The sequence below is a fragment of the Sphingomonas panni genome (assembly GCF_022664435.1).
Taxonomy (GTDB): Bacteria; Pseudomonadota; Alphaproteobacteria; order Sphingomonadales; family Sphingomonadaceae; genus Sphingomonas; species Sphingomonas panni.
Map to the genome: position 1 here is coordinate 57672 of NZ_JAKREU010000002.1, position 57671 is coordinate 115342.

At 64.8% G+C, this 57671-nt stretch carries 46 protein-coding genes, 3 pseudogenes and 1 riboswitch (2 of these 50 cut by a window edge); of the genes and pseudogenes, 19 read left to right on the plus strand and 30 right to left on the minus strand.

Translation table 11 applies throughout. From position 1 onward, the window contains the following. The 7 genes in view from maiA to MF609_RS05080 are tightly spaced (at most 53 nt apart) and all read right to left on the minus strand, a layout consistent with a single transcriptional unit that may run on beyond the window. Positions 1-621: the 5' portion of a maleylacetoacetate isomerase gene (maiA, locus tag MF609_RS05050; protein WP_242415231.1), read on the minus strand. 15 nt of this gene lie to the left of the window's left edge; the window shows 621 of its 636 coding nt (coding positions 1-621); its start codon is at positions 619-621; the stop codon falls past the left edge of the window. Next, positions 618-1280, minus strand: coding sequence for a fumarylacetoacetate hydrolase family protein (locus MF609_RS05055; RefSeq protein WP_242415599.1), 663 nt, complete (start codon positions 1278-1280; stop codon positions 618-620). Before MF609_RS05055 ends, maiA begins: the two co-directional genes overlap by 4 nt. 26 nt (positions 1281-1306) lie before the next feature. Continuing rightward, positions 1307-2353, minus strand: coding sequence for a gentisate 1,2-dioxygenase (gene gtdA / locus MF609_RS05060; RefSeq protein WP_242415232.1), 1047 nt, complete (start codon positions 2351-2353; stop codon positions 1307-1309). A gap of 28 nt (positions 2354-2381) precedes the next feature. Further along, positions 2382-4085, minus strand: a complete 1704-nt coding sequence (locus MF609_RS05065) for a glycoside hydrolase family 3 protein (RefSeq protein WP_242415233.1) — start codon at positions 4083-4085, stop codon at positions 2382-2384. Between the two features lie 2 nt (positions 4086-4087). Then, positions 4088-5410, minus strand: a complete 1323-nt coding sequence (locus MF609_RS05070; RefSeq protein WP_242415234.1) for a spinster family MFS transporter — start codon at positions 5408-5410, stop codon at positions 4088-4090. Between the two features lies 1 nt (position 5411). Further along, positions 5412-7154, minus strand: coding sequence for an arylsulfatase (locus MF609_RS05075; RefSeq protein ID WP_242415235.1), 1743 nt, complete (start codon positions 7152-7154; stop codon positions 5412-5414). 53 nt (positions 7155-7207) lie between these two features. Further along, positions 7208-9643: a TonB-dependent receptor gene (locus tag MF609_RS05080; RefSeq protein ID WP_242415236.1), complete on the minus strand. Its 2436-nt coding sequence runs from the start codon at positions 9641-9643 to the stop codon at positions 7208-7210. A 136-nt stretch (positions 9644-9779) separates the two neighbouring features. On the opposite strand from MF609_RS05080, the gene MF609_RS05085 reads away from it, so the two are divergent. Together MF609_RS05085 and MF609_RS05090 are read left to right on the plus strand one after the other, a co-directional pair. Continuing rightward, positions 9780-10802, plus strand: a complete 1023-nt coding sequence (locus MF609_RS05085) for a LacI family DNA-binding transcriptional regulator (RefSeq protein WP_242415237.1) — start codon at positions 9780-9782, stop codon at positions 10800-10802. A 324-nt stretch (positions 10803-11126) separates the two neighbouring features. After that, positions 11127-12416: pseudogene (locus tag MF609_RS05090) on the plus strand (alginate export family protein). 7 nt (positions 12417-12423) lie between these two features. Here MF609_RS05090 and MF609_RS05095 read toward each other — a convergent pair. From MF609_RS05095 to MF609_RS05105, 3 genes are read right to left on the minus strand one after another with little or no spacing between them, the layout of a single operon-like run. Further along, positions 12424-14322: a sulfatase-like hydrolase/transferase gene (locus MF609_RS05095; RefSeq protein WP_242415238.1), complete on the minus strand. Its 1899-nt coding sequence runs from the start codon at positions 14320-14322 to the stop codon at positions 12424-12426. Next, entirely contained in the window at positions 14319-16019 is a 1701-nt protein-coding gene (locus tag MF609_RS05100) for a sulfatase family protein (RefSeq protein WP_242415239.1), read from the minus strand. The genes MF609_RS05095 and MF609_RS05100 overlap by 4 nt, the downstream gene beginning before the upstream one ends. Before the next feature lie 29 nt (positions 16020-16048). Next, a complete protein-coding gene (locus MF609_RS05105; RefSeq protein ID WP_242415240.1) occupies positions 16049-16975 on the minus strand; it encodes a formylglycine-generating enzyme family protein in 927 nt (308 codons plus the stop codon). A gap of 348 nt (positions 16976-17323) precedes the next feature. Between MF609_RS05105 and MF609_RS05110 the strand changes: the two genes are divergently transcribed. The 3 genes from MF609_RS05110 to MF609_RS05120 are packed head-to-tail and all read left to right on the plus strand — an operon-like array spanning position 17324 to position 19125. Next, complete coding sequence (locus MF609_RS05110) at positions 17324-17686, plus strand: hypothetical protein (RefSeq protein ID WP_242415241.1); 363 nt, start codon at positions 17324-17326, stop codon at positions 17684-17686. 60 nt (positions 17687-17746) lie between these two features. After that, positions 17747-18364 carry a glycoside hydrolase family 3 N-terminal domain-containing protein gene (locus MF609_RS05115; RefSeq protein ID WP_242415600.1) on the plus strand — a complete coding sequence of 206 codons (618 nt, stop codon included), beginning with the start codon at positions 17747-17749 and terminating at the stop codon, positions 18362-18364. Then, positions 18316-19125 (plus strand): glycoside hydrolase family 3 C-terminal domain-containing protein, encoded by an 810-nt coding sequence (locus tag MF609_RS05120; RefSeq protein ID WP_242415242.1) that lies wholly within the window; start codon positions 18316-18318, stop codon positions 19123-19125. The genes MF609_RS05115 and MF609_RS05120 overlap by 49 nt, the downstream gene beginning before the upstream one ends. 493 nt (positions 19126-19618) lie before the next feature. On the opposite strand, the gene MF609_RS05125 is transcribed toward MF609_RS05120, so the two are convergent. Beyond that, on the minus strand, positions 19619-20074 hold the full coding sequence (locus MF609_RS05125) for a hypothetical protein (protein ID WP_242415243.1): 456 nt from the start codon (positions 20072-20074) through the stop codon (positions 19619-19621). A 45-nt stretch (positions 20075-20119) separates the two neighbouring features. Here MF609_RS05125 and MF609_RS05130 point away from each other — a divergent pair. Both MF609_RS05130 and MF609_RS05135 read left to right on the plus strand, forming a co-directional pair. Further along, positions 20120-20533 (plus strand): annotated as a pseudogene (locus MF609_RS05130) (exonuclease domain-containing protein); the annotation flags it as partial. 39 nt (positions 20534-20572) lie between these two features. Further along, entirely contained in the window at positions 20573-20953 is a 381-nt protein-coding gene (locus MF609_RS05135) for a hypothetical protein (protein WP_242415624.1), read from the plus strand. Positions 20954-20973: 20 nt separating this feature from the next. Here MF609_RS05135 and MF609_RS05140 read toward each other — a convergent pair whose 3' ends face one another. Together MF609_RS05140 and MF609_RS05145 are read right to left on the minus strand one after the other, a co-directional pair. Further along, entirely contained in the window at positions 20974-21459 is a 486-nt protein-coding gene (locus MF609_RS05140; RefSeq protein WP_242415244.1) for a metallophosphoesterase family protein, read from the minus strand. Continuing rightward, positions 21456-22544 (minus strand): SPL family radical SAM protein, encoded by a 1089-nt coding sequence (locus tag MF609_RS05145; protein ID WP_242415245.1) that lies wholly within the window; start codon positions 22542-22544, stop codon positions 21456-21458. Before MF609_RS05145 ends, MF609_RS05140 begins: the two co-directional genes overlap by 4 nt. Positions 22545-22771: 227 nt before the next feature. Here MF609_RS05145 and MF609_RS20040 point away from each other — a divergent pair, with 227 nt between their 5' ends. Continuing rightward, positions 22772-23155, plus strand: coding sequence for an NUDIX domain-containing protein (locus tag MF609_RS20040; protein WP_419723064.1), 384 nt, complete (start codon positions 22772-22774; stop codon positions 23153-23155). Here the strand turns inward: MF609_RS20040 and MF609_RS05150 are convergent. Both MF609_RS05150 and MF609_RS05155 read right to left on the minus strand, forming a co-directional pair. Next, complete coding sequence (locus tag MF609_RS05150) at positions 23036-24700, minus strand: carboxylesterase/lipase family protein (protein ID WP_336944330.1); 1665 nt, start codon at positions 24698-24700, stop codon at positions 23036-23038. The two genes, MF609_RS20040 and MF609_RS05150, sit on opposite strands and share 120 nt — an antisense overlap. Before the next feature lie 313 nt (positions 24701-25013). After that, the gene (locus MF609_RS05155) at positions 25014-27167 is read right to left on the minus strand and encodes a M3 family metallopeptidase (RefSeq protein ID WP_242415246.1); all 2154 of its coding nucleotides are present in this window, start codon (positions 27165-27167) and stop codon (positions 25014-25016) included. Between the two features lie 121 nt (positions 27168-27288). Here MF609_RS05155 and MF609_RS05160 point away from each other — a divergent pair, with 121 nt between their 5' ends. The 3 genes from MF609_RS05160 (at position 27289) to MF609_RS05170 (ending at position 31756) form a co-directional block, all read left to right on the plus strand. Then, on the plus strand, positions 27289-28287 hold the full coding sequence (locus tag MF609_RS05160; RefSeq protein ID WP_242415247.1) for a type 1 glutamine amidotransferase: 999 nt from the start codon (positions 27289-27291) through the stop codon (positions 28285-28287). Positions 28288-28473: 186 nt separating this feature from the next. Continuing rightward, the gene (locus tag MF609_RS05165; RefSeq protein WP_242415248.1) at positions 28474-29736 is read left to right on the plus strand and encodes a DUF2254 domain-containing protein; all 1263 of its coding nucleotides are present in this window, start codon (positions 28474-28476) and stop codon (positions 29734-29736) included. 73 nt (positions 29737-29809) lie between these two features. Then, positions 29810-31756 (plus strand): BCCT family transporter, encoded by a 1947-nt coding sequence (locus MF609_RS05170; RefSeq protein WP_242415249.1) that lies wholly within the window; start codon positions 29810-29812, stop codon positions 31754-31756. Between the two features lie 45 nt (positions 31757-31801). On the opposite strand, the gene MF609_RS05175 is transcribed toward MF609_RS05170, so the two are convergent. The 8 genes from MF609_RS05175 to MF609_RS05210 all read right to left on the minus strand — a co-directional run bounded on the left by MF609_RS05175 (position 31802) and on the right by MF609_RS05210 (position 38940). After that, a complete protein-coding gene (locus MF609_RS05175; RefSeq protein ID WP_242415250.1) occupies positions 31802-32434 on the minus strand; it encodes a response regulator transcription factor in 633 nt (210 codons plus the stop codon). Continuing rightward, positions 32431-33984: a PAS domain-containing sensor histidine kinase gene (locus MF609_RS05180; protein ID WP_242415251.1), complete on the minus strand. Its 1554-nt coding sequence runs from the start codon at positions 33982-33984 to the stop codon at positions 32431-32433. Before MF609_RS05180 ends, MF609_RS05175 begins: the two co-directional genes overlap by 4 nt. Positions 33985-34196: 212 nt before the next feature. Next, positions 34197-34481, minus strand: a complete 285-nt coding sequence (locus MF609_RS05185) for a hypothetical protein (RefSeq protein ID WP_242415252.1) — start codon at positions 34479-34481, stop codon at positions 34197-34199. Positions 34482-34540: 59 nt separating this feature from the next. After that, a complete protein-coding gene (locus MF609_RS05190) occupies positions 34541-35080 on the minus strand; it encodes a hypothetical protein (protein ID WP_242415253.1) in 540 nt (179 codons plus the stop codon). Beyond that, positions 35077-35643, minus strand: a complete 567-nt coding sequence (locus MF609_RS05195; RefSeq protein ID WP_242415254.1) for a hypothetical protein — start codon at positions 35641-35643, stop codon at positions 35077-35079. Before MF609_RS05195 ends, MF609_RS05190 begins: the two co-directional genes overlap by 4 nt. Positions 35644-35710: 67 nt before the next feature. Continuing rightward, positions 35711-37141 carry a hypothetical protein gene (locus MF609_RS05200; protein WP_242415255.1) on the minus strand — a complete coding sequence of 477 codons (1431 nt, stop codon included), beginning with the start codon at positions 37139-37141 and terminating at the stop codon, positions 35711-35713. Between the two features lie 294 nt (positions 37142-37435). Next, positions 37436-38515, minus strand: a complete 1080-nt coding sequence (locus MF609_RS05205) for a CsgG/HfaB family protein (RefSeq protein WP_242415256.1) — start codon at positions 38513-38515, stop codon at positions 37436-37438. After that, positions 38515-38940 (minus strand): curli assembly protein CsgF, encoded by a 426-nt coding sequence (locus MF609_RS05210; protein ID WP_242415257.1) that lies wholly within the window; start codon positions 38938-38940, stop codon positions 38515-38517. Before MF609_RS05210 ends, MF609_RS05205 begins: the two co-directional genes overlap by 1 nt. A gap of 417 nt (positions 38941-39357) precedes the next feature. On the opposite strand from MF609_RS05210, the gene MF609_RS05215 reads away from it, so the two are divergent. From MF609_RS05215 to MF609_RS05245, 7 genes and pseudogenes are all read left to right on the plus strand, one after another. Continuing rightward, positions 39358-42210 (plus strand): TonB-dependent receptor, encoded by a 2853-nt coding sequence (locus MF609_RS05215; protein WP_242415258.1) that lies wholly within the window; start codon positions 39358-39360, stop codon positions 42208-42210. Positions 42211-42282: 72 nt separating this feature from the next. Further along, entirely contained in the window at positions 42283-43362 is a 1080-nt protein-coding gene (locus MF609_RS05220) for an arabinan endo-1,5-alpha-L-arabinosidase (RefSeq protein ID WP_242415259.1), read from the plus strand. A gap of 14 nt (positions 43363-43376) precedes the next feature. Continuing rightward, positions 43377-44420: pseudogene (locus MF609_RS05225) on the plus strand (glycoside hydrolase family 43 protein); the annotation flags it as partial. Positions 44421-44498: 78 nt separating this feature from the next. Continuing rightward, positions 44499-44721, plus strand: a riboswitch (cobalamin riboswitch). A gap of 123 nt (positions 44722-44844) precedes the next feature. Continuing rightward, complete coding sequence (locus MF609_RS05230) at positions 44845-45819, plus strand: putative oxygenase MesX (protein WP_242415260.1); 975 nt, start codon at positions 44845-44847, stop codon at positions 45817-45819. A gap of 25 nt (positions 45820-45844) precedes the next feature. Continuing rightward, complete coding sequence (locus MF609_RS05235) at positions 45845-46873, plus strand: methionine synthase (RefSeq protein WP_242415261.1); 1029 nt, start codon at positions 45845-45847, stop codon at positions 46871-46873. A gap of 114 nt (positions 46874-46987) precedes the next feature. Beyond that, positions 46988-47767 (plus strand): alpha/beta fold hydrolase, encoded by a 780-nt coding sequence (locus tag MF609_RS05240; protein WP_242415262.1) that lies wholly within the window; start codon positions 46988-46990, stop codon positions 47765-47767. A gap of 41 nt (positions 47768-47808) precedes the next feature. Beyond that, positions 47809-48612, plus strand: coding sequence for an SDR family NAD(P)-dependent oxidoreductase (locus MF609_RS05245; RefSeq protein ID WP_242415263.1), 804 nt, complete (start codon positions 47809-47811; stop codon positions 48610-48612). Positions 48613-48655: 43 nt separating this feature from the next. Here MF609_RS05245 and MF609_RS05250 read toward each other — a convergent pair whose 3' ends face one another. The 6 genes from MF609_RS05250 to MF609_RS05275 form a co-directional block, all read right to left on the minus strand. Next, the gene (locus MF609_RS05250) at positions 48656-49549 is read right to left on the minus strand and encodes an SDR family oxidoreductase (protein WP_242415601.1); all 894 of its coding nucleotides are present in this window, start codon (positions 49547-49549) and stop codon (positions 48656-48658) included. Between the two features lie 47 nt (positions 49550-49596). Next, positions 49597-51423 (minus strand): glycoside hydrolase family 15 protein, encoded by a 1827-nt coding sequence (locus tag MF609_RS05255; protein ID WP_242415264.1) that lies wholly within the window; start codon positions 51421-51423, stop codon positions 49597-49599. A 150-nt stretch (positions 51424-51573) separates the two neighbouring features. Next, positions 51574-52149, minus strand: coding sequence for a class I SAM-dependent methyltransferase (locus tag MF609_RS05260; protein WP_242415265.1), 576 nt, complete (start codon positions 52147-52149; stop codon positions 51574-51576). Next, a complete protein-coding gene (locus MF609_RS05265) occupies positions 52146-52799 on the minus strand; it encodes a PIG-L deacetylase family protein (RefSeq protein WP_242415266.1) in 654 nt (217 codons plus the stop codon). Before MF609_RS05265 ends, MF609_RS05260 begins: the two co-directional genes overlap by 4 nt. Continuing rightward, on the minus strand, positions 52796-53791 hold the full coding sequence (locus MF609_RS05270; RefSeq protein WP_242415267.1) for an acyl-CoA dehydrogenase family protein: 996 nt from the start codon (positions 53789-53791) through the stop codon (positions 52796-52798). The genes MF609_RS05265 and MF609_RS05270 overlap by 4 nt, the downstream gene beginning before the upstream one ends. Next, a complete protein-coding gene (locus MF609_RS05275; protein ID WP_242415268.1) occupies positions 53788-54816 on the minus strand; it encodes a glycosyltransferase family 2 protein in 1029 nt (342 codons plus the stop codon). The genes MF609_RS05270 and MF609_RS05275 overlap by 4 nt, the downstream gene beginning before the upstream one ends. A 320-nt stretch (positions 54817-55136) precedes the next feature. On the opposite strand from MF609_RS05275, the gene MF609_RS05280 reads away from it, so the two are divergent. Beyond that, positions 55137-56909 carry an HWE histidine kinase domain-containing protein gene (locus MF609_RS05280; RefSeq protein WP_242415269.1) on the plus strand — a complete coding sequence of 591 codons (1773 nt, stop codon included), beginning with the start codon at positions 55137-55139 and terminating at the stop codon, positions 56907-56909. A 22-nt stretch (positions 56910-56931) separates the two neighbouring features. On the opposite strand, the gene MF609_RS05285 is transcribed toward MF609_RS05280, so the two are convergent. Beyond that, positions 56932-57671, minus strand: the end of a protein-coding gene (locus tag MF609_RS05285) for a glycoside hydrolase family 3 N-terminal domain-containing protein (protein ID WP_242415270.1). 1450 nt of this gene lie beyond the right edge of the window; only the last 740 of its 2190 coding nucleotides appear in the window; the start codon falls outside the window, past its right edge — the gene reads right to left on this strand; its stop codon occupies positions 56932-56934.

The following is a 57671-nucleotide window of genomic DNA, read 5'->3' on the forward strand; positions in this document are numbered from 1 at the left end:
TTGGCGTTCGGGAACGGCATCGGCAAAGGCGGGCAGCGCGAGGCAGTTGGCTTCGATCGCCAGCAGACTTGGCCAGCGGAGGTCCACACCGAACCGCCGGGCATTGACGAGTTGCGGCACGAGGCACAGGTCGGCGAGTGTGACCTGATTGCCGAAGCAGAAGCGTCCGGCACTATCCGCGATCAGTCGGTCGCAGGATGCCAGCCCTTCGGCAATGACGTCGGCTGCCCATGCGGTCACCTGCGTCTCATCCAGGCCCAGCGAGCGCAGCCGGGCCAGCACCTTCAGGTTCTGGACCGGATGGATATCACACGCGATGGCGAGCGCCACGGCCCGAACCCTGGCCCGCTGCCACGGGTCGCTGAGCAATAGCGGCGGTTCGGCATAGGTTTCGTCGAGATATTCGCAGATCGCGACGCTCTGTGTGAGCACCCCGGCATCGGTCTCAAGTGCCGGGACCAGCCCCTGCGGATTGCGCGCGAGATAGGCATCGCCGCGCTGCTCGCCCTTGCGTAGATGATGGAATGCATGGGTGTGGGCCACGCCCTTCAGGTTCAGCGCGATCCGCACCCGATAGGATGCGGTCGAGCGGAAATACCCGTGCAGGACCGGATCGGTCATGCGAGCGGTGCCCCGATGGTCACCACGCAGTCGCTCAATCCGGCCACCGATACGATGATCTGGTCGCCCTCGACCACCGCACCGACGCCGGCGGGGGTGCCGGTGTAGATCAGGTCGCCCGGTTCGAGCCGGTAGAAGCGCGAGACATAGGCGATGACGTCCGGAACCGACCAGATCAGGTCAGCCAGGTCCGCCTCCTGCTTCACGGTGCCGTTGACGGTCAGTTCGATGCGGCCGGTCGAAAGATGACCGACCTCGCTCGCAGGATGGATCAGGCCGAGCGGCGAGGATTGTTCGACATTCTTGCCGGTATCCCACGGACGCCCTTTCTCCCGCGCTTCGAGCTGCAGGTCGCGACGGGTCATATCGAGCCCGGTAGCGTAGCCATAGATATGCCGTTCCGCGTCAGCCGCAGCGATGTTGCGCCCGCCACTACCGATCGCGACGACCAGTTCGGCCTCGTAATGGAAGTTCCCGGTTTCGGGCGGATAGGCGATGACCGAGCCGGTCGGCACCACCGTTTCGGCCCATTTGGTGAAGAAGAACGGCGGTTCGCGATCCGGATCGCGCCCCATCTCGCGGGCATGGGCGGCATAGTTGCGCCCGATGCAGAACACGCGGCGCACGGGGAATTCGTTGCCATCGCTGGTCGCCGCCATGACGGGGGCCGGGGGCTGGAATAGGCTCACGAACGTTCCTCCTTGAACAGGTTCAGTTTCTCCTGCGCGGCGCGATCCGAATAGCCGAACAGGACGAGGTCGCTGTCGGCGCGCAGGCGCAGGTCGTGCCACGAAGGCACCACAAAAATATCGCGCGGGCGGAGCGGGAGTGCGCTACCGTCGATCGACGCGCTCCCCTGCCCCTCCACTACGACGAAGACGGTGCCGTCGGTCGAGCGGCGTCCGCGCGTCTCGAACCCAGCGGGCAGCAGGCGGACATGGGCAGCGATGGTCGGCATCACCGGACCGCCATCGGCCGGGTTCAGGAATTCGAGCGCGTGGCCCAGATGCGGATCGATCGCCGCCGTCCGCGCCATCATGTCGAGGGCCGGCCGCCATTCGGCATAGGGGTAATGGAACAGCGGCTGATGTGCCGGGCGATTGTCGGCCGCGCTGCCCCGGAAGGGGCGCATGTTGCGTCCATAGCGGGCAAGGGTCGCGCCGGCGGCGGCCTGCTCGGCCTGCGCCTTCTCGCCGTGCCCTTCGGCAAAGCTTGCATCGAAATGCCGGACGGTCGGAATGTCGAGGCCGTCGAGCCAGATCATCGGCCCGTCGCTGGGATTGCCATGGTCGTGCCACTGCCACCCCGGGGTCAGCACCAAATCGAATGGCTGCATCAGCGCCCGTTCGCCATCGACGGCGGTGAACCCGCCCGACCCTTCCAGCACGAAGCGCAGCGCGCATTGCGCATGGCGATGCGCCGGGGCGATCTCGCCGGGCAGCACCAGCTGGATACCGGCATACAGGCTGGGCACGATCGCCGATTGCCCCGAGAGCCCCGGATTTTCCAGGATCAGCACGCGCCGCTCCGCTTGTTCCGCGCTGATCAGGTCGCCCGCTCTCAGCAGATAATCGCGGATCGCCTCATAGAACCAGCTATGGACCTCGGCCGGCGATTTCGGCTGCGGCCGCACCAGTTGCGCCAGCGACTCCCAGAGGGGCGTGAGGTTCGCGGGCGCCATTTCGGCATAAAGCGCTTCGAGCTGCGCGCGTTGATCGTTGGCGAGCGTCATGGATGCTCCTTCTCAAACGGTTGCACGCTTACCAGCGCAGTTGTTCCAGCCCGCAAAAGGCGTCGACCGGGCTGTTGCCGGTGAACGGCGCCTCACCGACCAGCCGGCGGACGAGTTCGCGCTGGTTCTCCGGAAGTCCGGCATAGGCATTGATATAGGTCGAGAAATTCGGTGCATCATACAGGAAGAAGGGCTGACCGAACGATACCAGCAGCGTCGGGACTTCCTTGTTGAAATGCTTCATCGCCTTGCGCGGGCCGCCGTGCAGCTTTGCGAAATCGACATGGATCTCGCCCAGACTGGGCGTCGCCTCCTGCCCGATCAGATAGATCAGCAGGTCGCAATCCTGCGAAGTCGGGGCAACGTCCTGATCGAAATCGCGAACCTCGAACCCGCGGGCGGTCAGTTCGTCGACAAAGGGGGCGAAGCTGCGGTCGGGCGCCCCGAAGAAGAAGCTCCAGCCCGGATCGGCCGCGACCACGACACGACGGTTGCGCGCCGGCGCGATCGGCAGCAGCGCCTGCGTATCCTTGACGAGGGTCAGGCTGTCGCCCGCCGCCTTGGTCGCAAAGGCCAGGCTTGCCGGGGTGCGCAGCGTTTCGCGAACCCGGTCCAGCGGCGGCACACGTTCGTCGAGCGTGCGGCGGTGCAGCCCGAGCCGCGCCTTCAGCGTCAGCATCCGGGTAACCGCCTCTTCCAGCCGCGCTTCGGACAGGCGCCCGCTGCGCACCCCGTCGAGCATGAATGCCATGTCCTGCGGCGCCTCGCGGCTGAACAGGAAGGCGTCGCAGCCATTCTCGATCACCGCCGGCACCGTCTCGGCACGCTCCATCCAACTGGTCAGGCCGCCCATGCCGGTCGCGTCCGAAACGATCAGCCCGCGGAAACCGAGGCGTTCGCGCAGCAGGTCGTGGTTTAGCAGGCGAGAGACGGTGGCGGGCGCAAAGGCTTCGCGACCGGCATCGGGCTGCATCATCCGCACGAACGACGGCAATGCGATATGCGCCGACATCACGGTCATGATTCCGTCGTCGATCAGCGTGCGGTACATCCGTCCATAGGTCGCGTCCCATTCATCGATGGTCAGCGGGTTGACCGTCGTCACCAGATGCTGGTCGCGCGCGTCATAGCCCTCGCCCGGCCAATGCTTGGCGGTCGCGGCGATGCCATGTTCCTGCATGACGCGGACATAGGTGCGTGCCTGTGCCAGCACCCGGTCGGCATCGTCGCCATAGGACCGCGTGCCCACGATCGCACTGCGATAGGCGACGTTCAGGTCGATATTGGGCATGAAGCTCCAGTCATACCCGAGCGCCCGGCATTCCCTCGCGACGATCGCCGCCAGTTCGGCGGAGGTATCCAGATCGTCGCACGCCGCGGTGCCGAGCTGGTTGGGGACTGGCGTGACGAAGGGATAGCTGATCGAGCCGCCCTCGATATCGCCGCTGATGATCGGCGGAACCTTGGCGCGCTCCAGCACCGCCCGCGTCTCACGCCACGCGGCTGTCAGGTCGCCGGTCGGAAAGCGGTGGATGCCGCCCGGAGCAAGATGGGTCAGTTCGTCGGTTTCGGCGGCGCTGTCCTCCCGGCTATAGAGGATGAAGAGTTGCGCGACCTTTTCCTCGACCGACATGGCGTCGCGGGTCCGTTCAACCCAGGCGCGCGCCTCGGCATCGATGACGAGAGGGTCGGGCGCCGGGCGGTATTCGGTCGGGCAGGACGGTGCGTACATGATCAAAGCTCGGCTTGGCGCTGCGCCCGGCGCACGCCCGCCATGCCGATCAGCAGGCAGACGAGCGACAGCGGGGATGCGATCGCGCAGGTGAAGGATATGGCGTAGTGAAGCGCCGCCGGGTCGCGGAACCAATAGTCGGTGACGAGCGCCACCGCCGTCGGCCCGAGCGTCGCGCCGATCAGGTTGATGAGCAGCATATAGCCAGCCGACACCAACGCGCGCATCCGGTTGGGCGTCAATTCCTGCAAGGTGGCAAGGCCCCCGCCGAAATTGAACCCGGCGAAAAAGTTCATCGCACCGATCAGCGCCAGCGCCAGTTCGGGCGTCGGCATCAGCGGGAAAGCGATGGTGATCGGGATCATCACCGTGAAGCCGACCACTGCCGCCCACAGATTGCCGCGCGCGATACCACGGCCCTGCAGCCAGCTGGCAACGAACCCGCCGATCAGCGCGCCGCTGGTGCCGCAGAAGAACACGATCAGCCCGTATTTCGCGCCGATCTCCGCCGTCGACCAGCCGAAGCGGCGCTCGAAAAAGGCGGGAATCCAGGCACCGGTGCCGTTACCGACAAGGATCATCAGCGCAAAGCCCAGCCCGATGCCGAAATAGGCCGCCTTGCGTCCGCCCAAATGGCGGAAGAACGCCGACAGCGGCGCAATTTCCTGGTCGCCGCCCGAAACCCGACGGGCCGGCTCCCGTACCACCAGCAGCAGCAACGAGAGCAGGACGCCGGGAATGCCGAGCAGCAGGAACATGAACTGCCAGCCCTTCGTCGCTCCGAACACGGGAAGATCGATAGTTGAGGTCGGCGGGATCGATCCGGCGATGATGCCGCCCAGCACCAGCGCCAGCGCGCCGCCAAGATAGATGCCCATTTGATAGACACCCATCGCCGCCGCGAGCTTGTTGCGCGGGAAATAGTCGGACAGCATCGAATAGGCGGACGGGCTGAGGCCGCCTTCCCCGGCGCCGACCGCGACCCGCGCCGCGAACAGCGTCCCGAACGATCGGGCAAGCCCACAGGCCGCCGTGGCGATGCTCCACAGGAAGATCGAGAACGCGATGATGTTACGCCGGTTCGACCGGTCGGCAAGGCGTGCAACGGGCAGCCCGACCATCACATAGAACATGGTGAAGCTGAGGCCGTAGAGCAGGCTCATCGCCGTATCCGACGCGCCCAGATCCTGCTTGATCGGTTGCACCAGCAGGGCCAGCGCCTGCCGGTCTACGAACGCCAGCGTGTTGGCCAGCATGAGTACGATGGCTGCGAACCATGCGGTGCGCGCGGGTGGCCATGCCGTTTCGGTGACGGGAGGTTGCATCTCAATCGGCCTTGGGTTCGAGGAAGGCGTCACCGAAGCGTTCACGGCCCCGGAAGCGTTCGGGTGCCTCGGACAAGGCTGGCTTGCTGTAGCGGCCAGCTTCGCGTGCCCACAGCGCCTGCAATTCCTTCAGCTTTGCCGGATATTGCTTCGACAGGTCGCGGCTTTCGGAAAAATCGTTGCTGGTGTCGAACAGCTCCCAGCGATCGCCGCTGAAGTCGGTGCCGTTGCGGTGCATCGCGACCGCGCGCCATTTGCCCTGCGTGATCGCCCGGTTGCCGCGTAGTTCGAAGAACTGGACCGACCGCGCGCTGGGCGCATCGGCGCGGGCGAAGCTCGCACGGATGCTGCGACCCGCGACCGGTATCTGCCGCACGCCGTTCACCGTCTGGGCAAAGCGCCCGCGTGCGACGTCGACGATGGTCGGCGCAAGGTCGACGACATCGACATATTGCGTCCGTACCGCGCCGCGATCGCGTATGCCCTGCGGCCAGCTGATAATCAGCGGCGTTCGGACCCCGCCGGCATAAGGCCACACCTTGTACCGGCGGAACGGGGTCACGCCCAGCATCGCCCAGGGCCGCTGATATTCCGCCTGCGTCCGGTCGGTGCCCAGTTCGTCGAGGCGCGCGAGCATCTGTTCGGGCGTCAGCTTGTTGGGGCGATACAGGCCGTCGAATGCGCCGGTCTGGTTCGCTTCCCCGGCCGCGCCATTGTCGGACAGCAGGACGATCATGGTGTTGTCGTAGGCGCCGGTCTTCTTCAAATGCGCGACCAGTCGGCCGATCTGTTCGTCGGCATGGGTCACCAACCCGGCATAGGTCGCCATGAACCGGGCAAAAACCTGTCGCTCCGTCGCCGACAGTGATGCCCATGCCCGGTCGCCGCCATTGCGGGGCGGCAAGGCGGTGTCGGCCGGGATGATACCGCTGCGCCGCATCCGGGCGATCCGGTCCTTGCGCAGGCGATCCCAGCCAGCTTCATACACCCCGGCATAGGCGTCGATATAGCTGCGCGGCACCTGGATCGGCGCATGGGCGGCGCCCAGCGCGAGATAGGTGAAGACCGGCCGGGTCGGTGCGCCGCGCTTCTGCGCGTCCCATTCGGAAATGGTGCGATCGACCAGGTCGGCCGACAGGTGATAGCCGGGCCGGTCGACCTTGGGCAGCGGCCGGTTCCCCTCGATCAGCGCGGGGTGATATTGGTCGGTCCAGCCGCTGATGAAGCCGTAGAAACGGTCGAACCCGCGCTGCAACGGCCACGATGCGTTGTTGCCCGGCGTGCCGTCTTCATATTCCGGCGACAAATGCCATTTGCCCATCGCCATGGTCGCATATCCGGCCTGCCGCATCGCCTGCGCCAGCATCTGTGCATTGCCCGGAATTTCGCCGCGATCCTTGGTGGTGTCGTTCGTCTGCTTGGCGGTCGGCAGGTCGGCCATGCGGACCGTCTGCGCGTTGCGTCCGGTCAGCAGCGCCGCGCGGGTCGGCGAACAGACCGCCTTGGTATCGAAGCGGTTGTAGCGCAGCCCATCCGCCGCCAGCGCGTCGATGTTCGGCGTGCGGATTTCCGATCCGAACGTGCCGAGGTCGGAAAAGCCGACATCGTCGAGCACGATGACGATGACATTGGGTCGCGCCGTCGCCGGGGCAGCCCACGCCACGTTGCCGGTAACCGGGACAAGCGTCGCCGGCACCAGCATCGACGCCGCCAGCGCGGCCGCCATGATCTTCCGTGGTCGCATAGCGCGCTCCTCTGTCGTGCCGGGGCGGCGCGTCTCGCCGCCCCGATCCATGGTCAGAACTTCATGCCGAAGCTGGCACCGAAGTAGCGACGCGAATCCTTGTTGAAGGTCGCGACCAGATCGTTCGGGCTGTTGACCGTAGCCAACAGCGACCCGTGCCGGATGTCGGTGAAGTAGTATTCGTTGAACAGGTTCTTGACGAACAGCGACAGGTTGTAGCGACCATTGTCCTTGCCAAAGCCGATAGTCGCATCGACCAGGGTATAGGCAGGCTGGACCAGCAGCGGGTCCTGCTCCACCGCGAATTGCTGCTCGCTCTGGAACCCGACGACCATCTGCGCAAAAGCGCTGAGGTCGGTGCCGGCAATGTCATTTTCATAGCGTGGCGACAGGTTCAGGCGGTAGCGCGGCGATACCGGCAGGGTCGCACCGCGCAGGTTCTGCGTCGGCGTGGCGCCGGCGGCCGGGCGGTAGCAGCGGTTGATCGGTGCCGCGCCGGTGACGACCGGCGCCCCGGCCTGCAACTGCAACGGACAGTTCAGGCCGTCGATGTTGATAGTCGATTCCGCGAGTGTGAAGCCGGCATTGATGCTGAACCCGGGCGACGGCCGCAGCGTCGCTTCCAGTTCGAAACCGCGTGACCGCGACGTGCCGGCATTGGTCGCCACGAACTGCACCACGCCCGTCGTCGGATCGGACCGGTTCGCCTGCACCTGCAGGTTGGTATAGTCGGCCTGGAACAAGGCAGCACTGAAGCTCAGCGACCCGCCGCGGGTCCGCCCCTTCAACCCGATTTCATAGGCATCGACATTTTCCGGCTCCAGCACGCCCTGGTTGGCGAGATCGGCGGAGATTTCCATCTCATACCCCTGCCCCTTATAGCCGCGAGTATAGGTGGCGTAGGTCTGCAGGTTGCGGCTGAATTCATATTGCAGGCCGGCCTTTCCGGTCAGCGCGGTGTCGCTGGCCGTGAAGCTGCCGCTCGACGGGGGATTGCTGGGGAAGATCACGTCGCCCGCGACGATCGGGGCGGTGCGGGTACCGCTGTTGGTGCCGGTTTCATATTGCAGGCGCAGCCCGCCGATCACCTTCAGCCCGCCGACGATGCGATATTCCGCCTGACCGAAGGCCGAGATGCTCTCGGTGTTCAGGTTGATGACGCTCGATGCAGACTGGAAGATCGGCGCGGCGCAGGGCTGGCCGATGACGCCCACCCGGCACACCGCACGCCGCCGTTCGAATGGGCGGGTGATTTCGAGGTGATTGTAGAAGATGCCGGCGACGTAGGTCAGGTCCGATGCGCCGTTCGACCCGATGCGCAGTTCCTGGGAGAAATTGTCGAGCTTCACCTGCCCCCGGTTGAGGTTCCACGACGCATAGGGCGCGCCGGTACCGACGAACGGGATCGGGTTGGTGTTCAGGCGGTCGATCGGCTGGTTCACATCGAGGTCGTAGCGCTGATAGGCGGTGATCGAAGTGATCGTCGCCGGACCCAGGTCCCAGTCGGCCTGCAACGAACCAACGATCTGGCGGCTGTTGGCGTAAGTGTCGGTATCCTCGGTGATCGTGCGGTTGCGCGGCGATGCGGTGACCGGCAGCAGCAGCTGGCGCACCACCGGATTGTCGACGCGGATATAGGTCGATGCGCAGCAGTCCGAGTTGTTCTTCGAATAGCTGCCGGTCAGCAGCAGGTTCAGGCTGTCCGACGCATCCCATTCCAGCTTGCCGCGCACGCCCCAGCTTTCGAAGCCGTTGACGTTGCGGTTGGTGGTGATGTTGCGGACATGACCGCCGACATTGTTGTAGAAGCCGGTGACGCGAGCGCGCAGCGTGTCGCTGATCGGGCCAGACACGGTGCCCTTCACGCGATATTCGTCGAGTTCGGCGACGGTCGCGTCAATCCGGCCCTGGAAGTCGCGCGTCGGGCGCGCGGTGACGACGTTGACCACGCCGGCCGATGCGTTGCGACCGAACAGCGTGCCCTGCGGCCCGCGCAGCACCTCGACCCGCTCGATATCGGCGAAATCGGAAAAGCCCTGCGCCGCGCGTGCGGCGACGACGCCGTCGACGACCACCGAAACCGACGGTTCGACCCCCTGCCCGAACAGCGAGGTGCCGACCCCGCGAATGCGCAGGCTGGTATTGGTCGGGTTGGCACCCTGCTGAAAGGTCAGTGACGGCACGGCCTGCGTCAGGCCTGCGGTGTCGGTGATGTTGCGGGTCGCCAGATCGTTGCCGCCGATCGCGGTCACCGCCAGCGGCACGTCCAGCAGGCGTTCGGCGCGCTTCTGCGCGGTTACGACGATCTCGCCTTCATCGATCGCTTGGTCTGGCGTTCCTTCGGAGTCGACGACATTGGCGGTCAGTGGATCGCTGGGCGCCGGTTCGCTCGGCGATGTCGTGGCTGCCTGCCCGGCTTCCTGCGCCAGCGCCGGCGTCCCGACCGAAAGTGCGCCGACGCCCGCCGCGACCAGCAACCGAATTCTCATATCTCCCAGCATGTCCACCTCCCGTTGTCGCAACATATCGTCACGCTTGTTATATTTAGCGCTAAAAATACGAGCGTCATTTGCATTGTCAACCGATTTGAGTGAGCGCTAAACCAAAGTATCAAACGGAGATTCCATGGCACGCGCCCCTCGCCGATCCAGCAAGGCCATCACGATGGCGACCGTCGCCGAGCATGCCGGCGTGTCGACGATGACGGTGTCGAACGTGATCCGGGGACGCAATGTCCAGCCCGCGCTGCGGGATGCGGTCAACCGCGCTATCGTGGAATTGAACTATCGCCCCAATGCTGCGGCGCAGGCGCTGGCCAGCGCCAACGCCTTAAAGGTCGGCATCGCTTACCGCAATTCGCAGAACGCATTCCTCAGCGCGTTGCTGGTCGGCGCGCTGAATGCCGCGACCGACGTCGGGGCGCAGCTGGTGCTCCACCAATATACCACTGCCGACCGGGCGGGGTCGGAGGAATCGATCCGTGCCCTGCTGGCCGGGGGCTGCAACGCGCTGTTGCTGCCGCCGCCGCTGTGCGAGATCATCAGCGGATCGGCGATGCGGGCCGAACTGACGGTCCCGGTCATCGCGCTGTCGCCGGGCAGCGAACTGCCCGACATGGCATCGGTCCGCATCGACGATGCCGGCGCGGCGCGCGAGATGACCCGGCATCTGATCGAACTGGGGCATCGCCGGATCGGCTTCATCCGCGCGCCCGACGTGCATATCGTCAGCCGGACCCGTCTCGAGGGATATCGCGATGCGCTGACCGAAGCTGGCATCCCGTTCGACCCGGCGCTCGTCGCTGATGGCGACCTGACGTTCGATTCCGGACTGGAGGCGGCGCAGGCGCTGTTCGACCTGCCCGACCCGCCGACCGCGATCTTCGCCAGCAACGACGATATGGCCGCGGCCGTCGTATCGCTCGCCCACCGCCGCGGCATGCACATCCCCAACGACCTTTCGGTGGCCGGCTTCGACGACAGTCCGATCGCGATCAAGATCTGGCCGACGTTGACGACGATCCGGCAGCCGATCGTCGACATTGCGGAGCGCGCCGTGCAGCTGCTCGCGCAGGGCACGGTCGAAGGCACCAGCTATCTCCACTATGAGTTGATCCGCCGCCCCTCGACCGACGCCCCGCCTCGTTAGACCGCAATATCAATCGCTTCATATTGCTAACCCACCGAGCCAACGCTAAGCGGCGCGACGTTTAGCGCTACATTGGAACACGGCTTGCGGTCCAATTCTACTTCTCCGACTCCATTTGCGTGGAAAGCAGCCGCAATGGCCGGCGCGCTGCTGCTGCCGGAGGCCGTCCTCGCGCAAAGCGACGATCAGCGTCCGCCCGCCGCACGCGGCGCCGCAATCCCGCCGCCCGATGCCATTGAGGATGTCGTCGGCGGCCCGGTGGAAATCGGGCCGAACCTGCCGCCGAACCTGCACAAGGGACCGCGCGAAGGCCGTTTCTTCTTCATGCGACAGCATGACGCTCCGCCGCGCAAGCGCCGTCCCGACCGGTTCGATCCGCTCAAGAACATCGCGCTCGACCGCTCGGGTGCGGTGAACCTGTCGCTGAGTGGCCAGCTGCGGGTCCGCGCTCTCGATCAGACCCGCCAGTCGCTGCTGGTTGCACCGCAACCCGACCAGCTCGGCATCCAGTTTCGCGAACAGGCGACCGCCGACCTGCGGCTGGGAAAGCATGTCCGGGTGATCGGCGAGCTGGTCTGGGGTCAGGTGACCGGCCGCGACTTCGTAACGCCGGTCCCCAACCGTCAGGACAACGGCCCGGAAGTGTCGCAGGCTTTTCTGGAGGTACGCGACAAGCTGTTCGGCGGAGAGACTGGCGCGATCATCGGCCGGCAGAAGATTTCGCTCGGGTCGAACACTATCTTCTCGCTGCAACTGGCGCAGAATATCGAGCGCAACTTCGATGCGGTCCGGCTGTACCACGCCCGGCCGAAGTTCCGCATCGACCTGATCGCGGCGCGCCCGACGCGGCCGGCGTTCGGCTCGTTCAACGACGCGACCGATACCGATGTCGCGATCTGGGGCAGCTATGTCGCGCTTGCCCTGCCCCGCGCGCCGAAGATTTCGCTGAACCTCGGCCTGTCCTATTTCAACTATAGCGACGCCGACAGCGCGCTGCTGCAACGCCGCACCGTCGAACGGCGCGATCTGTTCGGTGCGCGGTTGTGGGGGCGGCTGGGACCGCTGCGCCTCGACTGGACCTAGGACCGGCAGGAAGGATCGATCGATGGTCGACCGATCCGCGCCTTTTCGGTCATCACCAACACGCGCATTCCCTTCCCCGACCTGCCACTGGCACCGACCCTCGTCCTGCAAGCCGACATCCTGTCGGGCGGATCGCGGGACGGCGGGGTCGTGCGGACCTACAACCCAATCTACGGTGCGCAGCGCCACGCGACGTTCGGCAATTATCTGGGCTTCACCAACCTCGTCAGCCCCGGCGCAGCGATCAGCATCCTGCCCGCGCGAACGCTCAACCTGCGCTTCGGTGCGCGGGCCTTCTGGCGCTATTCTATCGAGGATGGGTTCGCCGTCGCCTATGGCACGGCAGCCACTGCCAGCCGGATCGACGCGCGGTTCATCGGAGTGCTGCCGACGCTGTCGGCCCGCTGGCAGATCGACGATCACCTCTCGCTCCGCGTCGCGACCAACCGGCTGCTGTCCGGCGGTGGGTACAAGGCCGCCGGACAGCGCGATCTGCAGACCAATCTGGTCATGCTACATTTTCTTTTTTGATCCGACGTCAGTCGCCTCCGCGCATTGCCGCGCGGAAGGCGACGAGGTCGAAGATCGGCTTGTGCGGATCATAGGTGCCGTCCAGTTCCTGTAGCGCGAACTGCCCCGCATTCTTCAGGAACAGCTCGCGATCCTGCGCGACGACTTGCAAGGCCGGGCGCGCGCGTGCAGCCCTCCTGCCCAGGAAGGTCAACGCGTTGACCGCCTGCAACCGCAGCGGCATCGGCTGGTCGACGCGCGTAAGCGGCATCAGCACGTCGAGACCCGCGTCGTTCCCCAGCCGGACCGCCGCTTCCGCCGCGACGATACGCACCTGCGGCGAACCGTCGCGGACCATTGCGCCTGCCAGCTCGCCCGCGGCGACCCGAGCATTCTCGCCCAGCATCAGCAACCCGCTGGCGCCCCAATAGCGGACGACCTCGTTCGGATCGGTCAGCGCACGCCGCAATGCGGCGAGTTTGCGCGGATCGCGACGGCACGCCATCTGTGCCAGCACCATGACCCGTTTCAACGGATAGGCGCCCTTTGCGCGGCTTCGCGCATAGCCTTCGAGCGGCGAGCCTTCGGGAATGAAGCCGTTGTCGTTGATCCGCAGCATATGCGCATCCAGCGCCCGCCGCATCGCACCGACCCGCACCCGCTGCCCAACATCGTCGATCAGGTTGCGGACCTGATCGAGATCGGCGGTCAGGTCGTAGAACTCCTCATAAGGTTTGGTCCCGAAGAACCGCGCCTGCACGGGATCGAGCTTCCCCGCTCGGTTCAGCGCGTCCCAATCCTGATAGGATGCCTGCAACCATTCGAACGCCTGGTTCTGCCCCCAGGGACGATAGGGCATGTAGTTGCGGATATAGCGGTAGCGTCCGTCGGTGACGGTCCGGACGAAATCGTAGCGTTCGTCCATCCGGTTGCGCATGCCGAAGGCGAGCGACTTGGGCGCCTTCATCCGATGGCCAAGGAACGCGCTGCCCTGCATCGTTGCCGGCGCGGGAAGGTCTGCGATCGACAACAACGTCGGCGCAAGGTCGAGGAAGGTCACCGGCGCATCGATCCGGCTGCCGGCCCTGGCGGGTGCCAGATGCGCCCATTTCGGCGGTATGCGCACCACCATCGCGCAGCGCATGCCTTCGTCATAGCAATATCGCTTGGTCCGTGGCGTCGAACCGCCATTGTCCGAATAGTAGAAGATGATCGTATCGTCGGCGACGCCGGCAGCCTCCAGTTCGGCGACCCAGCGGCCGACCTCACCGTCCATCCGCTCCATCAGGTTGTAATAGCTGGCATAGTCCTGCCGCACCGCCGGGGTATCCGGGACATAGGCGGGCAAGCGGATCTGATCGGGCCTCACCCGGCCCGGGGTCGTTCCGAACAACCGCGATTCATGGGTCGTCATCGTGTTGAACACCGCCATGAACGGCTTGCCCGCCGGGCGGTTCTTCCAATGCGCCTTCGGCCCCTGTTCGTCCCAGATCCGCTTGGGATCGACGTCGCAATTATAGTCGGTCTTGGCGTTGTTGGTGCAATAATAGCCGGCGCTGCGCATATATTCGGGATAGGTGCGCAGTTCGCTCGGAAGATGTGCGACCGCGCGCATATGGTTGGCCGGCGCACAGGATTCAGGCAGAACACCCGTCAGGATGCCGAACCGGGACGGCGCACACACCGGCGCGGTGGAATAGACATTCCGGTAGAGCAGTCCCTCGCGTGCCAGCCGGTCGATATGCGGGGTATGCGCCAACTTGTCGCCATAGGTACCGATCAGCGGATTATTGTCTTCGCTGACCAGCCAGTGGATGTTGGGCATCCCGTCTGCCGTGCGGGCGCCGGCCGTGCCCGCCGCCGCCAGCCCCACGCCCCCGGCCGCCGCACCGCGCAGCACCGCCCGGCGGCTGAACGCGCCACTCACTTGGCGCCCTCCCGCGCCGGGAAATAGGTCCGTCCGGCGGCGGTGGCGGCGTCCTTTGCCGGGCTGTCGGGGAACAGGTCGTTCATCCGCGTCGGCAGGTTCGGAGCCAAATACCAGCCCGCCGGGAAGTCTGCGGCGCGCGTGCCGCCCTGCTTGCGCAGGATCAGGCCGGGGCTGGTCCGCTCGGTATAGGGGACGACATGCTCGCCCTTTCGGTTCGACAACGCGGCGAACAGGCGGCGGCGCAGGTCCTGCCGCGTTTCACGCTGCGCAGGATCGTCGATCAGGTTGACCATCTCGTTCGGGTCCTTCGACAGGTCGTACAGTTCCTCGATGTCCCAGATGCCGTGGTACTGGATGTACTTCATCCGGTTGCGTTCGATGGCGAAGGTCGTCGGCGTCTGCGGAAACGTCCATTCCCAATAATATTCATACACGAAGTCGCCGGGCTGCCAGTCCTTAGCCGCAACCTGGCCGGTCATCATCGGCAGGAAGCTCTTGCCCTCCATCTGCGCCGGTTCGACGATGTTGGCGAGGTCGAGGAAGGTCGGCGCGAGGTCGAGATTGCGTACCACCGCCTCGTTGCGCACGCCCTTCGGCGTCAGGCCGGGCGCGTACACCACCATCGGCATGCGAACCGACGGTTCATAGGCGTTGCGCTTGTCGATCAGGCCATGGTCGCCGAACATGAAGCCATTGTCGGAACAGAACACGATCATCGTGTCCTTCTCCAGCTTGTTGCGTCGCAGATAGGTCATGATGCGGCCAAGGCTGTCGTCGACCGGCGTCAGCGTGCGATAAATGTCGCGGACCTGTTCGCGCAGGTCGCGATCGGTATGATAGGGGAAATCGGCACCGTGCCAGCTGTTGCGCTGGTTCTGGACCCATACCGGCTTGCCGCGATTATTCTCGGGCGTGTTGGCCATGCTGGCGGGCAGTTTGATGTCGAGGTCGGCATATTGGTTCTTGTACCGCTCGGGCGGTTTCGCGTCGGAATGGACCGCCTTGTGGCTCAGGTACAGGAAGAACGGCTTGGACTTGTCGCGACCTCGCTCCAGCCAGTCCATCGCATAATCGGTCAGCTCGTCGGTGATATAGCCGGTGCGCTTAACCGCCGTGCCATCGACGTTCAGCGTCTGGCGCTGCCCGGCGGCAATCTGCGCAGGCGAGAATTGCTCGGTCGGAAAATAGGTTCCCTGCCCCTTGAAGCTGACCCAGCGGTCGAAGCCGGCACGCGGCGCATCGGTATCGCTGCCCATGTGCCATTTGCCGAAGAAACCCGTCTGATATCCCGCCTTCTGGAGATATTGCGGGAAGAAGATCAGCCCTTCCTCCGACGAATTATTGTTGTCGATCACGCCGTGGTTGCGTGCCGTCTGCCCGGTCAGGATGGTCGCGCGGCTAGGCGAACAGAGCGACGAGGTGACGACCGCATTCGGGAAATAGATTCCGTTCTTCGCAAGGAAGTCGATGTTGGGTGTCTTCAGGCCGTTGGTCAGGAACCCCATCGAATCGAAGCGCAGGTCATCGACCAGCACAAACACGACATTGCGCGGACGCGACGTACGCCCCGGCTGCATCTTGATGTCGAGTGCCGGCGCGGCGGCAGGCGCTGCATCCTGCGCAATTGCGGGCGCAGAAAGCGCGAGCGCAGCGCCAAGGGCTGCCCCGGACCAACGGAAAAGACGGGCGAACATAGGCGGCTCCTTGGGTGAGCGGAAAGGTTTCAGGCCGACAGTGCGCAGCGGAAACCGATATGGGTCGTGGCACTGTCGATCGATTGCGGATGGCGAGCGGCCGGGCGGTAACGCTGGCAGTAGTTGGGGGCGCACAGATGCGACCCGCCTTTCAGGACCTTGCGGCCGATCTTCACTTCAGGCGTGCAGGGATCATAGCTGTCCCGCTCCCGAGCGCCGCGTGGGTTCGGGATGGCGCAGCAGTTGCGGGCCTTACCGCTAGTCGCCGGACGCGCGCCTTGCGGCAAGGCGTACCAGTCGCTGGTCCATTCCCAGACATTGCCGATCATGTCGAACAGGCCATATCCGTTGGCGGGATAATGGCGCACCGGCGACGTCCGTTCATACCCGTCGAGCATCTGGTTGGCGAAGGGGAACAGCCCCTGCCAGTAATTGGCCAGCATCGCCCCGCCCGGCGCCAGTTCGTCGCCCCAGGCATAATCGGCATCTGCCAGTCCGCCGCGCGCCGCGAATTCCCATTCAGCTTCGGTCGGCAACCGCTTGCCTGCCCATGCGGCATAGGCCTCGGCATCGCGGTACGACACATGGACGACCGGATGGTCCTTCAGGCCGTCGAGGGTGCTGTCCGGCCCTAGCGGATGACGCCAGTCGGCTCCGAAGCGAAAATGCCACCACTGGCTGAAATCGTCCATATCGACCGGCCCTGCGGTCTTCTCGAACACCAGCGATCCGGCCTTCGCCATCGCCGGGTCGAGGCCGGGATAGTCGGCGGGATCGGGCGCGCGCTCGGCTTCGGTGACATAGCCGGTCGCGGCGACGAATGTCGCGAACGCTGCATTCGTTACCGGCGTTGGATCGATATAGAAGGAATCGACCGCCACCTTCCGTACCGGCGCCTCCTCCGGATAGAAGCGCTCGGATCCCATCACAAAGCGACCGCCAGCAATATGGATCATGCCAAGCCCTGGATCAGGTACACCAGCGTGGCTCGATTGCGGCATGTTATCCCTCTCGCCAAGAAATTTGTTGCGACACCGTCAAGCCATCTAGCGCGACATGTCATTATGATTTACCGCTAAACCTACCAAGTTTGACATGTGTGTCAACCGATCCGGCTAACGCTTGTCTGCAATCTCAGACGGTTGCGGATACCCGCGCGCCACGATCGTGCGACCGGTGCAGGAGAGGCAGTAGTGGTACAGTATGATCGTCTCCTCCTACTGCCTGCGCTTCTGCTCGGCGGTGCGGCTCCCGCATCCGACCATCCGCCCTATAGGGACCTGAACCATAATGGACGGATGGACTTGTACGAAGACGCGCAAGCACCGACCGAACGGCGTATCGCCGACCTGATCGCGCAAATGACAATCGACGAGAAGGTGGGGACGATGCTCCACGCTTCCCTCCCCAGCGGTGATCCGGTCGGGGCCACCGGATCGCGCTACGACATGGCGGCCGTACGCCGCATGATCGTGAGTCGCCACGTAAACAGTGCGATCGCCCGCTTGTCCGTGGGACCGCGCGACCTAGCGACGCAGAACAACGAAATCCAACGCATCGCCGCGGGAACCCATCTTGGCATTCCGGTCACGATCAGCACCGATCCGCGCAACCATTTCCAGGCCGTGCTGGGCGCCAGCACCCACGGTGGCGGCTTTTCTCTGTAGCCCGAAACGCTGGGTTTCGCGGCGCTTCGTGATCCGGAACGCGTCCGGCGGTTCGGCGCAATCGCGCGCGCCGAATACCGCGCGGTTGGCATCCACAAGGCACTCTCCCCGCAAGCCGATCTCGGCTCCGAACCCCGCTGGCCCCGCGTCACCGCGACCTTCGGCTCGGACCCGAAGCTCGTTTCGACGTTGGTCGCCGCGTACATCTCGGGATTTCAGGGTGCCACGAACGGCCTACACCGCGATGGGGTGGCAACGATCGTCAAGCACTGGGTTGGCTATGGCGCGCAACCCGGCGGGTTCGACGGACACAATTATTACGGCCGGGTGGCAAAGCTCGATAACCGCAGCTTCGCGAAGCATGTCATGGCCTTCGATGGAGCGTTTGCGGCACGCGCCACAGGTGTGATGCCGACCTATCCGATCATCGACGGGGTGACGCTGAACGGCCGTCCGCTCGAACCGGTTGGTGCGGGGTTCAGTCGTCAGCTGATCACGGACCTCTTGCGCGGCGGCGAACGCTTCGACGGGCTGGTCCTGTCGGACTGGGCAATCACCGACGACTGTCCGGAATCCTGTCGCGCGCCCACAGCCGCCGCCCCACAGCAGCCCGGTGCCGTCGCGATGCCGTGGGGCGTCGAACGCTCAGCAAGGCGGCGCGCTTCGCGAAGGGCGTAACCGCGGGTGTCGAACAGTTCGGAGGCGTTGACGATCCCGCTCCCTTACTGGCAGCGGTCAAATCAGGCGCGGTCTCGGTCGCAGCGATCGATGCGGCCGTTGCGCGTATCCTGAAACCGAAGTGCGAGATGGGTCTGTTCGAAAACCCGTATGTCGATGCCGAGGCAGCGGTCGCAATCGTCGGCGCCCCCGAAAGCCAGCGTGAAGCGGACGTCGCGCAACGCGAGGCGCAGGTTCTGCTCGAGAACCGCGGTTGCCTTCTCCCCTTGGCACCGACGAAGCGTAAGCTTTGGCTGTACCGCATCGATCCGCACGTCGCGATCCGCGCGGGGTTCGTCGTGGTGACCGATCCCTCCCGTGCGAATGTTGCAATCGTACGGATGGACCCTCCGGCGGAACGTCTCCACCCGCACCATTTTTTCGGTTCGCGTCAGAACGAAGGACGGCTGCATTTCGAGGACGGCGACCCCGACTATGAAGCCCTCAAACGCGCTTCGGCGCAGGTCCCCACTGTCGTCGCAGTAAACCTAGATTGTCCAGCGATCCTCACCAGGGTGAAGGACAAGGCTCGCGCCCTTATCGTCACATTTGGCGCGAGCGATGCAGCGATCGTCGATGCCGCCATGGGCAACGCGAAGCCAAAGGGACGCCTTCCGTTCGATCTGCCAAGGACCGGAGCAAGTTTGGAGCGCCAAGATCCCGCTATTCTGGACGATAGCATCTACCCGCTTTACCGTAGCGGGTTCGGAATCCAGCTGTAAGATTTTTGGAATCCACCGAAGGTTTTGGTGGCATTGATGATGCAGGTCATCGCCTCACGGCCGTGGTCGGCCTTACATTGGCGTACCAATGCACTAACTTTGTGCAAGATCGCGTAGCGACTCATCGATCAGGTGGCGTCAAATGTAGATATCAGCATAAACCTTCTGCATCTGTTCGCTGGCGGGAGCCTACCCGCTCGGCGATCGCCGAAGCCTTTGGTTCGGTACGCGAAGGCCATGACAAGATGAGCGCGCTAAAGCACAGCGTCGCATGACCAAACGGGCGGCCGAGAACATCGGCCGCCCATCACGCCGGAGTGCTGGGACGGGACTGGATCGACGTCCCCCCGCCCCTACGACACCCCCGACCTGTTCCGAGGTCCACTGCCCGACAATCGCTGCGGCTCGACGTCCATCGACCATTTTGGCCGGAGGCATAGACGGTCGCAGCGCGCCGAATCTTTGGCGGCGGTTCGTTGGCGTCAGTCATCGGTTATTCGTTTGGGGGTTCGTGAAGATCGGGGTAGCTGTACGGCGAAGGCGCATCCTCGAATGTGCCTTTCGCAAATATCGCGGTATCGCCGGGCATCACTTCCTGCCTCGCCCATCGGTCCCAGCCGATATGGATGAAATCGGGTATGCCGAAGACCCGGACCGCCCGGGGATATTCGTCCCCGCGAAAACCGATGAAATGCAGCGCCACCGGACGACGCCCTACCGGCACAAAGCGCGAGGCGGCGACCCGGACGTGCAAGACATTGGCCGGCTTTCCCATCCCCGTCGCTACCGTCGCCGAACGCAGCAGATTGCCGAACGGACGCAGGCTAATTCCGTATCGGCGATGATCGGGGCGTTCGGACGCGCTTGACGGCGACGACACCGTTAGGAACCGGCAGCGCAATCGCCCCCAGGAAGGAAGAGCATCGTGTTCGATGCCATTCCGTCGCATGTCGATCGGGCCTAGATAGCGGCGATGAATCCGAATATTGACACCATGGCGTCGAACCAACGAAAGCCGGATTTCGTCGTCATCGACGTCGAAACCTCCTGCTCGCGCGCCAGCAGCATTTGTCAGGTCGGCATAGTCGGCTTCCGCGACGGTCGCGAAGTGTTTGCGTGGGAAACCCTCCTGGATCCGCGCGACGAATTCCATGCCGCGAACATCCGTATCCACGGCATCGCCGCGCATCATGTGGCGGGGCACCCTGTATTTGCCGATGTCCATGCGACGATCGACTGGTACCTCGCCGGTCAGGTGACCGTAGCGCACTCGTTGTTCGACAAGAGCGCGCTTGCCGCCGCGAGCCGCATCCACGACCGACCCGTCATCGAAACCCGGTGGCTGGATAGCGTCCGCGTCGCACGACGGGCATGGCCCGACCTCGAAAACCATCGGTTGGGGACCCTTGCCCGCTTTCTCGGGCTTCAGCATCGGCACCATGATGCATTGAGCGATGCCCGTGCTGCAGGGTGGGTGATCGTCCGCGCGATCGAACATACAAAGCTGTCGCTCGCCGATTGGCTGGCCCCGCCCCGTCAGCCCGGCCCGGCTCCCAAACCCGTGACGGGCGGGTCGCTATTGGGGGAGCGGATTGCGATCCTCGGTGAACCCCGTGACGGGCCGCTGGCGCACACGATCGCGGCCCTTGGCGGGACGATCCATTCGTCGGTCGGCCTCACTACGACGATGCTGGTGGTCGCGGCGGACGAGCCGTTCGGACGCTCGGTCCTGCGAAGCACCCCCTATCGTCGTGCGCTGACCGCTGCCGGCGACCGTGGTTTTCGGATCGTGTCGGCGCGCGCACTCGGTCTAGTCGGGGAACCGTAGCGGGCCGACGCGCGCTGCCGTTACGCAGCGATGATCTGTTCCAGCGTGACCGGCGCGAAACCCCGCGCGTCCACGCCGACATCATATTGGCGCAACATGGGTTTCAATCGCCCATGGCTATGCCCGTGCAGGTTCAGCGCGCGGCGGTGCTGCCCGTTCCAGCTGCGAAACGGGTAATGGCACATTATCAGGCGGTGGCCGGCCAGATCGATCTCGGCATAGCTCGCTACGCTTGCCCAACCCGGCGCGTCGGCTGTGGCGTCGGGATCGTTGTTCCCCCGCAGCAGGTGCTTCACCCCGTGCAGTCGTGCGAGCAGCGCCGGGACATCGGCCGCCCGCCTGGCCACGTCGCCGAGATGCCAGACGATATCCCCCGGCCCGACGACAGCGTTCCAGCGCTCGATCAGAACGGCATCCATCGCCGCCACGCTGTCGAAGGGACGCTTCTGGATATTGATCGTCCGATGATCGCCAAAATGGGTGTCGGCGGTAAAGAAGACCGTCATGTCCAGTAGAGGATGCGCGCCGACGGTATTGCCGCCGCGATCCCAGCTTCGAAGAAGTCGCGCAGGTTCCGCATGGTCGGCGCGTCGTACACCTGCTTCTCTGTCCCGAACTTGGTCCGCTTGGTCACGCGGTTCGCCGGCCGCATGTCGAGCGCCGAGCCGGGATACCAGCTGTCGAGGACTGCTTTGGAGCCGGCGGTGAAGCGATGGGTGATGAGTTCCACCGTGCAATCCAGATCGGGAACGTCCGCCAGCGCCGCTGCGGCTTCCACAAGCAATCCGCCATAGGCTTCCTTCCAACCCTGCGCTGCAATGATCGGGGCGATGGTCAGGCCGATAGGATACCCTGCCAGCGCCATCGCCCGCAGCGCCGCGAGCCTCGCGGCAACCTGCGCCGTACCGCCCTCGAATCGGGCAAACATCGTCGGATTGATGGAGGCGCGCATCCGGGTCTGCCGTTTGTGATCGATCCCGAGCAATGGCGCAACGTCAGCGAATTTTGTCGTAAAGCGCAGCTGCACGTTGGCGTCCCACTGTCCGAACCAAGCGACCATCGCCGACAGCGAGCTGGTGATCGGTTCAAGGGCAAGCGGGTCGGTGTAGCACGATGCCTCGAACGTCGTGCCCTCACGCACCCGGTCGCGGCTACGAGAGGTAATCGTGCCCTGCCCCAGATACGCCGGTAGACTATCCAGTATCTCGTCGAGATTAGCGTAGACGCGGGTGATTGGTGCCCCCTTCAGCGAGCCCGCAAGGTAGCAATAGCTGCAGTGCGCAGGACATCCCTCGGCCAAATCCACCCGCCAGTCAGCACTCGGCGCAATTGGTTGCAGTTTGCGCTTCGAGGGTGGCGCGACAACGACCGCCAAGGTGGATTTCGCAGCGGCATAGGCTGCGCGCCGATCGTCGGGCAGCTCCAGCATCACGCGGTCGCCAGTCAACTCGACGACCTCCACACCCTGCACCGCTGCCCGTTCGGCGATCGTACGGCCATGAGCAAACGCAAGCGATGAGCGCGTGATCAGTAACCTGCGCGGCCGCCATCTCAATTTGTCTTCAGGTGAGGCGTTAGAGACACTGGCCATCGCGTCTCAACGCTCGCGTCGGGCAGACGGTCCGTTCACAACAATCGAACAAAGCGGACGGATTGCGATACGCACGACAAATTCGGCGCAATCAGTCGACTTGGTCATTTTAGCTTCGATAGACTGGCAAATCGGCCAGTTCCATACGCTGTGGACGCCGAACCAGCGGCTACCATCCATCAGAAGATGTAATTGGCCTATATGCACAACGCGCCTAACAATGAGTTATGGACGAAGCTGAATTCTTTGCGGGTTATGACGCGGCATCCTTCTCTGCCGTTGTGGTAACAGTGGACGTCGTACCGCTGACATTTCATGACGGCCGCTTGCGGCTACTGGTTGCGCGGCGAACGGTTCATCCGGAACGGGGGCGGTTCGCGCTACCAGGCACATTCGTACGCGCAGACGAAACGTTGGAGGTCACTTCGCACCGAACGCTTCGCGAGAAGGCTGGCTTCGATAATTGCCATCATCCGCAGCCGTTCGAGCTGCTACTTCCTGACCGGTATGGCTGCCAGATCGCGGTCGATCGTTGCCAGCAAGGCGTCGGTGAACTGGTCGGGCAGATAGGTCTGCAAGCCGTACAACGTCGTGCCGCGCGCCATGTCTAGTTGCGGGTTCTTGAGGAATGCCGGGACATGGCGTTCCAGCACCGAACGGGCGGCGGGATTGTCGAACAGTTCGCCGATCGGCGTAGTCAGTGTTGTGTAGCGCCCCGATGTCTTTGCCGCTGCCAGCGCCTGCGACAGGCGGTCGATCTCTGCACCCCATGGATCGCGCGCGACCACGATCTTGCCGCTGGCAGCAAAGTCGGCAAGCATGTCATTGGCGCGGGTGTAGCGCGACCACTGCGGCATCGTGCCGCCGTTCGGATCGCCGCGTTTGACGAAGTTGGCGAGATAGCTGCTCATCGCCGCGCCTACGGCCTCGTCCTTCGCCGTCGTCTGCGCGCCATATTTGATACGGACATTGTCGAAGAAATAGGGGATGTCGGTCGCGTGCTGGGCACCGCCCTGCCCGACGGAATCGGCAACATAGGAAAAGCGATATTCCCAGACCGGCACGCCCTTGTCGGCGATCATCGCCGATGCCTCGCGTCCGCCCGCGATCATGAAGCCGCTCTTGCCGCCGATATCGGCGCTGGTCGCACCGATCATCATCGGCATCCGGGCGAAGCGGTCCTCTTCATATGCCTTGCGCACGTCGACCACGACCTTACCGTCGACGAACGGTCCGGAGTTGGTCGGCGGCGCACCGGCGCGTCCAGCCATCTGCGCCATGTTCAACCCGTCGACCACATCCTCCGCCGGCAGCGCACGCAGCCGTTGCAATGCGTCGGGGGCGGCGGGATCGATCCCCTTGGTCCGGGCAAAGTTTCCGCCGATCTTCTCGACATCTGCCAGCGTATTGCCGGTGAACGCCTTCGCATCGCCGCCCGACATCACCACGGCCTTGTCGAACAGCCCCTTCGCCTCGGGCGAGGTGACGAGGGCATGAACCGAGATACCGCCGGCGCTTTCGCCGGAGATGGTCACGTTCGCCGGATCGCCGCCGAACGCCGCGATGTTGCGCTTCACCCACTGCAGCGCCGCGACCTGGTCCATGATCCCGTAATTACCCAGGCGCCCACCATCGGCATTCTGTGCGGTCAGTTGCGGAAGGGCGAAGGTGCCGAAGCGGCCGACGCGGTAATTGAAGCTGACGAATACCACGCCCTTCCTCGCCATGTTCGCACCGGCATAGGTCGGCGGCGACGCCCCGCCGTTCACGAAGCCGCCGCCATAGATCCACACCAGCACCGGCAGCTTGCCCCTGGCCCCCGCGGGCCGCCAGACATTGGCGTACAGGCAGTCCTCGGCCGGCGTGGTGCCGAGCGGCGCGGCATCGCTCGGGAACGGCTTCTGCATGCAGTCCGGGCTGTAGCGGGTGGCGTCGCGGACCCCGGTCCACTCCGCCGCCGGTTGCGGCGCGCGCCAGCGCAACGGTCCGACCGGCGGCGCGGCGAAGGGAATGCCTTTCCAGCTCTCCACGCCCTCGACAGCTTCCCCTCGGACGCTACCGTTATCGGTGCGGATCGTCGGACCGGCAGACTGGGCGGCAGCGGGAATCGCTGGCAGCACCGTGGCGAGGAGAAGAGCTATGGTAACACGGTTCATCGGCGTCATCCCTTGCGGAAGCGAAGCTGGCAGATGGAGCGATGCCAAGCGTAATCGGAGGTTGCGGCAGGCGGGCGCAGATTGAAAGCGTTTACCGCATGATTTGATGTTGTCGCCCCTGCGTCGTATCTCCCGATAAAATCACAGCTTTATGACGAGTGTCCATGCCAGGATCCAATCGTCCCGGACTCAGGGATCGGAAAGCGTGGCACGCTTGTGACTGACACCCCTCAGCATTTCATTCAGGAGAGCGGACGGGTAGTGTGCGAAGAGCAAACGCTCGATCGTCCCACTGCCCGTCCGGCAAGTCCGTTCAGCCGCCCGCTTTCCCCTGTGCCGGACCATCAGCTTCGATCCGCGAACCATCGGCATTGAGGCCGAGGTCCTTCAATAGCGGACCGACCTGCGGATCGCTGCCGTTGAAGTTGCGGAACATCGGCGCGTAATCCTCGGTATGTCCCTTCGACAGGATCATGTTGCGGAAGCGCTGGCCGTTGGCGCGCGTCATGCCGCCATGTTGTTCGAACCAGTTGAATGCATTGGCGCTCAGCATCTTGGTCCAGCTATAGGCGTAATAGCCCGCCGAATACCCATTGCCCCAGATGTGCAGGAAATAGGTCGAGCGATAGCGCGGCGGTACGTCGGAGACATCGAGGCCGGTCGCGGCGAGCGCCTGTGCTTCGAACGCGTCGGGGTTCTGCTTCCCCTGCGCGGCGGTCAGCGAATGCCAGCTCATGTCCATTTCGGCCGCGGCCAGCGCCTCACCGAATGAATAGCCCGAATTGAACGTGCCGGCGCGCTTGATCTTGTCGACCAGCGACTGCGGGATCGTCTGTCCGGTGCGGTAATTCACCGCGTAATGCGGCAGCACCTTGGGATCGAGCGCCCAATGTTCGTTGAATTGCGACGGAAATTCGACGAAATCGCGGGCGGTGTTGGTACCCGACACGCTCGGATAGGTCTGGTTGGCGAACAGACCGTGCAATGCGTGGCCGAATTCGTGGAACATCGTCGTGACGTCGTCGAAGCTGATAAGCGCGGGCTGCCCCGCCGCCGGCTTGGTAAAGTTGGCGACGTTGTAGATGACCGGCTTGGTGCCCAGCAGCTTCGACTGGTTGACGAAGTTCGACATCCACGCGCCGCCATTCTTGTTGTCGCGCTTCCAGAAGTCGAAATACATCAGGCCGACGGGCGTGCCGTCCGCCTCATCGACCTCATAGACCATGACGTCGGGGTGATAGACCGGAATATCGGTACGGCGCCTGAACGTCACACCATATAGCTGGTTGGCGGCGTAGAAGACACCGTCGGTCAGCACCTTGTTGATTTCGAAATAGGGCTTCAGCTCGTCCTGGTTCAGGTCGTATTTCGCCTTGCGGACCTGCTCGGAATAGAAATCCCAGTCCCACGGCTTCAGCTCGAACGTCCCGCCGGTCGCCTTGATCTGCGCCTGCAGTTCCGCGGCTTCGCGGCGTTGTTCGGCGGCGACCGGGGTGCCGAGCTGCTGCATGAAGCCGAGCGCCGTCTTGGGCTTCTTCGCCATCTGGTCCTGCAACACATAATCCGCCCAGGTCGCAAAGCCGAGTAGCTTCGCCTTTTGCGCGCGCAGCAGCGCGATGTCGGCGATGGTCGCGCGCGTGTCGTTGGCATCCCCCTTCGCCGCGCGTGTCCAGCTCGCATTGAACAGCGCCTCGCGTGTCGCGCGGTCCTTCAGGGTCGCCAGTTCCGGTTGCTGCGTGGTGTTCTGCAGCGTCAGCACATATTTGCCGGCAAGCCCGCGATCTTTGGCGGCAACTGCGGCGGCGGCGATCTCGGCGTCCGACAGCCCGGCGAGCTTCGCCTTGTCGTCGATCACCAATGCCCCGGCCTTCGCAGCGCCGAGCAGCTTTTGCTGGAATGCGGTCTCCAGCGTGGAGAGCTGGCTGTTGTAGCGGCTCAACATCGCCTTGTCGGCGGGGGACAGCCGCGCGCCGGCGCGCACCATGCCCTCATAGGTCAGCGTCAGCACCTGCAACTGTTCGGCGTCGAGCCGGAGGGTCTGGCGCTGGTCGTACAGCGTCTTGACGCGTGCGAAGAGTGCGGGGTCGAGGTTGATCGCATCCTGGTGGGCTGCGAAAATGGGTGCGAGATCGGCTTGCGTCTGTTGCAGGGTGTCGTCGGTGTTCGCGCCGACTACCCCCGAGAAGGCCAGGCTAGCCCGTTCGAGCAGTCGCCCCGAACGCTCCATCGCAGCGATCGTATTCTCGAACGTCGGCGCGCTGCGTGCCCGGGTGATGGCGTTGATCTCGGCCCGTTGCGCGGCCATCCCGGCGAGCAGCGCGGGCTTGTAGTCGCTGCTCTTGATCCGGTCGAACGGCGGTGCCTGAAGCGGCAAGGTACTGGCTTGCGCAAATGGGTTGGACGCGGGAAGCGGCGTCGCCGTCTTGGCAGCGGGTATCGGCCCTTGGGCGAGTACGCTGGACGACATCAGAAGAAGGATGGCAGCGGAGGCGAGATGACGCATCGATAATCCCATCAAACGAGGTTGGCGCTTGGTTTGCACCCGCCCCGCCGACCGATCAATGGGCCGATGCGCTTCCGGCGACAGGATGCGGCATCATACCGCAATCTCCACCCTACCCGGACGAAAGGTAACAAGGGCTGCGCAACAAATCTGCGGCGTTCAACGAGTTACCGCGAACCATGGCGCCATCCGGCGCGTTAGGGCCGCTTACCAGCGAAGGAAGCCTGTGCCCCATTACCTGATCGCCCAGAGCGAACTGCCCGAAGAGCGCGAGGCCCGGCGCGAGCGGGCCGGCAAGAGTTCGGGCGAAACCTATGCTGCGACGCTCGAACAGATGCAGCCGAATGTCCGCACGACGATCATTTCGCCTGCGGATGCGGGGGATGCAATACCGGCGACGGAATGGCTCGATCAATTCGACGCGGTGTTCCTGACCGGTTCGCCGATGCATGTTTATGACGACACTCCCGAGGTTCGGCGGCAGCTCCATTTCATGCAGCAGGTTTTCGACGTCGGAATTCCGTCGTTCGGCTCCTGCGCAGGCTTGCAGATCGCGACGGCTGCAGCGGGCGGCACCGTACGCAAGATGCCGGAGCGGATGGAGGCCGGCATTGCGCGCCGGATCACGGCGACGCCGGAAGGTTCCGGCCACCCCCTGCTTAGCGGACGTCCAGCCAGTTGGGATGCCCCGGCAATCCATGGCGACGAGGTGTACGAACTGCCGCCCGGCGCCACCCGGCTCGCCGGCAACGCAGCAACGGTTGTGCAGGCCGCCGAAATCCGCTGTCGGCGCGGAGTCTTCTGGGGCGTCCAATATCATCCCGAACTCGCGCTGCGGGAAATCGCAATCGCCCTGCGTGCCCAGAAGGAAGAGTTGGTCGACGGCGGTTTGGCGCGAACGACGCAGGATGTGGACCTTCGCGCCGGAGAGATCGATGCGTTGCACGACGATCCCGATTGTCGCGCACTACGCTGGCGCTTGGGTGTCGATGGCGAGTTTGCCGAAGAGGCATTGCGGCGGCGCGAGATCGGCAATTTTCTGGCGGCACTACCCGACCTCCGGCAGGCGGTGATGCGGGGCTGATTGGAGAATGGTCATCCCGACCGCCGGGCCGGCGGCGGGTCGAGCGCTGCGGACGAATGGGTACCGGAGCAACCGGACGGAGCCGTTCATGCAGTTTGTCCGTTGTGGCGGCATGTCGCCCCCAGCATTAAGACCAGTTCGGCCTCCTGCCGCGCCTGATCCATTCGACCACCGGACCTCGCACTGATGCGGCAGTGGCAATGGGCCATACGTCTCCTCACACGCCAGATGTGGTTCCGCGCCGCCCTGTTCTGCGTCTTCGGCATCGTCCTGGCACTTGCCAGCGCGCTGGTAGGACACAGTATTTCCTATAGCTTCGCAGCGAAGGTGGGTTCCAAATCGGTCGACGGGATCCTCAGCCTGCTGGCCTCCTCGATGCTTGCCGTGACCACCTTCTCGCTGACTGCCATGGTGCAGGCCTATTCGGGTGCGACCAGCAGCATTACCCCACGCGCCGTGCAACTGCTGATCGACGACAGCACGTCGCAGAATGCGTTGGCGACCTTTCTAGGCAGTTTTCTGTTCGCGATCGTCGGTATCGTGGCGCTGTCGACGGGCATCTACGGCAGTACCGGCCGCGTTCTTCTGTACGCCGGGACGATCGTCGTGATCCTGTTCATCGTCGTGACGTTCCTGCGCTGGATACAGCATATCGCGCGCTTCGGCCGCGTGTCGGATACGATCGACCGGGTCGAGCGTGCCGCTACCGAAGCGGTTCGAACGATGACGCAGCGCGTCCGGTTCGATGGCGGCTGCCCACAGACGATACCGTCGGAAGCATCGATCCTGTACCACGATGCGATCGGGCGTATCGCGCATGTTGACTTGGCGAGGATCGGGGAGATCGCCGCAACGGTCGACACGGACATCCACCTGGTCAGCCTTCCCGGTCATCTGGCTGATCCCGCCAAGCCGCTCCTGTGGACGCGGGCCGGCCTCGACTACCATCAGATAGCGCTGTTGCGCAAGGCATTCACGATCGAGCACCAGCGCAGCTTCGATCACGATCCGCGTTTCGGTCTTGTCGTGCTGGGAGAAATTGCCGCTCGTGCCCTGTCTCCGGCGGTCAACGACCCCGGCACCGCCATCGCGGTGATCGAGGCGGGAACGCGCGTACTCGCGTCCGTCCTGCGTCATCAGCCCGAACCGGATCGGGGTCCGCCGCCACACGTCATCGTACCGCCCGTGGCGTTCTCCGACATGATCGAAGACTTGTACAGGCCGATTGCGCGCGATGGCGCGGCCACCATCGAGGTCGGCCTGCGCCTGCAAAAGGCCTTGGCAGCGCTGGTCGTCATCGACGAGAAGGCCAAGACCGATTGCCGGCGGCAGGCACGGGATGCGCTGGATCGGGCGGAGCAGGCGCTGTCGAGCGAGCGCGACGGCACGACGCTGGCGCAGCTCCACCACCGCTTATGGACGAGCAGTCCGCCGCCCGGTGAGGAATAGATGCCTTCCGACCGGCCGCATTCCCTACCCGATGCGGCTTCGCCATCGAACCTGACCAGTGTTATCCTTCCCTATGACCAACAGTAAGATCAATCCGAACGTATTCTGGGGGGCATCTGCGATCATCGCCGCCCTGCTGGCGACGACGCTGGCGATGCCCGGTACGGCGGACGTGGCGTTCAAGGCAGCGCAAAGCTGGGCGATCGACACGTTCGGCTGGTTCTACATATCGGCGGTGGCGGTGTTTCTCGTCGTCGTACTGACGCTGGGCTTTGGCCCCGCGGGCAGGCTGAAGCTGGGGCCGGACGATGCCGAGCCGGACTTCCCCTATCTGTCGTGGCTGGCGATGCTGTTCGCCGCCGGTATGGGCATCGGCCTGATGTATTTCGCCGTGGCCGAACCGATCCAGCATTATATCTCACCGCCCGAAGCGCCCAGCGGCACGATCCTGGCCGCGCGCGAGGCGATGGCGATCACCTTCCACCATTACGGCGTTCATGCCTGGGCGATCTATGCGCTTGTCGGGATGAGCCTTGCCTATTTCACCTATCGCAAGGACATGCCGCTGACCCTGCGGTCGGGCCTGTCGCCGATCCTGGGCAAGCGGATCAACGGCCCGCTGGGCGATGCGATCGACATCTTCGCGGTGTGCGGGACGGTGTTCGGCGTCTCCACGTCGCTGGGGTTCGGCGTCTCACAGATGACTGCCGGGCTGGCCTATGAATATGGATTGCCGGACACGATCACGGTGAAGATCATCGTCATCGTGCTGGTGATGGGCGCGGCTACGCTTTCGGTGCTGAGCGGCGCGGATCGCGGAATTCGTCGCCTGTCCGAACTCAACCTGACGGTCGCCATCCTGCTGATGCTCTTCGTGATGGCCGTCGGACCGACGCTGTTCCTGTTGCGCGCGCTGGTGCAGAATTTCGGTCTGTATCTCGACCATTTCGTCATGCGGACGTTCACCCTATACGCCTATGAGCCGCGCGCGTGGATGGCGGACTGGACCTTGTTCTACTGGGCATGGTGGATCGCATGGTCGCCGTTCGTCGGCATGTTCATCGCGCGCATCTCGCGCGGGCGGACGATCCGCGAATTCGTGATCGGCGTGCTATTCGTGCCGACCGCCTTCACCTTTCTGTGGATGACGGTGTTCGGCAATACCGCCATCGCGCTGGATCTGGGACCGGCCGCCGGCGGGATCGCGGATGCGGTGCAGGCGAACCTGTCCACCGCACTGTTCAAGTTCCTCGAATATCTTCCCGCCGCCGGCGTCACGTCGACCCTCGCCATCGCACTCGTCGCCATCTTCTTCATCACGTCGGCTGATTCCGGTGCGCTGGTCATCGACACTCTCGCCTCCGGCGGGGCGGAGGAAACGCCGCGGTGGCAGCGTATGTACTGGTGCGTGCTGCTGGGCGTTACCGCGACCTTGCTGCTGGTGGCGGGCGGTCTCGGCGCGTTGCAGTCGGCGACGTTGCTCGCCGCCCTGCCCTTCTGCTTCATCATGTTGCTGCTCGCGGTCGGGCTGATCCGCCAGACCAATGCCGACCTCGCCGGCGTCACGTTGCCGGGGGACGCACCCTCGGTCGCAGAACGGATCAAGCGCCTGCTCGTCCCGGCACGCCGGGCCGATATCGTGCGGCAGATCAAGCGAAACGGGGAACCGGCACTACAGTCGGTACGCGAGGCGATGGAGAAGGAAGGCTGGTCGGCGATCGCGCTGGACCGCCGCGACGATATCGTCGAACTCACCTTTACCGCAGCCGACGGTCGCACGTTCGTCTATCGCCTGACGCCGCGATCCCGCCCGCTGGCAGCCTTTACCGCGCTCGACGCGCCGGAGGGTCGCCGCAGCCTGACATGGCTGCTGGCCGCACAAACGAATGGGGAAACAGGCTTTCGCGACCTGTCCGGCTTCACGGTCGACCAGATCGCCAATGACGTCCTGAGCCAGCTGGAGCGCTGGCGCCTTACGGATAGCGTCAAGCGCCCGGTGGCCGATACCAAATCGCCATGAGGAACGCGGGAGACGTTACGGACCGGGACGTACCATAGGATCGACCTAGGCCGGGCGCTCCTGCTCCATAAGTGCAGTCGGACCAATATCGGCGGTCAATGCAATGCGCAGTACATCGGCGAAGCTGTCAGCATGGAGCTTGGCCATGATGTGCGCGCGATGTGCCTCCACCGTGCGGGCCGAAATGCCGAGCGATCGGGCGATTGCCTTGTTCGACAGGCCGTGGACCAGCGCGTCCAACACCTGCCGTTCCCGCTCGCTCAGCGTGCCGAGCAGCTGCGTTGCGCGTCGGGCACGGTTGGTTCTGTCGAACTGCCGAAAGGCGTTGTCGACCGCCTCGATCAGTCGAGCGCCGTAGAAAGGCTTCTCGATAAAATCGACCGCCCCGTTCTGCATCGCCTCCACGGCGACCCGAACCTCACCATGGCCGGTGAGGAAGATGACCGGCCAGTCGAACGCTTCTTCGTTCAGGCGGCGTTGCACTTCCAGCCCGTCCAGCTCGTGCATCCGAATGTCGAGCATCAGGCAACCCGGCGTCGCGTCCGCGCGTCCGGCCAGGAACGTCGCACCCGAGGGGTAGGAGACGACATCGACGTCATAGGTCGAAAGGAGGAACGCCACCGACTGACGAACCGCCTCGTCATCATCGACCAGATGGATGGTCCGCCGCTCGGTCACGACGCACTATCGGACCGGGCGGCCGGCAGCGTGAAGTGGAACATGCTGCCCGACACCGCGCCGACCTCCGCCCAAATGCGCCCGCCATGCGCTTCGACGATCGTGCGCGAAATCGACAGACCGAGTCCTAGACCATCGGCCTTGGTAGTCGCGAACGCCTCGAACAGCCGCGGTATCTGACCGGACGGCAGCCCGGCCCCGGTATCGATCACCGAAATGCGGATCATCTCCCCTTCCCGCCGGGTCGTTATGGTGAGGTCCGCAACCTCCGCATCGCCCATGGCTTCGACGGCGTTGCGGATCAGGTTGACCAGCACCTGCTGCACCTGCACCCGATCGGCGAAGACATGGTCCGCAGCGGGGTCGAACCGGTGGAACGCGCGCACTCCGCTTTCCCGCGCGCCGGTCAGCGCGAGGCGGCTGGCATCCTCGATCAGCGGCACCAGCGGTTCGACGCGCCGTTCATTCTCGCCCCGTGCCACGAAGCTGCGCAACCGGCGAACGATCTCGCCCGCCCGCACCGCTTCCCGACCGGCTGCATCCATCGCCTCGAGCGCCCGCGCACGGTCAGCCGCCGCTTCGCCGGTCAGACGCCGGGCGGCTTCGAGATACGCGGCGATCGCGGTCAGCGGCTGGTTCAGCTCATGGGCCAGCGTCGATGCCATCGTGCCCATCGCGCTCAGCCGTCCTACATGGATCAATTCGTCCTGCAGTTCCCGGACGCGCCGTTCGGCGCGCTGCTTGTCGGACAGGTCGCGGATGAAGCCGGTGAAGATCCGTCCGTTGCCGCTGTTCGCTTCGCCGACCGACAGCTCCACGGGAAACTCGCTGCCGTCCTTGCGACGGGCGACGACGATACGACCGGCGCCGATGATCCGCTGCTCCCCCGTTCTCACGTAACGCGTGATATAGGCGTCGTGGCGGGCACGGTGGTCCGGCGGCATCAGCATGTCGACATTGCTGCCGACGACCTCGGCCTCGCGGTAGCTGAACAGACGCTCCGCCGCTGCGCTGAACGATCGTATCCGCCCGCGATCGTCGATCACAACCATCGCGTCGGGCACGGTGGCCAGGACCGAGCGCATATGCGCTTCGCTCTCCGCCAGCCGTCGTTCCGCCGCCTTGCGGTCGCCGATATCGACGATGCTGTAGCCAAAGGCCCGCAGTCGACCATCGGCTCCGGGAATCGGCGTGATTGTCACATCGGCGTCGAACGCACCGCCAGCGATATGCAAGCATCGCGTTTCGAAACGCACCGTCGCGGCCTTGATCGCGCGTTCCCGGTCGATCCGCGCCTGTCGCGCATCGTCGGTCATCAGCCCTGCGATATCGCAACCGATCAGCAGTTGCGGTTCACGGCCGAAGAGTAGCTCGGTTCCGTCGTTGCAGAACAGGATCACGCCATCGGGGTCGGTCAGCAACACAGCACGGTCCGCGACATGGGTCGCGAACAGCGCCAGCGCCTCCCGCGTTTCAGGATCGGCCGGCGCGGTGCCAAATGGTGTCGCGACGCGGGTAAACATCGCGGGGGGCAGAGGGAAAGACGCCATCAAAGAAGCGCCTCCGTAAGCGACCTGCGCTGCCGCCCTGGAGCGGCATCATGGCTGCGCGGTGGCATCGATCCCTTGGTCCCCCCTTGCAAAACGGTCGTGTTTGCCACGATCCCTCCCCTGCATCACAATCGATATCATTACCGCGAAGGTGCCGCTATTCGTATAATCCCTAGTAGCTTAGCGCGAATCCTCTTCCTTCTGCTTAACGCCTAGTGCGCACTCGTGCGCACCAGACGATAGGGTGCCCGGCCCTCGGTCTCGACCATCAGCGTGGCCGTCCACCGTTCCCCGGCGTGCAGCCGCACGCGGGAGATGATCTGGCGTTCGCCATAAAGCGTCGCGGTGCCGGCGTGGCGGGTATAAGACTGTCCCTCGACGATCAGCGAATAGCGGACCCGACGCAGCTCCGGGGCACTACCTGAAACGATCAATGTGGTCGTCGGCCCGTCACCGATAACGTCCAGCACCAGCGGACGCGCGGAAGTCTGCATCATATCCTCCTCTCCGGTAGGGCCCATGCAGGCCAGTCCGACCATCAGCATGAAATGACCGTTCATGGCCGCCCCCCGTCCGAGTCGGCATCGCCCGGTATCGGGGCGGGCGGCGGCGGAACTGGCGGCAAGACCTGCCCGTCGAACAGCCGTTCAGCGCCGGGCGATGTCGCGAGAAACCGCGCCAGCGCCTCCGGTCCGATCTCCTTCGCCACCAGTTCGGGTGTGGGTTGCTGTCCGCGCTGGCGCAGCGACTGCCAGGCACGCAGCACTTCCGCCTGCAACGCGCGGTCGGGATCGGCCGGGGCCACCTCCAGTTCCGCTTCGGGCGCCGCCTGGTTCGTGCCGACGTCCAGCATCGGCGGCAGCTGGTTGACCGTCGCCGACCGACGTTCGCCGCCGATCGTTCCCATCCGCGTGTCGGCAGTGGGGCGTCCGAGCTGGTCCATGCCGGTACGCTCGCGCCCGTCAGGAACCTTACCGACCTGCCCCTCCGTTTCCGTCTGCGGCCGTACCACGCGGTGGACCACCTGCGCGCAGGCGGTGGCCGCGATCGCCGAGGACAACAGCACCATCGGCATGATCCTGGCACGCGCGGTCATCGGGTCTGCGTCACGCTGATTTGCGCGCCGCCCATTTGGTCGATCGCGATGCCCAGCGCGTTGCCGATCTGAGTGATGATCGCATCGTTGCCGACACCCAGTTGCGATACGCTCGCCTGGTTCGCGTCGCCGATCTGGGTCAGGCTGACACTGCTGGCGCTTCCCTCCTGCCATAGCAACGCGACGTTCGTGGCCCCCTGCTGCTCGACCGTCGCGTTATGGCCGATACCGTCTGCCATCTGGTGCAGGGTGGCCGTATTGCCGTTGCCCAGCATCGTCACCACCGCCGTGCTGGCGGCGACGACCGCGCCGCCCTGATCGACGTCCAGTCGGTTATCCGTGCCGCTCAGCCGGGCATCGAGCGATGCCAGATCCTTTTGCCGGGCCATTAGCCGCTGCTCCGCGCCGTCCATCGCAATATCGGCCGTGCCGTCGGCCTCTGCCTGTTCGATGCGGGCTTCGTTCATCGAGCCGCTCTGCCGCACGGACGCGATGGATTGCGCGTCCGCGGCGGTGGGGAATAGCAGGATGGCGGCAATGCCGGCGCTCAGGTGGTTCCGCATGACGTTGCTCCCGAAAAAGGTAACCCGGCCCGGACGACAGGGGATGGCATTCCGGGCCGGGCACCGCTCACTGCACCACGGTCGCTAGGTTCGACGATCCGCTCTGCAGGACGGTAGAGATGTCGTTGTTCGACGTCTGGGTCACGAAGGCGGCGTTGCCGGTGCCGCTCTGGTTGACGCTCGACGCGTTGCCCGAACCCGACTGGATGACCAGCGCATATTGGCCGGTACCCGCCTGGGTCACATCGGAGTCGTTGTCGTCGCCATATTGGCCGACGCCGGCGACGTTGCCCGATCCGGTCTGCAGGATCGACGAGTCATTGTCGTCGCCGGTCTGCACGTTGACCGCGAGATGGTTGTCGCCGTCCTGGTCGATCGACGACATGCCGTCATCGCCGCTCTGATAGATCGCTGCCGAATAATTCTCGGTCGGCGGGCTGTCCTCGCGCTGGGTGATGCGCGCGGTGTTGCGGCTGCCGGTCTGCTGGGCAAAGGCATCGCTGTCCTCGCCGCGCTGTTCGATCGTCGCGTCGTTGTTGTTGCCCGACAGCTGCCACACATAGGCGACCGAACGGTTGCCATAGTTGCGGATCAGCGCGTCGCTGTTGTTGCCGTTCTGCAGCACCTCGGCATAGCCCGAATTCGCCCGCTGATAGACGTCCGAGTTATTGTTGTCGCCCGCCTGGCTGACATAGGCCGCCGAGTCGATCGGGCGGACGCCGCCGGGAGCGGTCTGGTTGACCAGCGAGGTGTTGCCGTCACCAGACTGGCGCACGGTGGCCAGCACGTTACGACCGCCCTGGATCACGTCCGACATATTGCCGTCGCCCGACTGTCCCACATCGGCGACGTCCGCCACGCCGCTCTGCATCACGGTCGATCCGTTCTGCACGCCCGACTGCGCGACGGTTGCGGTATCGGTATCGCCCAGCTGGGCGACGGTGCTGTCGTTCTGCCGGCCCGGCTGGGTCACGGTCGCGCTGTGGTTGCCGGCACCTGCCTGGGTGATGCTGCTCGCATTGCCCCAGCTCGAATCGCTGAGCGCTGCGGTGGCGTCACCCTGCGACACGGTGGCGTCGTTGTTGCTGCTGAACTGATCGATCGACGAGCGGTTTTCGTCATCGACCTGGGTGACATAGGCGGTGTTCGCGTTGCCCGCCTGGTTGATGGTCGACGCGTTCGGGTTGAAGCTGAGCGTCGTCGTTTGCGAGACGCGGGCAACGTTGTCGCTGCCGGTCTGGTCGATGGTCGAATCGCTGGCCGGGGGGATCGACCCGCCGGAGAAGTTGGAGCCGTCATCCTGCTGGCGGACATCGGCGTTGTTACGTGCGCCCGACTGGTTGACCACCGACGCCGCACCGGCACCAGAACCCAGCTGGTTGACGTTCGCGGTGTTGCTGGTGTTGGTCTGCGTCACGCTGCTGGTCGATTGCGCCATGGCGCCCGACGAGATGGTGAGGGCAAGCGCCGAAGCGGCGCCGAGCAGGATGGTTTTCACGTCTTCTCTCCCGTTTTGTGCGGGCGTCGATGATCGCCGCCCTGTTCTGTGCCGGATCGACGAACCGTCGCGCCTCCGGCGTTGCGCGATCGACGGGACATCGCGGGAGCAGGGCGTGGCGAACCGCATGACAGGGCTTGCAGCCGGAGCGGCAAGCGCGAATGTTGTCCGCGTGAGCCTGGTCTCACGCCAGTTCGGTTCCCGTAACCGAACTGATCCGGACCCGCCGGTGTCGAGACGCCAATCCTGAGCGCCGACGGGTCCGTCGATTTCTTCGGCCTTGCGGCCCTCTGACTACATATCCTTCCCCGTCTCCGCCGCCGGCTCGGCGTTGCCACTGGGATGAGGGAGTGCCGGCGGCGAAGGACTGTGAAGCGGTACGGCCACGGGTCGCGGCACCGCATTGGCGGCAAAGCGCGGCGCGCCGCCACGTTGCGCGACCGTCCGCGTGCTGGTGCAGGAGCCGTCGACCGGCCTGCCCCCCGCTCCGGTCGGCAGGACGACCTTGTCAGCGGCGATATTGTCGCGGCCGGCGTAATAGCGCCTGAGGACACCTTGGGCGTAATCGGGCGTGGTGTTCAGGCACCACAGGTTCATCGCGGCACCTTCGACGATCAGGCCATAGACCGCCGTCTCGATCGCCGATTGCAGCGCCAGTGCGTCCGGCTCGTTATAGGCGATCCCGGCCTCCAGCTCGAGCAGGTCCTTGAACGCGACATAGCGGAAGGCGTTGGCGTTGATCCCGACCGATGCGATCGACTTGCGCACGCTGATATTGGTCAGCACCTCGCCGGTCCGCACGCTGATCGCGCGCAGATAGATGGTAACGGTATCCTCGCGATATTGCGTGCTGCCGCCGATACCCAGAAATCGCGCGCCCGATCCGCCCGACTTCGTGTTGCTGTCATAGCCGATGATCCCGCCTTCGAGCAGCACCCCGGCGAACAACAGCGGCGGCAAGGCCTGCGGATTGACCTTCTTCTCGCCCAGATAGGCCGCGCGCATCTCGCGGATCACGGCACGTTCGCGCAGCAGGTTGTCCAGCTTCTCCCGTTCGATCACCGTAAACCAGCTATTGTTTCCGGCTTCCTGCAACGCCTTGATCAGGATCGACGTCGACCCCTGCGTCACCGCGCGCGACAGGGTCTGAACATTGTCGCTCGTCTTGAACTGCCCCGTCTGGTCGACGAAGTTGTAGACCGCGACCGACACCCGCTCGCCCGCCGGGGGGAGGAGACCCAGCTGCTTCGTTGCGGGCGTCGGCCGGGTCGCCTGGGCCGGCTCCCATACCGCCTGGTTGTGCACGGCGCAGCCGCCGGTCGACCAGGCCAGCGCCGCCAGCGCCAGACCCCGCATCGTCTTGCCCCGGCGCATCAGAACCCGTCCCCGGTCAGCAGCGGCACGACGATTTCCGTCACGCTGCCATCCGAAAGGTTGGTGATCGTCAGGGTGACCGAATCGAGCCCGCGAACGAACGCTATTTCCTGATCGCCGAACTTGATGAGTCCGCTGTCCTTGGCGTTCTCTCCGAAGATCAGATTGGTGATCTGCGTCGAGAGCGACGACAGCAGGCGACTTTGCAGCGTTCGGACGAACTGGTCTGCCGGGCTGTTTTTGGATTCAGCTGCCGGGTCATTGTACTTGTTCTGGGCGGATGCGATTCCAAGCAGGTGGGCCGAATTGAACGGACTGCCGCCAAAAGACGGATTGATTGGCGTGTAAACGATGTCAGAGGCGTGCGCCGGCGAAATTGCAAGAAAACTGCAAGCGACAGCAGCCGGGATAATTACCCTAGTCATACAGCCTCCCCTTGTCGGGATGGTCGCGTCGCGGCCAATAACCCGCCAGTTTATCCGATTTTTTATAAGCAGGATTTCCTGCCGATCGTGGGAATGTATTTACGGGAAATTAACGATTCGGCATATGCGTAGGAATACGTATTAGTTGATTTGTGTCTCGCCATGAGACAGCAATTCTCTTGTCCTGCATATGCTTGGAGCGCCTCACCGTACCTACAGGCCGTTCACGCAAACCTCAGCCACGTGGCGGGTTGCACGCAGAACGATGCGACCGAGCCATTGCTCTAACCGAAGACAAACTCCCCCCAATTTTTATGTTAGCGATAACTCCTACAAATTGCAGTTGCGCAAAGCGATCATATCGATATTTGTCCGAGTATAACGAACCGCGAAAGGTTCGGGAGGAGGGGACAAATCGTGTTGAGCAGAACTGCCATTCTGGCGTCGGTGTCACTTTGCTCGTTGCTGACCGCCATATCGGCGAGTGCGCAGACCGCGACCGGCTACGCGCCCGATAGCAACACTTCGCCGGTCGAAGCGCCGGCACAGACGCCAACGGCCAGTAACGCAGCCGACGAAGAGGCCGACATCGTCGTGACCGGCGTACGCGCATCGATCCTCGGCGCGCTGAACGTGAAGCGCAATGCGACGCAGGTCGTCGACTCGATCGTCGCGGAGGACGTGGGGAAACTCCCCGACAATAACGTGATCGAAGCATTGCAGCGGGTCAGCGGTATCCAGGTGACGAACCGCACCGGCGGCGAGGCCGCGGGAATTTCGATCCGTGGGCTGCCCGACGCGCTGACCACGATGAACGGCCGCAATATCTTTACCGCGTCGGGACAGGCGTTCGCGTTGCAGGATATCCCGGCGAACCTCGTAAAGCGGATCGATGTCTACAAGACGCGCGCCGCCGATCAGATCGAAACGGGCATCGCCGGCCAGATCGACGTGTTCACGCGTCGCCCGTTCGATTTCAAAGGGTTCGCCATCTCTGGTGTCGCGCGCGGCATTTACAACGAACAGGCCGATTCGTTTAACCCCAACGTCTCGGCGCTCATCAGCAACCGCTGGGAAACCGGCATCGGCGATATCGGCGTGCTGGTCAGCGGCAGCTATTCGCGCACAAAATTCCGCGACATGAGCGTGACGTCAGGCGCGATGGTGCCGTTCGTCACCGAAAACCCGCCGCCGGGCTATACCCCGTTGCAGCGCGTCTTCCCCGAAAGCGGCGCGTGGGAACCGGGTACCGAGCGTGGCCTTCCTACCGCGGCCGGCTCGACCTTCCTGCTGGGTGGGCGGCAGGTGCCCTATTACCTCTCGCGCGATGCGGTGTTCAGCCCCGACGTCAGCGGCACGCGCGAACGTCCGGCCGTCAACGCAGCGGTGCAATGGTCGCCGAACAGTTCGTCGACCTATACCGCCGAGTTCTTCTGGAACCAGTTCAGCGCGACGACGCAGAACAGCCTGTTCTTCAGTTTCGTCGACTGGTGGGGATCGCTCGGCGCCAACCCCAAATCGACGATCGAACTGTATCCGGGCACCAACATCATCAAGGCGCGCTCGGTCGGCGACGTGTATGGCTTCAACAGCGGCGACTATACCCGGTCGAAGACCAACAGCTACGTCTATGCATTGAACGGTGACTGGAAGGTCGGCGACAATGCGCGGATCACCGCCGACCTGTCGTACCAGAACAGCCAGTTCGACACGCAATTTCTCGCGATGCGGATCGACCGCGTGGCCAAGCGGATCGATGTCGACTTCAATACGAAGAACGGCATCCCGGCCTATAACTTCGACAACAATGCGCTGCTGACCGACCCGACTCAGTGGAATGTCGGTGAATTCTACGACAACGCCAACCGGTCGAAGGGTGACGCGATCACCCTGCACCTCGATGGCGAGAACAAGTGGGACGACGGCTTCCTGCGGCGGGTAAAGGCGGGCCTCCGCGTCGACAGTCGGAATGCGATGGATTCGGTCCGGGCGCAGGATGCGCGTGGTCTCGGGCGTCGCCTGTCGACACTCGATCCGGGACTGCAGCTGACCAATAAGGATTTCTTCGACGGACGCGCCAGCGTCCCTACGTCGTGGCTGGTGCCCAATGGCAGCTATATTTACGAGAATGTCGACGCGATCCGGCAACTGTACAAGGGCAGCGTCGCACCGAACTTCAAGCTGTCGGACCAGCTGTCGCTGACCGACGTGTTCGACATCAACGAAATCACCATGACCGCCTATGCGATGGCGGACGGGCAGATCAGCCTGTTCGGCCGTCCGCTCGATGTGCAGGCCGGCGTGCGCTACGTCGATGTCGACACCAATTTCGTGTTCACCGACCGGTATAACGGCGCAGTCACCCGCGACTCGAACGGCACCAGCCGGTTCCTGCCCAGCGCGACGTTGCGCTATTCGATCACCGACGCTTTCCGGCTGCGCTTCAACTATGGCGAAACGCTGCGCCGGCCGGCGTTCGGCGACCTCAACCCCAATCCCAACCTCGTCGGCGACCTCACCGGGGTCGGCCGTGGCAGCGGGGGATCGGGCAATCCGAACCTGCGCCCGACCACCTCACGCAACTATGACCTGTCGGCCGAATGGTATTTCGAACGCAACAGCGCGATCTACACCACGCTCTTCCGGCGCGAGATCGATGGGCTGGTCGTGCCGCTCACCTCGCTGCTGGTCATCCCGGGCACGGGGCTGAACACCGATCGCTTCGCCGTTACCCGGCCGGAAAACGCGTCGAACGGCGTCTTGAAGGGGCTGGAACTGGGGCTGACCTATTTCCCGACCTACCTGCCCTCGATCCTCGACGGCTTCGGGTTCCAGGGCAGCCTGACGCTGCTCGATTCGAAGCAGAACATCCCGATCTCCAACCAGGCGGGGCAGATCGTCGGCGAAACCGAATCCGGCTTCTTCGGCGTGTCCGACCTGTCGTACAACGCGACGCTCGCCTATGAACGCGGTGGCCTCGGCGCGCGGCTGTCCTATGTGTGGCGCAAGGCGTTCCTCGGCAACAACGAAGCGCGGCTGTTCGCCAATCCGATCGGTGTCTGGCGGCGGCCCGAAAGCAGCCTCGATTTCCAGCTGACCTGGGGGATCACCGACCGGCTGGGGCTGACGCTGGATGCCGTCAACCTGACCAACCAGACGCAGCAGAACTATTACCGGTTCGAGGATGCCGGCAACGCCGACCAGTTCAACCTGGGCACGACGCTGCTGTCGCGGACCTTCGCGGTCGGCGTGCGCTTCGCCCTCGACTGATGCGGCGGCGGGCGCGGTGTTCGCGCCCCTGCCCCCTTCGCTGCCCTTCATCTTATTTCGGAGTGACCATCCATGACCCGGTCCACGCTTCCGCTCGTCGCGCTCACCCTGTTCCTCGCCGGTTGCAGCGGCATCTCCGGCGGAGAGGCGAGCGGCAACATCTCCGCGCCCGCCGCACCCACACCGACGCCTACGCCGACCCCGACCGCCACCGCAACGCCGGTCGGCCTCGCGCTGACCGGCGATACGATGCCCGTCCATGACCCGGCGATCATCAAGGACGGCAACACCTATTTCCTGTTCGCCACCGGTTCGACGTCCGACCGCGAGGGGTTGCTGGCCACGCGTACGTCGAGCGACCTGAAGGCTTGGACGTACAGGGGGCCGGCCTATACCGCGCTGCCGGCATGGGCGACGACGGCGGTGCCTGGCACGTCCGGCATCTGGGCGCCGGACATCGTCAAGCGGGGCGGCGAATATCGCCTATACTATTCCGTATCGACCTTCGGTTCGAACCGGTCGGCGATCGGCCTGACCACCACCAACGCGCTGAACCAGAATACGCCGTCCACCGGCTGGACCGACAAGGGCGCGGTGATCCAGTCCAGCACCAGCGACAATTTCAACGCGATCGACCCCGCCGTCTTCACCGACGCCGATGGCCGCGAATGGATGGCGTTCGGCAGCTTTTGGTCCGGGATCAAGATGGTGCGGCTCGATCCTGCAACCGGCCTGCGGCTGGCCAGCGACCAGACGGTCTATGCGCTGGCGTCGCGTCCGGCACCGACCGCGGTCGAGGCGCCGTTCGTCGTGCGCCACGGCAATTTCTACTACCTGTTCGTGTCGTTCGACAATTGCTGCCAGGGAGCGAACAGCACCTATAACACCGTCGTCGGACGTTCGGCGTCACCGACCGGACCCTATGTCGACAAGGCGGGCAAGGCGATGATGGACGGCGGCGGCACGCTTGTGCTGGCATCGGGTCAGGGTACCAATGCGCGCTATGTCGGGCGCGGCCATGTCGCGGTTCTGCAGGAAAGCAGCGGTGACCATATCGTCTATCACGCCTATGACCGCGAGCGGAACGGCGCACCGACGCTGCAGATTCAGCGGCTGACCTGGGATGCCGATGGCTGGCCGGTGGCGCAGTAAGGGAGGGAATGTCGATGACCGATCATCTGTCGCGCCGCGCGTTGCTGGGTGGCCTTGCCGCCGCCGGCTCGGTCGCCGCCCTGCCCACGCTGGCGCAACGTCGCCGGAGGGGTAGCGGAATCGTCAACCCGCTGGTCAGGAACCGCGCCGATGCGCAGGTCTTTCGCCACACCGATGGCTGGTATTACCTGACCGGGTCGGTGCCGGAATATGACCGGCTCGTGCTGCGCCGTTCCAAGACGATCGGCGGCCTGACCAACGCGCCTGAACGGGTGTTGTGGCGGCACGAGGCCAAGGGGCCGATGTCCGGGTTCCTGTGGGCACCGGAGTTGCACCTGATCGATGGCAAATGGATCATGTATTTCGCCGCGGGTCCGAGCGGTGGCGGCGAGGACGTGTTCCGCATCCGCACCTATGCCGTGGTATGCGACGGGCCCGATCCGATGACCGGCAACTGGACCGTGCTCGGCCAGTTGCAGACGCCGTGGGACAGCTTCAACCTCGACTCGACCAGCTTCGTCCATCGCGGCACCCGCTACCTCGCCTGGGCACAGCGCGAGCCGGGGATCGAAACCAACTCGAACCTGTATCTGGCACCGCTCGCCACCCCCCTGACGCTGGCGGCCAAACCTGCCCGGCTGACCGTGCCGACGCTGCCATGGGAGATACGCGGGTATAAGGTCGCGGAAGCCCCGGCGCTGCTGGCGCGCAACGGGCGGCTGTTCATGACCTATTCGGCCAGCGCCACCGATGCGCGCTATTGCCTGGGGATGCTGACTGCGCGCGACGATGCCGACATCACGGACCCGGCCGCCTGGAGCAAATCGCCGGTGCCGGTGATGCAGACTTCGGTCGCGCACAAGATATACGGCCCCGGCCATAACAGCTTCACCGTGGACGAACGTGGACGCGACATGCTGGTGTTCCATGCGCGCGATTATGCGAAGATCGAGGGCGACCCGCTGTTCGATCCGAACCGCCATACCCGTGTCCAGCCGATCCGCTACGATGCGGCGGGCGTGCCGCAGTTCGATCCGCCCGTCGCCAACGGGCCGCTCGCATAGCGCTCACGCACCCGATAACTAACGATATAAAGAAATCTTTATATCGCGGTTGACAGGTGACGCCACATGGTGTTGAACCGTGGCGTCGAGGTTCCCCATCCCAGGCATGGCGATGGGGCTAAGACGGGAAGCCGGTGGTGTCCTTTCGGGCAGAATCCGGCGCTGCCCCCGCAACTGTAAGCGGCGAGTGGCGGCTCCATTTCGTGTCACTGGGTTCCCGCAAGGAACCTGGGAAGGCCGGAGCCACCGCGTAGACCCGTGAGCCAGGAGACCTGCCTTCCGACGCCATAACGTTCCTCGGACGGGGGTTCCTCCGGTGGATCGCGCTTGATGCGTGGTCTGTCGGCGGCCTGCCGTCCGGGCCCGTTGCTCCCTTGCGCGCTCTCGCCTGTCCCTCGCCCGCAAAGCCAGGTGAAGCATGACGAGCAGCGGTTTCGCATTCACGATCAGCAGTACGAATTTCGACGAGGACTATCGTCCGGCGGACGATACGCGGCTTACCACGAACTTCGCGAACCTCGCGCGGGGGCCGGACCGGCGGGACAATCTGCGCCGGACGATGCGCATGATCGACCATCGCTTCAACGCGCTGATGCATTGGGACAATCCGACCGGCGATCGCTATGCGGTGACGTTGCAGATCGTCTCCGCCGCGCTCCGCATCGGTGACGACGACGCCTTCCCGTTGATCGAGATGCTGCACACTGTCGTTACCGACCGGATCAGCGGCGGATGCAGCGACGGCATGGTCGGCAACAACTTCTCCTCCTACGTCCGCGATTATGATTTCAGCGTGGTGCTGCCGGGTCACCGCAAGGCCGGGGGCGATGCGACGCCCGACGGCTTCGGCGATCTGCACGGCAATCTGTTCAAGCAATTCGTCCGTTCGAATGCCTATCGCGACCGGTTCCGCAAGGCACCGGTGATCTGCCTCAGCGTATCGAGCCGCGAAGTCTACCACCGCACCGCGAACGTCCACCCGATCCTCGGCGTCGAATACCGCACCGGCGAAGGTTCGACGACCGACGATTATTTCGCGAAGATGGGGATGAAGGTCCGCTACTTCATGCCGCCGCACGGCGTCGCCCCGCTCGCCTTCTATCATGTCGGCGATCTGGTCAGCGACTATAGCAATCTGGAACTGGCCAGCACCATCAGCACGATGGAGACGTTCCAGAAAATCTACCGGCCCGAAATCTACAACGCCAATTCGGTGGCGGCGGAACGCTACCGGCCGAGCCTCGACTATCAGGACTATTCGCTGACCCGCATCGTCTACGACCGCGAGGAACGCAGCCGGCTGGCCATCGAACAGGGCCGCTTCGCCGAGGAAACGTTCATCAAGCCGCATGGGGCCGCGCTGCAGCGCTGGTCCGCGACTGCCGGCCATTGATCCCCGCTTCTCCAAGGTATTCGACATGACGACATTGTTGCCGACGACAACCGCGGGCAGCCTGCCCAAACCGTGCTGGCTCGCCGAGCCAGAAACCCTGTGGTCGCCGTGGAAGCTGACCGGCGACGCATTGGTCGCGGGCAAGCGCGACGCGCTGCGTCTCGCGGTCGAGGATCAGCGCCAGGCCGGGATCGACATTCTGGGCGATGGTGAACAGACGCGCCAGCATTTCGTCACTACCTTCATCGAGCATCTGGCGGGCGTCGATTTCCAGAAGCGCGAGACGGTCCGCATCCGCAACCGCTACGACGCCAGCGTGCCCACGGTCACGGGTGCCGTGTCCCGCCCCGAACCGGTGTTCGTCGACGACGCCCGTTTCCTGCGCGCGCAGACCGATCGGCCGATCAAATGGACTCTGCCGGGTCCGATGACGATGATCGACACGCTGTACGACGCCCATTACCGAAGCCGGGAACGGCTCGCCTGGGAATTTGCCTGCATTTTGAACGAGGAGGCGCGGGAGCTGGTGGCCGCCGGCGTCGACATCGTCCAGTTCGACGAACCGGCGTTCAACGTCTTCTTCGACGAAGCGAACGACTGGGGCATCGCAACACTCGAGCGTGCGGCACAGGGACTGAACGCCGAGACCGCCGTCCATATCTGCTACGGCTATGGCATTCCGGCCAATACGGAATGGAAGAAGACGCTCGGATCGGAATGGCGGCAATATGAGCGGACCTTCCCCAATCTCCAGAAGTCGTCGATCGATATCGTCTCGCTGGAATGCCATAATTCGCGTGTCCCGCTGGACCTCATCGAACTGATCCGGGGCAAGAAGGTGATGGTCGGGGCGATCGATGTCGCGACCGATACGGTCGAGACGCCGGAAGAGGTTGCCGCCACCCTGCGCAGCGCGCTGCGCTTCATCGATGCCGACAAGCTGTATCCGGCGACCAATTGCGGGATGGCGCCGCTGTCCCGCAGCGTTGCGCAGGGGAAGCTGAAGGCGCTGGGAGCCGGGGCAGCGATCGTCCGCCGCGAGCTATCTTCCTGACCGGCCGGGCTTTCTCGCCTGGAAGGGTCATCACGGACTAATTGGCGGCCATGTGGAACAGCATGGCCGTCCCCGCTTTACACACCCGTCGCAGCTTGATGGGAAGATCGCCGGATGCCGAGAGTGTTTCTGCTGCACGCCCTTGGCTCGAGCGCGCGCGAATGGGACGACATCGTCGAGGCCCTCGGCGAAGGTTTCGAATGCGTCGCCTTGAACATTCCCGGGTTTGGCGACACCCCGGATGCCGATCTGGACTTGGCAGGCCTGCTCGCCTGGTTTGCGGGAGAGGTTTCCGCCCGACCGTTTCAGCCATGGTCGGTGGTCGGGCACAGCATGGGCGGCAAGATCGCCACGCTCGCCGCCGCCCGGGCAGGCGACGGAGACGCCGCCTTTGCCGGGCTGAGCGCCGTCGTCCTGCTCGCCGCCTCTCCCCCCGCCCCGGAACCGATGGACGATGCCCGCCGGCAGCAAATGCTCGGCTGGATCGCCGATGGCCGGATCGATCGGGAAGAGGCCGCAGCCTTCGTCGACGACAATTGCGCAGCCCGGTTGCCGGATATCGTTCGGGAAAAGGCGATCGAGGACGTCATGCGTGCCGGTCCGCTGGCGTGGCGCGCATGGCTGGAAAGGGGCAGCCGCGAGGACTGGCGCGACTCGGTCGGGAGCATTTCGCTGCCGACGCTGATCGTCGCGGGCGGTGAGGACGGTGATCTGGGTGAAGACGCGCAGCGTCGCCTGAACCTGCCCCACTATCCCGATGCCCGGCTGGAGGTCTTGGCCGGCGCGGCACATCTGCTGCCGTACGAAGCCGCGTCTGAGACGGCCGCGTTGATCGCTGGGCATATCCGGTCGGCATTGCCCGAACCAACCGCGCAGGTCCTGCTGCAGGACTAGACCCGTCGATTTCGCCCGCTTGGGCTTTTGGGAGAAACATAGTGGATCTGGGTATCAAGGGTCGCATCGCGCTGATCAGCGGCGCGGATTCAGGAATGGGCAAGGAAACTGCCCGACTGCTGCTCGAAGCCGGCGTGCGGGTCGCGCTGACTGACAAGGACGGCGGCACGCTGGACGAGGCTGCGGCGGACCTCAAGCGGCTTGGCGACGTCGTCGCGGTGACGGGCGATGTGACGAAGGCCGCCGACGTCGCCGAAATCTGGCGGCAGGTGCGGGAGCAACTGGGTGCGCCCGACATCTTCGTCAACGCAGCCGGTGTTACCGGCGCGACGGGGGATTTCCTCGAGGTGGACGATGCCGGCTGGCTGGAAACGCTCGACATCAACCTGATGGGCGCGGTTCGCATGTGTCGCGAGGCGATCCCCGCGATGCGTAAGCGTGGCTGGGGTCGTATCGTCCTCTTCTCCTCGGAGGACGCGGTACAGCCCTATGTCGATGAACTCGCCTATTGCGCATCGAAGGCGGGGATCAACAGCTTGGCCAAGGGACTGTCCAAGGCCTATGGCTGCGACAATGTCCTCGTGAACACCGTCTCACCGGCATTCATCGCGACACCGATGACCGACGCCATGATGCGCAAGCGCGCCGAGGAAAAGGGCGTGTCCTTCGACGAAGCGATCGAAAGTTTCCTTGAGGAGGAACGTCCCGGGATGGTCCTGAAGCGTCGCGGCAAGGCCGAGGAAGTGGCCGCCGCCGCCGTGTTCCTGTGTTCCGAGCGCGCAAGCTTCATCAACGGCGCCGGCATTCGTGTCGACTCCGGCTCGGTTTTCACGGTGGCAAGCTGAGCGATATCGGCCCCGGCGCTGTCCATGCGCCGGGGCCGATCATTCAGGCGACGCCCGCGCCGCCGGTCACGCCATATACTTCGCCGGTGATGTAGCTGCCTTCCTGGCTGGCGAGCAGGACATAGACCGGCGCGATCTCGACCGGTTGCCCCGGACGGCCGAACTGGCTCTGCGACCCGAACTGCATCACCTTTTCCTGCGGCTGTCCGCCCGATGGTTGCAGCGGCGTCCAGAACGGGCCCGGCGCAACGACATTGGCGCGAATGCCCTTTTCGATCAGCTGCGCCGCCAGCGCCTTGGTATAGGCGACGATCCCGGCCTTGGTGGTGGCATAGTCGAGGAGGATCGCTGACGGATCATAGGCCTGTACCGACGCCGTCGTGATGACCGCTGCGCCGGTCGGCAGGTGCGGCACCGCCGCCTGCGCGATCCAGTGCATCGCGTACAGGTTCGTCTTCATCGTCCGGTCGAAATCCGCCGACGACACCTCCGCGACGCTGTCGCGGCTCTGCTGATGCCCGGCATTGATGACGAGGATGTCCAGGCCACCCAGCTGCTCGACCGCCTGTTCGACCATCGTCCGGCACCAGTTCTCGTCGGTGATGTCGCCCGGGAGGTCGACGGCGGTGCGCCCTTCCGCCGCAATCAGCTTGAGTACTTCCGCGGCATCTTCCCGCTCGGCCGGTAGATAGGAGATGGCGACATCCGCCCCTTCGCGCGCAAAGGCGATCGCCGCCGCGCGACCGATGCCGCTGTCGCCACCGGTCACCAGCGCCTTGCGCCCGACGAGCTTGCCGGCACCCTTGTAGCTGGTTTCGCCGTGATCGGGCACCGGGTCCATCTTCGCCGTCGATCCCGGCACCGGCTGCGGCTGCTCGGGAAAGGGCGGCTGCGGATATTGCGTACGGGGATCCTGCATGGTCAGGCGATCGGTCATCATCATCTCCGGTGGGAAGGAAGTCCTGTAAACCATTGAAAGGCAATTCAGTCGCAGGCTGCTTCGCCATTCAGGACGGAAAGCGCCATCACATGCGCCAGATGGCTCAGCCCCTGCGGCAGGTTGCCGAGGAACGCCCCGCTGTCGGGATCGATCATCTCCGCCAATATGCCGTGCCCGTGCGACAGCCCGTCGTTCAATCGGTCGAGCATCGATCGCGCTACCTCGCGCTGGTCGAGCAATGCCCTCGCCTCCACCATCCAGAACGAACAGGCGAGGAAACACCCCTCCTCCCGTGCCATGCCGGAATAGCGATAGTGGAACGCCCCGGCCCCCAGTTCGCGGTCGATCGCGTCGAGCGTCAGGCGCAGTCGTTCGGCGCCGTCGAACCCGAAACGGACCGCCAGTGCCAGCGAGGCGTCGATCTTGTCGCTGCCGGGAAACATCACGAACGCCTGCTGGCTGTCGGACCAGCATTCCGCCTCGATCCAGTCCTTGATCCGGTCCCGTTCGCGCTGCCAGCGTTCGCGACAGGTCGTCGGCAACTGCCCCTGGTCGGCCAGCTCCACCGCGCGCGCCAGCCCCTGCCAGCAGCTGATCTTCGACATGGTATAGTGCTGCTGTTCGGGAAGCTCCCAGATGCCAGCATCCGGCAGCCGCCAGCGGTCGGCGCACTCGTCGGCCAGCTGCGACAGGAACGCAGCGCTGGCACTGTCGAGGATATTGCCGTTGGCGACGAAGCACGACGCCGTCTCGAAGATATCGCCATAGACGCCGTGCTGCGCCTGATCGGTGGCGAGGTTGCCGGTGACCACCGGCCGCGAACCGCGATAGCCCGGCATCGCCCATTCGGTCACGCCGGGCACGATCCCGCCGTCGAGCCGGTAGCAGACGCGCGTGCCAGTATTGCGCAACTGGTTCAGCAGCCAGGTAAACGCCGCCTTGGCCTCCGCCTCCGCACCGGCGGTCAGGAACGCCTTGATCGTATAGCCGGCATCGCGAACCCAGGCGTAGCGATAATCGAAATTCTTCTCGCCGCCGATCCCTTCGGGCACCGAGGTCGTCGCCGCCGCCGCGATCGCCCCGGACGGCGAATAGAGCAGCAGCTTCAGCGCCAGCGCGCTGCGGAGGAAGGCGGGGCGGTCGTCACCAGCATAGGTAACCCCGGCGGACCAGTCGCGCCATTCCCGATCGGACACGTCGATGCGGGCGTCGATTTCCTCGATCGTCGGTGCGACCAGCGGCTCGTCCTGTCCGGCGACGATCGCGACCGTGCGCCGATCGCCCGCCCGGACGACGATTTCGCCGGTGATGCCCTCGTCCGCCCAGCAACAGGTGATACGCGGATCATGGACGAACAGGCCCAGCACGCGCTCGACATGGAAGACGGTGTGCCGCCCGATCGTCGAATGATAGGGATTGACGGTATCCCCCCGCCGCCCCGGCCGCATCGTCAGCGCGAACCGGACGGTCCCGTCCAGCCCCTCCACCCGGCGTGCCAGTTCGGCCCAGGGAAGGCGCCCGGCCGTCCCGCTATTGAGCGATTCGGTGAGCTTCGCCCGGCCATCGGCGGTGACGAAGATCGTCTCCAGCACGTTGCTGTCCTGGCGATATCGCCGTTCAACGGTGAACGGCACATCCGGCACCAGACTGAAGCGCCCACCGCCCTGCGCATCGAGCAGCCGGTCGAACAGCGGCGGGGAATCCAGGTTGGGAACGCACCACCAATCGATCGACCCGTCGCTGCCCGACAGCACCACCGACCTGCCATCGCCCAGCGCGCCATAGCATTCGAGGGGCAGATTGCCGTCGATGCGTTGCTGTGCCGTATCGGGCGAACTCGTTGCGATGCGCTCGATCAACGTTTTCAGCATCCGAAGGGACGGCCATGCTGCGCCCCGCGGCGGCTGCGTTCGTCGTCCGTCATATGCTGCTTCCTCATTGCGATGAGCAGCTACAATGTTTCTGATCCAGGTTGGTTCTGACCGACGGATTTATCCCGGCCAGTCGGAACGCTGCTGCACCTAATTTCGGCGGGCCACGACCACCTGCCATCTCGATCGGTAACGGACGGCGCGTAGCTTCCACGTCACCCCGGTCAGGCTGAGGAACCGCGCCTGGATCCCGGCGGCGTGCTGCGCGAAGTCGTAATAGTCGACCCGGTGATGCGCGAGGACCAACCGTCCGCCCGGACGCAGCGCTTCCGCAACGTTCAAGGCCACCGCACGCATCTGACGGGGCGACAAATAGTACAGCAGTTCCGCGATTACGACCGCGTCATAGCGGACGCGCGGAAAACGTGCCGGCAGGGCGAGCTTGATCGCCCGGCTACGCGGCCAACTCGCGATGGCGCGAGCGGTCAGCCTCGTTCCCTCCGCAGTCCCCTCTGTCGCATCCAGCCGCAACGCGCGGCGCGCAATCGCGCGACTGTTCGACCCGTTACCGCTCGCCAGTTCGAGGACGCGACCGAGCGGCCCCGGCCCCAGTGCATGAAGGATGGCCGCGCGTTTCACCGCCTCGTCCCGGTTGGAGAAGGTGCGCCACGGATCGTCGTCGCCCGCGAACTTGTCCGCAAATCCGCTCAGATCGATCGTCCTCATCCACGTTCCTCGACGAACCGTTCGACCGGATGCGCGAAAACCGCCAGTTCATGGCGGGCGATCGAGAAGCCGTGCGGATCATCGCGTATCGCTCCCAATTGGCTGCGATGCGACCGGATCAGCGACCGCTTCGCCGCCGCCCCGCCGGGCAACGAAACGGTCCGGCAGCGCAGGGCGGACCGCCGTTGCGGCGGCCATACCTGATAGGTCAGTCGGCGTCCGCCAAACCGGAAGTATCGCAGCGCCCGAGCGACTGCGCGATGATCGGGATGCGCGTCGGCATTGGCCGGACCGACCAGCAGGTCGACCTTTCCATGCCGTCGCAGTGCGCGATGCAGCGCCGCACGGCACCGGTCCGCTCCGGCAGATAACTGCCCGTCCGGGAGCCGCAGAAAGGTCACTGCTTCCCGCCGAACGCTCAGGCGGCAAAGCGCATGAAGACTTTCCCGCTCGCGGGTCGCCGTCAGCCGGGCGGGCGGCCATGCCACGCTATTCGGGTGCGATGCCGCGCCGTCGCTGACCACGATTACCGCCACCGCGCTACCCTGCCGCCGCAGCGCCGCGATCAACGCCGCCGCCCCGATTACCTCGTCATCGGGATGGGGCGCGACGACAACCGCCCGGCGAACATCGGTAATGCGCAACTTCACAGCGACGGGCTCAGCAGACCCGATTGCACTGCCCGCCCGACCCGAAGGCGCTGCGCATCGGGCACGGGCTGGCGCAGATAGACGGCGAGGTCGCTCAACTGCGCCGACAGCGGGTGCGTCAGAAACTGTCCGGCCAGCCCGACCGCCCCTTGCGCGATCGTGATCGCCTGCTCCGCCGCATCGGTGATCGACAGTCGCGCCGCCGCCACTCGTGCCAGCCGTGCTTCCTCCGTAGACGCATCGTCGAACCAGAGACGCGCAGTCCGCCGCACGATCGCAGCCGCCCTGTCGGCAAGTCCGAACAATTCGGCCAGCCGGGCCGACTGGAACGGATCGTCGGCACGGCCGGTCTCGATCAGGTGCGTCCGGGTCCGGTCGAAAATACCGGCGATGCCGCCCGCATGGACCGCCACGAACCGCAATGCCCCGCCGCTGAACCAGGGTTCCCTAGCATAGGCGGCGGGCGGGCCGATGCGATCGCCGTCCTCGATCCGGGCATCGTGCCAGCGGACCTGATGGGTCTCCGACCGCTGCATCCCGGTGACACGCCACCAGTCGCGGTCGATCGCCGGCACCACCCGCGCGAGATCGAGCAGCAGGAGTTGGGGCCCGTCCGGTCCGTCGGCCGTGACCAGCGCATGGCTCAGCACCCCGGCACCGGAGGCAAAGCTCTTTCCCCCGGACAGCCGCGCTCCGTCCAACCGGAGCGGTTCATCGGCAAGGCCCGCGTTCCAGACGCCCAGCGTCGCCCCCGCCGCGATTGCCTGCCGCAGCCGTTCGCACTGTTCGACCGTCGCATAACGCTGCACGATCTGCACCGCGTCGACATGCCCCTCCAGAAGCCGGCCGAGCGGCAGGTCGCGACGACCGCATTCGTACAGCACGCGCAGCAACGCCACGAACGCATCGGCCGTCGGCGGGTCGCCGGACGGCGCGTCGGCCCATCCGGCGGCCGCGATGGCATTGCGCAGATCGGCTGCCATGCCGCTCATGCGGCGATCTCGCACCGCTGCTCTTCCAGTCCGGTCAGAATATCCTCCGCTTCGTCCAACGATACCAGTCCGTCATGAACGGTCGGGGGCGGGACGACCCGCATCGCGAACGCCTCCGCATTCGGACAATCCCGCGCCACCCCCAACACATGATCGGCGGCCAATCCAAGCCGCTCGGCCAGAACCGTCCGCGTGCCGAGCTGGTCGATGCTCGCAAAGCTTTCCCGCGCACTCGCCTGCCCCCGCCATTGCCAGGACGATCCACGCGGATCGGCCATGCGCGGCCTGTCGCCCCGGTCCAACGACAGCAACAGCCCGGCAAGTCCGCCGACGCTTCGGCCCGAACGGCGCGAGGACGTCTCGACCACCATCGCCCCGTCCCGCCGCACCCGCAGACCGGCGCGGGCGGCATCGTCGAGCAGGCGGCCATCCTCTCCGCTCGGCAGGTGCAGGAAGCCGCCCATCGCGCGATAGGCGCTGGCCCGGATCGCCAGATTGGCTCCGCCGCCGAAATGATGCGTGTCCCGTGCCTCCCACGGCACCGGATCGATGGTCCGGCGATACCGGTGCAGCCGGTCGTAAAATTGTTCGATCCGCGTAGCCTGCGGATCGCCGACCGCGTCGGTGCGCACGATCCGTCCCGCAACGACGTCTGCCTCCGCAAGCGCCCGGCACCCTGCCAGCAACCAGTCGCGTCGCGGCAGGCTGTCGGCATCGGTGGTGAAGATCAGCCCGTCGCCGCCATCCAGTATCGCCAACCCCATCGCCACCGCGGCCGCTCGGGCCGCACCGGCATTCGGCCCGGCCGTCGCGCTGCCATGTGCAACCGACAGGCGGAAGGGCAATGTCGGACCGATCCGCTGCAACAGCACCGCACTGCCGTCCCGGCAGTCGTCGAGATACAGACAGACGTGCAGCAGCGTGCGATCCCCCGAAAGGTCGCCGACAGCGGTCAACAGCGCCGGCAGCAGCGCGGCCTCGTTTCGCGCCGGAATGCACAGCACCATGGGCAGATCGTGCGGCACATCCATTCTCCCATGCGACCCAGTACGAAAGAGTCGCGGATTTTCCGGCTTCCGGGATCGGGTGGTCCACCCCGTCAAACAGTCATCATGTAGGATAGCACGCAATATCATTCCTTGATCGATATCAATCGCCTATCGGCCGGTGGAAACGCTGGTCCTTGGCGGTCGCGGGCGAAACGCGAGAGGCGCGTCCGTTGCGAGAACGCCGGTGTAAGCCTCGCGCCCACCGGCCGCCCGCCGATTGTTCCGTAGACCGAACGAAATCGTATGCTATTGGAACGTGCAGGCTGGCGGAGTGCCTGCTTTTACGGGCCAAAACGATGCCGCACGCGAAGTCGCTACCAGCGCTCGATCAATTGCTGACCTGGTCGCTGGACCGGCCTGTCACCCGACCGGCACGGTATCTCATCGCGACGCTCGTCATTGCCGTCGTGGCGGTATTCCGGGCGTCCGCGATCACCTCGATCCTGCCATGGCTCCTGTTCATCCCGCCCATCCTGCTCATCGCCCTGATGCTGGGCCGCGGGCCAGGCATCTATGCCAGCGTCCTCGCCATGGTCGCCGCCGCAGCGTCGATCGGTCGCCCCGACAACGCGTTCTGGCTGACCGAGGTACAATGGGTCGCAAGCGTCATCTTCCTGATGATCGCGCTCGGCGTCGCCCTGCTGGCCGCCGACGTGCGCGCGGCGTTCGAACGCGCTCGGCGCCTGACCGCAGAAAAGGACCACGCCCTCCAGCGACTGGCCGATCGCGAATCCTTTCTGACGAGTGTGCTGGCCAGCTCGACCGATTGCATCAAGATCCTCGATCTCGACGCCCGCCTCACCTTCATGTCCGAAGGCGGCAAGGAGGTGATGGAGGTCAGCGATTTCAACGCGATCCATGGTTGCGCCTGGCCCGATTTCTGGGAAGGACAGGGCAATGCGGACGCAAAGGCGGCCGTCGCCATGGCAAAGGCCGGCCAGAGCAGCAGCTTCATCGGCAAGGCATCGACGATGGCCGGCAACGAACGGTGGTGGCACGTCGCCGTCAGCCCGGTGGTCGGCACCGACGGCACCCCGTCGAGCATTCTGTCGGTCTCCCGCGACATTACCGCCATGCGCGCTGCCGAGGCGGAAAGCAGCCGGCTGACCCGGATCGTCGAGAACAGCAAGGATTTCATCGCCGTCATCGGGCTGGACGGATCGGTCTCGTTCGTGAACGACGCCGGACTGGCGATGGTCGGCGTCGACCGGTCGCAGGTGGCGTCGATGAACATCGCCGACTTCTTCGCGGCGGAAGACGCCGACGCGATCCATGCCGAGCTACTGCCGGCCGTCGATCGCGACGGCAGCTGGGCCGGCGAACGGCAGCTTCGCCATTGGCCCAGGGACGAAGCGATACCCGTCTTGTGCACCATCTTCCCCATCGTCGATCCCGACGGCTCCGCCCTCGGCTATGCCACCGTCACGCGCGACAATCGCGGACAGCATCAGGCACGCCGGCAACAGGAATTGTTGAACGACGAACTCAGCCATCGCCTGAAGAACGTGATGGCCGTCGTACAGTCGGTGGCGTCGCAGACGCTTCGTCAGGCAACCGATCTGCGCTCGGCGAACGAGGCACTGGGTGCGCGCCTGACCGCGCTTTCGCAGGCGACCGATGTCCTGACGGCAAAATCGTGGATGGAGGCGGACCTGCACGAGGTCATCGGGCGGACGCTTGCCCCGCACGGCGTCGGTGATCGGCTCGACCTGCACGGTCCGGCTATCACCCTGAAGCCGCAGGTCACGATGGCATTTGCGCTGGCGCTGCACGAACTGGCGACCAATGCGTGCAAATACGGCGCGCTTTCGGTCGAAGTCGGTCGTGTCGCCCTGTCCTGGCAGATCTCGGACGGAGCGTCCGCTGAAGAACCTCGTTTCCAGTTGGAGTGGCGGGAAAAGGGTGGCCCTCCGGTGGCGCGGCCGGACCGCCACGGCTTCGGCTCCCGGATGATCGAACAGTCGCTCCGAGCCTATTTCCAGGGCGACGCACTGTTGGACTTCGAGCCGACGGGACTGATCTTCACGTTGAACGCGCCATTGGCCGAGGCTGGCCGGCTTCGCGATTGACGCCGCCTGTCGTCGCCATGCGCTATTCCAGGCGAAATGCTCCTGCTATCTCGGTGCCCGCTCCCGCGTCGACCCACAGATCGAACATGCCGGGTTCGATCTGCCAACGGCCATCGCCGGTAACCAGCGCCAGTGCATCGGCGGCGATGCGAAGTTCGACCCGGGTCTCGTCGCCCGCGGCCAGCGTCACGCGCTGGAACGCCTTCATCTGTCGCGCCGGTCGCGTCCGGCTGGCCACCCGATCGTGCACGTCGAGTCGGACAAGGGCTTCTCCACGCCGCGTCCCGACATTGCGTACCCGTACCGACACCGGCACTATCGCCCCGGCCGCGATCGTTGCCGGCACCTGCAGGTCGGACAGTGCGAAGCGGGTATAGCCCATTCCCGATCCGAACGGGTAAAGTGCCCTGTCAGCCGCATCGCGCCAATGACTGCGCCCGGCCGCCATCGGTTCGGCATCCGGTGCCGGTCGCCCGGTGCTGCGTCGGTCGTAGGACCAGGGCTGCTGGCCGGTGGCGAGCGGAAAGCTGACCGGCAACCTTGCCGTCGGCTCGACCGCACCGAACAAGATGTCGGCGACGGCCGGACCGGTCTGTTCGCCCAGGAACCAGGTGGCGAGCAGCGCCGGGGCGTCGCGCACCGCTCCGGTCAGCGCCAGTGCGCGACCATGGCGCAGCAGCACGACGACGGGCGTGCCGGTCGCTGCGATGGCTTCGGCCAGCGCCTGCTGCGCGGCGGGGACGGTGATCTCGACGCGGCTGT

Coding starts and splice junctions, on each gene's coding strand:
- MF609_RS05055 (WP_242415599.1), bottom strand. CDS start 1,280: ATGGCGGCGACCAGCGATGGCAACGAATTCCCCGTGCGCCGCGTGTTC.
- gtdA (WP_242415232.1), bottom strand. CDS start 2,353: ATGACGCTCGCCAACGATCAACGCGCGCAGCTCGAAGCGCTTTATGCC.
- MF609_RS05065 (WP_242415233.1), bottom strand. CDS start 4,085: ATGTACGCACCGTCCTGCCCGACCGAATACCGCCCGGCGCCCGACCCT.
- MF609_RS05070 (WP_242415234.1), bottom strand. CDS start 5,410: ATGCAACCTCCCGTCACCGAAACGGCATGGCCACCCGCGCGCACCGCA.
- MF609_RS05075 (WP_242415235.1), bottom strand. CDS start 7,154: ATGCGACCACGGAAGATCATGGCGGCCGCGCTGGCGGCGTCGATGCTG.
- MF609_RS05080 (WP_242415236.1), bottom strand. CDS start 9,643: ATGAGAATTCGGTTGCTGGTCGCGGCGGGCGTCGGCGCACTTTCGGTC.
- MF609_RS05085 (WP_242415237.1), top strand. CDS start 9,780: ATGGCACGCGCCCCTCGCCGATCCAGCAAGGCCATCACGATGGCGACC.
- MF609_RS05100 (WP_242415239.1), bottom strand. CDS start 16,019: ATGTTCGCCCGTCTTTTCCGTTGGTCCGGGGCAGCCCTTGGCGCTGCG.
- MF609_RS05105 (WP_242415240.1), bottom strand. CDS start 16,975: ATGATCCATATTGCTGGCGGTCGCTTTGTGATGGGATCCGAGCGCTTC.
- MF609_RS05125 (WP_242415243.1), bottom strand. CDS start 20,074: ATGCGACGGAATGGCATCGAACACGATGCTCTTCCTTCCTGGGGGCGA.
- MF609_RS05140 (WP_242415244.1), bottom strand. CDS start 21,459: ATGACGGTCTTCTTTACCGCCGACACCCATTTTGGCGATCATCGGACG.
- MF609_RS05145 (WP_242415245.1), bottom strand. CDS start 22,544: ATGGCCAGTGTCTCTAACGCCTCACCTGAAGACAAATTGAGATGGCGG.
- MF609_RS20040 (WP_419723064.1), top strand. CDS start 22,772: ATGGACGAAGCTGAATTCTTTGCGGGTTATGACGCGGCATCCTTCTCT.
- MF609_RS05150 (WP_336944330.1), bottom strand. CDS start 24,700: ATGAACCGTGTTACCATAGCTCTTCTCCTCGCCACGGTGCTGCCAGCG.
- MF609_RS05155 (WP_242415246.1), bottom strand. CDS start 27,167: ATGTCGTCCAGCGTACTCGCCCAAGGGCCGATACCCGCTGCCAAGACG.
- MF609_RS05160 (WP_242415247.1), top strand. CDS start 27,289: ATGCGGCATCATACCGCAATCTCCACCCTACCCGGACGAAAGGTAACA.
- MF609_RS05165 (WP_242415248.1), top strand. CDS start 28,474: ATGCGGCAGTGGCAATGGGCCATACGTCTCCTCACACGCCAGATGTGG.
- MF609_RS05170 (WP_242415249.1), top strand. CDS start 29,810: ATGACCAACAGTAAGATCAATCCGAACGTATTCTGGGGGGCATCTGCG.
- MF609_RS05180 (WP_242415251.1), bottom strand. CDS start 33,984: ATGGCGTCTTTCCCTCTGCCCCCCGCGATGTTTACCCGCGTCGCGACA.
- MF609_RS05185 (WP_242415252.1), bottom strand. CDS start 34,481: ATGATGCAGACTTCCGCGCGTCCGCTGGTGCTGGACGTTATCGGTGAC.
- MF609_RS05190 (WP_242415253.1), bottom strand. CDS start 35,080: ATGACCGCGCGTGCCAGGATCATGCCGATGGTGCTGTTGTCCTCGGCG.
- MF609_RS05195 (WP_242415254.1), bottom strand. CDS start 35,643: ATGCGGAACCACCTGAGCGCCGGCATTGCCGCCATCCTGCTATTCCCC.
- MF609_RS05205 (WP_242415256.1), bottom strand. CDS start 38,515: ATGCGCCGGGGCAAGACGATGCGGGGTCTGGCGCTGGCGGCGCTGGCC.
- MF609_RS05210 (WP_242415257.1), bottom strand. CDS start 38,940: ATGACTAGGGTAATTATCCCGGCTGCTGTCGCTTGCAGTTTTCTTGCA.
- MF609_RS05220 (WP_242415259.1), top strand. CDS start 42,283: ATGACCCGGTCCACGCTTCCGCTCGTCGCGCTCACCCTGTTCCTCGCC.
- MF609_RS05230 (WP_242415260.1), top strand. CDS start 44,845: ATGACGAGCAGCGGTTTCGCATTCACGATCAGCAGTACGAATTTCGAC.
- MF609_RS05235 (WP_242415261.1), top strand. CDS start 45,845: ATGACGACATTGTTGCCGACGACAACCGCGGGCAGCCTGCCCAAACCG.
- MF609_RS05240 (WP_242415262.1), top strand. CDS start 46,988: ATGCCGAGAGTGTTTCTGCTGCACGCCCTTGGCTCGAGCGCGCGCGAA.
- MF609_RS05250 (WP_242415601.1), bottom strand. CDS start 49,549: ATGACCGATCGCCTGACCATGCAGGATCCCCGTACGCAATATCCGCAG.
- MF609_RS05255 (WP_242415264.1), bottom strand. CDS start 51,423: ATGCTGAAAACGTTGATCGAGCGCATCGCAACGAGTTCGCCCGATACG.
- MF609_RS05260 (WP_242415265.1), bottom strand. CDS start 52,149: ATGAGGACGATCGATCTGAGCGGATTTGCGGACAAGTTCGCGGGCGAC.
- MF609_RS05270 (WP_242415267.1), bottom strand. CDS start 53,791: ATGAGCGGCATGGCAGCCGATCTGCGCAATGCCATCGCGGCCGCCGGA.
- MF609_RS05280 (WP_242415269.1), top strand. CDS start 55,137: ATGCCGCACGCGAAGTCGCTACCAGCGCTCGATCAATTGCTGACCTGG.